52 protein-coding genes and 2 pseudogenes (1 of these 54 cut by a window edge) are annotated in these 56,031 nt (G+C 68.9%); 34 read left to right on the top strand and 20 right to left on the bottom strand.

What is annotated here, in order from left to right:
- From B0I29_RS35550 to B0I29_RS35535, 4 genes are all read right to left on the bottom strand, one after another.
- On the bottom strand, window positions 1-164 hold a 164-nt coding region (locus B0I29_RS35550), incomplete at its 3' end, for a transposase (RefSeq protein ID WP_146616861.1).
- A 234-nt stretch (window positions 165-398) separates the two neighbouring features.
- The gene (locus B0I29_RS35545) at window positions 399-1,526 is read right to left on the bottom strand and encodes an IS701 family transposase (protein WP_111653541.1); all 1,128 of its coding nucleotides are present in this window, start codon (window positions 1,524-1,526) and stop codon (window positions 399-401) included.
- A gap of 222 nt (window positions 1,527-1,748) precedes the next feature.
- Complete coding sequence (locus B0I29_RS35540) at window positions 1,749-2,588, bottom strand: SDR family NAD(P)-dependent oxidoreductase (RefSeq protein WP_111653510.1); 840 nt, start codon at window positions 2,586-2,588, stop codon at window positions 1,749-1,751.
- Between the two features lie 40 nt (window positions 2,589-2,628).
- A complete protein-coding gene (locus B0I29_RS35535; protein WP_111653509.1) occupies window positions 2,629-3,210 on the bottom strand; it encodes a TetR/AcrR family transcriptional regulator in 582 nt (193 codons plus the stop codon).
- A gap of 382 nt (window positions 3,211-3,592) precedes the next feature.
- On the opposite strand from B0I29_RS35535, the gene B0I29_RS35530 reads away from it, so the two are divergent.
- Together B0I29_RS35530 and B0I29_RS35525 are read left to right on the top strand one after the other, a co-directional pair.
- Window positions 3,593-4,696, top strand: coding sequence for a saccharopine dehydrogenase family protein (locus B0I29_RS35530; protein WP_111653508.1), 1,104 nt, complete (start codon window positions 3,593-3,595; stop codon window positions 4,694-4,696).
- A 77-nt stretch (window positions 4,697-4,773) separates the two neighbouring features.
- Entirely contained in the window at window positions 4,774-5,397 is a 624-nt protein-coding gene (locus B0I29_RS35525; protein ID WP_111653507.1) for a TetR/AcrR family transcriptional regulator, read from the top strand.
- A 107-nt stretch (window positions 5,398-5,504) separates the two neighbouring features.
- On the opposite strand, the gene B0I29_RS35520 is transcribed toward B0I29_RS35525, so the two are convergent.
- Both B0I29_RS35520 and B0I29_RS35515 read right to left on the bottom strand, forming a co-directional pair.
- Entirely contained in the window at window positions 5,505-7,910 is a 2,406-nt protein-coding gene (locus B0I29_RS35520; RefSeq protein ID WP_181558141.1) for a glycoside hydrolase family 2 TIM barrel-domain containing protein, read from the bottom strand.
- Window positions 7,911-7,915: 5 nt separating this feature from the next.
- Window positions 7,916-8,866 (bottom strand): alpha/beta hydrolase, encoded by a 951-nt coding sequence (locus B0I29_RS35515; RefSeq protein ID WP_111653505.1) that lies wholly within the window; start codon window positions 8,864-8,866, stop codon window positions 7,916-7,918.
- Window positions 8,867-9,312: 446 nt separating this feature from the next.
- Here B0I29_RS35515 and B0I29_RS35510 point away from each other — a divergent pair, with 446 nt between their 5' ends.
- The 3 genes from B0I29_RS35510 (at window position 9,313) to B0I29_RS35500 (ending at window position 13,593) form a co-directional block, all read left to right on the top strand.
- On the top strand, window positions 9,313-11,463 hold the full coding sequence (locus B0I29_RS35510) for a beta-glucosidase family protein (protein WP_111653504.1): 2,151 nt from the start codon (window positions 9,313-9,315) through the stop codon (window positions 11,461-11,463).
- Window positions 11,464-11,521: 58 nt separating this feature from the next.
- Entirely contained in the window at window positions 11,522-12,790 is a 1,269-nt protein-coding gene (locus B0I29_RS35505; RefSeq protein WP_111653503.1) for an MFS transporter, read from the top strand.
- A 218-nt stretch (window positions 12,791-13,008) separates the two neighbouring features.
- The gene (locus B0I29_RS35500) at window positions 13,009-13,593 is read left to right on the top strand and encodes a TetR/AcrR family transcriptional regulator (RefSeq protein ID WP_111653502.1); all 585 of its coding nucleotides are present in this window, start codon (window positions 13,009-13,011) and stop codon (window positions 13,591-13,593) included.
- Between the two features lie 455 nt (window positions 13,594-14,048).
- Here the strand turns inward: B0I29_RS35500 and B0I29_RS35495 are convergent, their stop codons facing one another.
- A complete protein-coding gene (locus B0I29_RS35495) occupies window positions 14,049-14,450 on the bottom strand; it encodes a transposase (RefSeq protein ID WP_181558140.1) in 402 nt (133 codons plus the stop codon).
- A gap of 128 nt (window positions 14,451-14,578) precedes the next feature.
- On the opposite strand from B0I29_RS35495, the gene B0I29_RS35490 reads away from it, so the two are divergent.
- From B0I29_RS35490 to B0I29_RS35480, 3 genes are all read left to right on the top strand, one after another.
- On the top strand, window positions 14,579-14,890 hold the full coding sequence (locus B0I29_RS35490) for a cupin domain-containing protein (RefSeq protein ID WP_111653500.1): 312 nt from the start codon (window positions 14,579-14,581) through the stop codon (window positions 14,888-14,890).
- Between the two features lie 137 nt (window positions 14,891-15,027).
- Window positions 15,028-16,095, top strand: coding sequence for an alkene reductase (locus B0I29_RS35485; protein ID WP_111653499.1), 1,068 nt, complete (start codon window positions 15,028-15,030; stop codon window positions 16,093-16,095).
- Window positions 16,096-16,115: 20 nt separating this feature from the next.
- The gene (locus tag B0I29_RS35480; RefSeq protein WP_111653498.1) at window positions 16,116-16,934 is read left to right on the top strand and encodes an SDR family NAD(P)-dependent oxidoreductase; all 819 of its coding nucleotides are present in this window, start codon (window positions 16,116-16,118) and stop codon (window positions 16,932-16,934) included.
- A gap of 73 nt (window positions 16,935-17,007) precedes the next feature.
- Here B0I29_RS35480 and B0I29_RS35475 read toward each other — a convergent pair whose 3' ends face one another.
- Window positions 17,008-18,063: a lysylphosphatidylglycerol synthase transmembrane domain-containing protein gene (locus B0I29_RS35475; protein ID WP_375790603.1), complete on the bottom strand. Its 1,056-nt coding sequence runs from the start codon at window positions 18,061-18,063 to the stop codon at window positions 17,008-17,010.
- Window positions 18,064-18,149: 86 nt separating this feature from the next.
- Entirely contained in the window at window positions 18,150-19,190 is a 1,041-nt protein-coding gene (locus B0I29_RS35470; protein ID WP_111653497.1) for a hypothetical protein, read from the bottom strand.
- 95 nt (window positions 19,191-19,285) lie between these two features.
- Here B0I29_RS35470 and B0I29_RS35465 point away from each other — a divergent pair, with 95 nt between their 5' ends.
- On the top strand, window positions 19,286-19,918 hold the full coding sequence (locus B0I29_RS35465; protein ID WP_111653496.1) for a TetR/AcrR family transcriptional regulator: 633 nt from the start codon (window positions 19,286-19,288) through the stop codon (window positions 19,916-19,918).
- Window positions 19,919-19,941: 23 nt separating this feature from the next.
- Here B0I29_RS35465 and B0I29_RS35460 read toward each other — a convergent pair whose 3' ends face one another.
- A complete protein-coding gene (locus B0I29_RS35460) occupies window positions 19,942-20,814 on the bottom strand; it encodes an LLM class flavin-dependent oxidoreductase (protein WP_111653495.1) in 873 nt (290 codons plus the stop codon).
- A 202-nt stretch (window positions 20,815-21,016) separates the two neighbouring features.
- Here B0I29_RS35460 and B0I29_RS35455 point away from each other — a divergent pair, with 202 nt between their 5' ends.
- Complete coding sequence (locus B0I29_RS35455; RefSeq protein WP_111653494.1) at window positions 21,017-21,640, top strand: NAD(P)-dependent oxidoreductase; 624 nt, start codon at window positions 21,017-21,019, stop codon at window positions 21,638-21,640.
- 57 nt (window positions 21,641-21,697) lie between these two features.
- On the top strand, window positions 21,698-22,162 hold the full coding sequence (gene soxR, locus B0I29_RS35450; RefSeq protein ID WP_311733559.1) for a redox-sensitive transcriptional activator SoxR: 465 nt from the start codon (window positions 21,698-21,700) through the stop codon (window positions 22,160-22,162).
- Between the two features lies 1 nt (window position 22,163).
- On the opposite strand, the gene B0I29_RS35445 is transcribed toward soxR, so the two are convergent.
- On the bottom strand, window positions 22,164-22,664 hold the full coding sequence (locus B0I29_RS35445) for a MarR family winged helix-turn-helix transcriptional regulator (RefSeq protein ID WP_220091520.1): 501 nt from the start codon (window positions 22,662-22,664) through the stop codon (window positions 22,164-22,166).
- 112 nt (window positions 22,665-22,776) lie between these two features.
- Window positions 22,777-24,246, bottom strand: a complete 1,470-nt coding sequence (locus B0I29_RS35440) for an MFS transporter (RefSeq protein ID WP_111653493.1) — start codon at window positions 24,244-24,246, stop codon at window positions 22,777-22,779.
- A gap of 120 nt (window positions 24,247-24,366) precedes the next feature.
- Between B0I29_RS35440 and B0I29_RS35435 the strand changes: the two genes are divergently transcribed.
- Window positions 24,367-24,951, top strand: coding sequence for a TetR/AcrR family transcriptional regulator (locus B0I29_RS35435; RefSeq protein WP_111653492.1), 585 nt, complete (start codon window positions 24,367-24,369; stop codon window positions 24,949-24,951).
- A 4-nt stretch (window positions 24,952-24,955) separates the two neighbouring features.
- On the opposite strand, the gene B0I29_RS35430 is transcribed toward B0I29_RS35435, so the two are convergent.
- Entirely contained in the window at window positions 24,956-25,426 is a 471-nt protein-coding gene (locus tag B0I29_RS35430; RefSeq protein ID WP_111653491.1) for a MarR family winged helix-turn-helix transcriptional regulator, read from the bottom strand.
- A gap of 109 nt (window positions 25,427-25,535) precedes the next feature.
- Between B0I29_RS35430 and B0I29_RS35425 the strand changes: the two genes are divergently transcribed.
- The 6 genes from B0I29_RS35425 (at window position 25,536) to B0I29_RS45390 (ending at window position 28,861) form a co-directional block, all read left to right on the top strand.
- Entirely contained in the window at window positions 25,536-26,006 is a 471-nt protein-coding gene (locus B0I29_RS35425) for a nitroreductase family deazaflavin-dependent oxidoreductase (RefSeq protein ID WP_111653490.1), read from the top strand.
- A complete protein-coding gene (locus tag B0I29_RS35420) occupies window positions 26,003-26,749 on the top strand; it encodes an SDR family NAD(P)-dependent oxidoreductase (protein ID WP_111653489.1) in 747 nt (248 codons plus the stop codon). The genes B0I29_RS35425 and B0I29_RS35420 overlap by 4 nt, the downstream gene beginning before the upstream one ends.
- Window positions 26,750-26,770: 21 nt before the next feature.
- A complete protein-coding gene (locus B0I29_RS35415; RefSeq protein ID WP_111653488.1) occupies window positions 26,771-27,682 on the top strand; it encodes an NmrA family NAD(P)-binding protein in 912 nt (303 codons plus the stop codon).
- A gap of 3 nt (window positions 27,683-27,685) precedes the next feature.
- On the top strand, window positions 27,686-28,108 hold the full coding sequence (locus B0I29_RS35410; protein ID WP_111653487.1) for a DUF6069 family protein: 423 nt from the start codon (window positions 27,686-27,688) through the stop codon (window positions 28,106-28,108).
- A gap of 77 nt (window positions 28,109-28,185) precedes the next feature.
- The gene (locus tag B0I29_RS35405; protein WP_111653486.1) at window positions 28,186-28,542 is read left to right on the top strand and encodes an antibiotic biosynthesis monooxygenase family protein; all 357 of its coding nucleotides are present in this window, start codon (window positions 28,186-28,188) and stop codon (window positions 28,540-28,542) included.
- Window positions 28,543-28,642: 100 nt separating this feature from the next.
- Window positions 28,643-28,861: a hypothetical protein gene (locus tag B0I29_RS45390; RefSeq protein ID WP_146617000.1), complete on the top strand. Its 219-nt coding sequence runs from the start codon at window positions 28,643-28,645 to the stop codon at window positions 28,859-28,861.
- A gap of 52 nt (window positions 28,862-28,913) precedes the next feature.
- On the opposite strand, the gene B0I29_RS35400 is transcribed toward B0I29_RS45390, so the two are convergent.
- Window positions 28,914-29,345 (bottom strand): RidA family protein, encoded by a 432-nt coding sequence (locus B0I29_RS35400; RefSeq protein WP_111653485.1) that lies wholly within the window; start codon window positions 29,343-29,345, stop codon window positions 28,914-28,916.
- Between the two features lie 114 nt (window positions 29,346-29,459).
- Here B0I29_RS35400 and B0I29_RS35395 point away from each other — a divergent pair, with 114 nt between their 5' ends.
- Both B0I29_RS35395 and B0I29_RS35390 read left to right on the top strand, forming a co-directional pair.
- Window positions 29,460-30,602: a RidA family protein gene (locus B0I29_RS35395; protein ID WP_111653484.1), complete on the top strand. Its 1,143-nt coding sequence runs from the start codon at window positions 29,460-29,462 to the stop codon at window positions 30,600-30,602.
- A gap of 14 nt (window positions 30,603-30,616) precedes the next feature.
- A complete protein-coding gene (locus B0I29_RS35390; RefSeq protein ID WP_111653483.1) occupies window positions 30,617-31,414 on the top strand; it encodes an SDR family NAD(P)-dependent oxidoreductase in 798 nt (265 codons plus the stop codon).
- A 60-nt stretch (window positions 31,415-31,474) separates the two neighbouring features.
- On the opposite strand, the gene B0I29_RS35385 is transcribed toward B0I29_RS35390, so the two are convergent.
- Together B0I29_RS35385 and B0I29_RS35380 are read right to left on the bottom strand one after the other, a co-directional pair.
- Complete coding sequence (locus B0I29_RS35385) at window positions 31,475-32,200, bottom strand: GntR family transcriptional regulator (protein WP_181558139.1); 726 nt, start codon at window positions 32,198-32,200, stop codon at window positions 31,475-31,477.
- 87 nt (window positions 32,201-32,287) lie between these two features.
- Window positions 32,288-33,565, bottom strand: coding sequence for a PucR family transcriptional regulator (locus tag B0I29_RS35380; RefSeq protein WP_111653481.1), 1,278 nt, complete (start codon window positions 33,563-33,565; stop codon window positions 32,288-32,290).
- A 137-nt stretch (window positions 33,566-33,702) separates the two neighbouring features.
- Here B0I29_RS35380 and B0I29_RS35375 point away from each other — a divergent pair, with 137 nt between their 5' ends.
- From B0I29_RS35375 to B0I29_RS35365, 3 genes are read left to right on the top strand one after another with little or no spacing between them, the layout of a single operon-like run.
- Entirely contained in the window at window positions 33,703-35,097 is a 1,395-nt protein-coding gene (locus B0I29_RS35375) for a PA domain protein (RefSeq protein ID WP_111653480.1), read from the top strand.
- Entirely contained in the window at window positions 35,090-35,944 is an 855-nt protein-coding gene (locus B0I29_RS35370) for an alpha/beta fold hydrolase (protein WP_111653479.1), read from the top strand. The genes B0I29_RS35375 and B0I29_RS35370 overlap by 8 nt, the downstream gene beginning before the upstream one ends.
- Window positions 35,941-37,179, top strand: coding sequence for an MFS transporter (locus B0I29_RS35365; protein WP_111653478.1), 1,239 nt, complete (start codon window positions 35,941-35,943; stop codon window positions 37,177-37,179). Before B0I29_RS35370 ends, B0I29_RS35365 begins: the two co-directional genes overlap by 4 nt.
- A 5-nt stretch (window positions 37,180-37,184) precedes the next feature.
- Here the strand turns inward: B0I29_RS35365 and B0I29_RS35360 are convergent, their stop codons facing one another.
- Complete coding sequence (locus tag B0I29_RS35360; RefSeq protein ID WP_111653477.1) at window positions 37,185-39,017, bottom strand: AMP-dependent synthetase/ligase; 1,833 nt, start codon at window positions 39,015-39,017, stop codon at window positions 37,185-37,187.
- Between the two features lie 99 nt (window positions 39,018-39,116).
- Here B0I29_RS35360 and B0I29_RS35355 point away from each other — a divergent pair, with 99 nt between their 5' ends.
- The gene (locus tag B0I29_RS35355; RefSeq protein WP_111653476.1) at window positions 39,117-39,791 is read left to right on the top strand and encodes a TetR/AcrR family transcriptional regulator; all 675 of its coding nucleotides are present in this window, start codon (window positions 39,117-39,119) and stop codon (window positions 39,789-39,791) included.
- Window positions 39,792-39,827: 36 nt separating this feature from the next.
- A complete protein-coding gene (gene pgfA / locus B0I29_RS47120) occupies window positions 39,828-40,865 on the top strand; it encodes a cell envelope lipid trafficking protein PgfA (protein ID WP_245973010.1) in 1,038 nt (345 codons plus the stop codon).
- Window positions 40,866-40,946: 81 nt separating this feature from the next.
- Here pgfA and B0I29_RS35345 read toward each other — a convergent pair.
- The 3 genes and pseudogenes from B0I29_RS35345 to B0I29_RS35335 all read right to left on the bottom strand — a co-directional run.
- Window positions 40,947-41,882: pseudogene (locus B0I29_RS35345) on the bottom strand (lysylphosphatidylglycerol synthase transmembrane domain-containing protein); the annotation flags it as partial.
- Window positions 41,882-42,718, bottom strand: a complete 837-nt coding sequence (locus B0I29_RS35340) for a phosphatase PAP2 family protein (protein ID WP_245973008.1) — start codon at window positions 42,716-42,718, stop codon at window positions 41,882-41,884. The gene B0I29_RS35340 and the pseudogene B0I29_RS35345, both read right to left, overlap by 1 nt.
- Window positions 42,719-42,809: 91 nt before the next feature.
- Window positions 42,810-45,005, bottom strand: a complete 2,196-nt coding sequence (locus B0I29_RS35335) for an MMPL family transporter (protein ID WP_111653473.1) — start codon at window positions 45,003-45,005, stop codon at window positions 42,810-42,812.
- 181 nt (window positions 45,006-45,186) lie between these two features.
- Between B0I29_RS35335 and B0I29_RS35330 the strand changes: the two genes are divergently transcribed.
- From B0I29_RS35330 to B0I29_RS35295, 9 genes and pseudogenes are all read left to right on the top strand, one after another.
- A complete protein-coding gene (locus B0I29_RS35330) occupies window positions 45,187-46,398 on the top strand; it encodes a sensor histidine kinase (RefSeq protein ID WP_181558138.1) in 1,212 nt (403 codons plus the stop codon).
- 2 nt (window positions 46,399-46,400) lie between these two features.
- Window positions 46,401-47,093, top strand: coding sequence for a response regulator (locus tag B0I29_RS35325; protein WP_111653536.1), 693 nt, complete (start codon window positions 46,401-46,403; stop codon window positions 47,091-47,093).
- A 240-nt stretch (window positions 47,094-47,333) separates the two neighbouring features.
- A pseudogene (locus B0I29_RS47885) lies at window positions 47,334-48,401 on the top strand (MMPL family transporter); the annotation flags it as partial.
- A gap of 78 nt (window positions 48,402-48,479) precedes the next feature.
- A complete protein-coding gene (locus B0I29_RS47880) occupies window positions 48,480-49,619 on the top strand; it encodes an MMPL family transporter (protein WP_375790602.1) in 1,140 nt (379 codons plus the stop codon).
- A 438-nt stretch (window positions 49,620-50,057) separates the two neighbouring features.
- A complete protein-coding gene (locus B0I29_RS35315) occupies window positions 50,058-51,239 on the top strand; it encodes a GGDEF domain-containing protein (RefSeq protein ID WP_181558137.1) in 1,182 nt (393 codons plus the stop codon).
- Between the two features lie 94 nt (window positions 51,240-51,333).
- The gene (locus B0I29_RS35310) at window positions 51,334-51,921 is read left to right on the top strand and encodes a TetR/AcrR family transcriptional regulator (RefSeq protein ID WP_111653469.1); all 588 of its coding nucleotides are present in this window, start codon (window positions 51,334-51,336) and stop codon (window positions 51,919-51,921) included.
- Window positions 51,922-52,013: 92 nt separating this feature from the next.
- Entirely contained in the window at window positions 52,014-52,853 is an 840-nt protein-coding gene (locus tag B0I29_RS35305) for an SDR family NAD(P)-dependent oxidoreductase (protein ID WP_111653468.1), read from the top strand.
- A gap of 251 nt (window positions 52,854-53,104) precedes the next feature.
- Window positions 53,105-54,712: a DUF5597 domain-containing protein gene (locus tag B0I29_RS35300; RefSeq protein WP_111653467.1), complete on the top strand. Its 1,608-nt coding sequence runs from the start codon at window positions 53,105-53,107 to the stop codon at window positions 54,710-54,712.
- Between the two features lies 1 nt (window position 54,713).
- Window positions 54,714-56,031, top strand: partial view of a beta-glucosidase family protein gene (locus B0I29_RS35295; protein WP_111653466.1) — the 5' portion only. It continues 854 nt past the right edge of the window; only the first 1,318 of its 2,172 coding nucleotides appear in the window; its start codon is at window positions 54,714-54,716; its stop codon lies beyond the right edge, outside the window.

Here is a 56,031-nt window from a genome sequence, read left to right as displayed (position 1 = left end):
TAACGTTCGGGCAGGTCACGCCACGGCGAGCCGGTCCGCTTGACCCAGCAGATTGCGTTGATGACCTGCCGATGATCACGCCACTGCCCGCCACGGACGGGCTGCGCCGGCAACAACGGCTCCAGCACAGCCCATTCCTCGCTGCTCAGATCACCACGTGCCACACCGGTTCAACGATCGTCATCCATGATCGCCACGCATGATCCGCGGGACAGAACCTAGTACTGCAACGGCACTTCATCTCAGTGGATAGCCGCGGCGTTTGTAGTGGCTGAGGCGGGCTTGGTGTTGACGTCGTCGTCGCCAGCGTGACCACCACCAGATGTGTTTGGGCTGGTGGCGGCGGACGAACAGTGCGGCCAGCAGGCGCCGGATCTCCGGTACCGTGTAGCCGATCATCATGTCGTTCCCGCTGCTGTTTGCTGTTGCCCGGTCAGAGTCCGGGCGACGACGAGCCAGGCGTAAGCGGCCATCGACAAGGTGATGTGGGCGTACCACGCCCGCCAGTCCCGGACCTGGTACTCGTCGAGGCCGGCTTGGCCTTTGGCCTGCTGGAAGCATTCCTCGACCGCCCAGCGGGTACCGGCGATCCGGGCCAGGTCCATCAGCCGGGTCTTGCGCGGGCCGTAACAGACGTAGTAGGCCAGCTCGCCGGTGCTCATGTTGCGCCTGGCCAGCAGCCAGTGCCCACGGCCGGGCCGCCAGAACACCCGGATCGGCACCCGCGCCCACCAATACTCCCGCGGTCCGTGAGCACCGAGACCAGCAGAGATCCGTGACCAGGCACGGCCCGGCAGCGATGCGATCAGTTCGTCGACGCGGGCTCGGCCCATGCTGGTGGTAACCACGTCGTCGTTGCACCGCGTCGCCACCACATGGGCCTGGTCGTGGTCCTCGAGCCAGACCCGCAACGACTTCGACTGCCCATACGCCTCGTCCATCGTCACCCACGCCGCCGCAACCCCAGCGGCGAACGCCCGTTGCAGCATCTCCCTCGCCATCTGCACCTTGGTCGCGAAGCCGACCTCGTCCGGGACCCCGGCCGCCCGGCAGCGGTCACGGTCATCGGTCCACGCCGCCGGCAGATACAGCTGCCGGTCGATCAGCGCGTGTCCCCGCGTCGACCGGTAGGCCAGGAAGACCCCGATCTGGCAGTTCTCGATCCGCCCGGCTGTCCCGGAGTACTGCCGGGCCACCCCGGCGGACTTCACGCCCTTCTTCAGGAAGCCGGTGTCATCGATGATCAGCACACCGTTCTGGTCGCCTAGGTGCCCGATCACGTAGTCGCGCACCTCGTCGCGGACGGCGTCGATGTCCCAGTCGGCCCACCGCAACAGCCGCTGCATCCCGTCCGGCGACAGGTCACCGGCCTGCTCCGCCAGGGTCCAGCCATTCTTACGATCGAGGCCGGCGACCAGCCCGGACAAATACTGCCGGGCCCGTCGCCGCGGTTCCGACCTGGTGAAACGATCCGCGAACCGGGCATGCAACCGGTCCAGCTCTCCAGACCACTGATCGACCTCGATCGCCGTCACGAACCACTCAACGAGCCGATCATCGATACGTATCGCCTGATGAGTGCCGTTGCAGTACTAGGCGTCGGCGGGGTTTTGCCGCGGTCGGCGAGGAGGAGGCTGTATCGCAGCAGGGCGGCGTGGTCGCCGCTGACGGCTCGTTGTCGCAGTTGCTCTTCTTGGCCGGTCGTTGCGAGGTGTTCTGTCAGGGCGACATGGTGGTGGCGATACGGGTCACGGTTGGGCTCCGCGACGCTTCCGGAACTCTGATCCGGCACGGGTGCCGCCGTCGACCAGGATGTCCACGCCGGTCAGGTAGCCCGGCGCCGTGCCGGCGCAGAAGGCAAGCACGGCAGCGATCTCTTCCGGCTTGCCGAACCGCTTGATGGCTGAGACCTTCAGGAATTCGGCGGCACCGTGATTCTCCTCGAGCCGGCCCATCGCGGTGTCGAAGCTTCCGGGCGAGACCGACACGATGCGGGCGCCCCGTTTGCCGAATGCGACCGCCTGCGCGCGGGTGTACCAAAGGACGAAGGCCTTGCTGATGCCGTAGGCGATCCCGGAGTGCAGCTTGCGGCCCCCGATACGCGCACGTCGGACGATCGCCTGTTCGAACGCCGCCGGATTCGTCTCCGCCAGCCGGAAGGAACCGAACGGGATCAGGATCTTGGGCAGCCCGTGGCCTGCCGTCGAGGCGACGTTGACGAGGACGTCGCCGTCTCCTGCGCGGGCGAGGAACGCCTGTGTCACGTTGACCGTTCCCGTGCCGTTGATGCGGGCGACGCGGTCGGCCGTTCCCATCTGCGGACTGATACCTGCGGCGTGCACGACGGCGCGGACGTGGTGGCCGCCGCGGGCCGCCTCGTCGAGCAGCCGCTCGACGGAGGCCCGGTCGGTGATGTCGCACACCGCTGAGCTTGCTTCGATCCCACCGGCGGTGAGTTCGGCGACTGCGGCATCGAGACGCTGCTGATCAAGGTCGGCGATCACTACACGGTGGTCGTTTCCCAGGATCTTCGCGGTGGCCAAACCCATGCCACCGGCCCCTCCGGTGATGATGGCGGTGTACGTCATGTGTTGTGCCTTTCGCTTCGTACCGGGGTGAGGGTGGGGGTCAGGACTCGGAGCGGCCGAGCAGGGTGCGGATGACCACGGAGGTCGGTGCGGGGCGGGCGCCGGGCGTGAGGGCGCGGAAGAGGACGGTCCCGATCAGGGCGTCCGCGATCGCGGTGGTGTCACCGTGCGGGCCGACCTGTCCGGCCGACACGCCCTGGGCGAGCCGGTCGACGAGCGCTGCGTGATATGGGCCGGTGCTCATCTCGTAGAGCAGACGGGCGTCGGCCTCGTTGTCGGAGGCCGCGGTCACCAGTGCGAGCATCAGCGCTCCGGCCTGCGGATCGTTCAGGGAGAGCATGATCTCGTCGAGCCAGGCGGTCAGGTCGTGCTGGAGGTGTCCGGTGTCCGGGATTGGCACCGGAGGCAAGGTCAGTTCGCCGTTCACCACCAGCTCAGCGACTATGAGCTCCTTCGACGCCCACCAGCGGTACACCGTTTGACGCCCGCTGCCGGCGCGCGCCGCGATCGCCTGGACGGTCAGCTGCTCGTACCCGGATTCGGCGATCAGATCACGGGTGGCGGCGAGGATTGCGCGTCGCGACTGCTCGCTGCGGGGCCGTCCTCGGCCGGCCTCAGCCATGCTCTTGATCTCGGCTCACGGAATTACGATACATGTGACTCGTATATCGCCCGGCATCCCCTGTTCGGCTCGTAGGGCAACACCTCACACCCGCCACCGATCATTGACCCGATAACTTACGTACCGTAATTTAGCGACAAATGGGGGCCGTGAGCGACATCCCGCCCGGCGGTCTCGCTGTGCGGGTGATCGAGCCGTTCGCAGCGTTCGAAGTCCGACCGCTCACCATTCAAAGACGAGGAAGACTTCCCGTGAGCATGAAGATGAACCCGACCGGCGCCGGCCCAGGGCTGAGGCAGCGACACGGCCGCCCCGCGGTCTTCCGTACCGAATCTGCGCTCGCAGCCTGCGACGTTCACCGAATGAACCCGGCGCGGCAGTCGTGACACCACGCATCGTCGTCTTCGGCGCCAGCGGATACACCGGTGAACTCGTCTCGCGCGCGTTGGTCGCACGAGGCGTGAAACCGGTACTCGCGGGCCGTTCCGCCGAGAAACTCGAACGACTCGCGGCCCAACTCGGGAACCTCGAAACCCAGATCGCCGATGTCGACCGGCCAAAGAGCGTGCGCGCGCTAGTGGAAGCGGGCGACGTCCTGATCGCCACGGTCGGCCCGTTCGCACGCTGGGGAGGACCCGCCGTCGAGGCCGCGATCGACGCCGGAGCGCACTACCTCGACTCGACCGGCGAACCCGCGTTCATTCGCGCGGTGTTCGACCGCTACGGACCGCAAGCGGCGAGCGCGCACGTCGCGTTGCTACCCGCTTTCGGCTACGACTGGCTGCCCGGGAATCTGGCCGGAGCACTCGCCTTGAGTGATGCCGGTCCCGGCGCGCGGCGCGTCGAGATCGGCTACTTCAGTCGCCGGGCCGGTGGCGTCAGCGGCGGAACCCGCGCGAGCCTCGCCGGTGCCGTACTGGACCGATCGTTCGCCTTCCGCGGCGGCCGTCTGCGTGCAGAGCGGACGGGGGCGCGCGTGCGCAGCTTCCGGATCGGGCCGCAGGAAAGTCGCTATGGGTTGAGCGTGGGTGGGACCGAGCACTTCGGTCTGCCCGCGGAGTTCCCCGCCGTACGCGATGTCGGGGTTTTCCTTCCCGCCCTGGCAGCTCCGATGATCCGCGCGATGCCGGTGCTGTCGCTGCTTCTCACGGGGATAACCGGGATAGGTCCCGTCCGTAATGCACTCGAGTCCGCCGTTCACCGTCGTGTTCTCGGCTCTTCGGGCGGCCCAAGTGCCGAAAGCCGGGCCGAGAGCAGTTCAGTGGTCATCGCTGAGGCGTTCTCGGAGTCGGATGAGCTGCTTCAGCGTTGCCGACTGGAGGGCGTCAACGGGTACACCTTCACCGGCGACATCCTTGCCTGGGCCGCCACCCGGATCGCCGACGGCGGACTCTTGGACACTGGTGCGCTGGCGCCTGTCTCCGCCTTCGGTCTACCGGTGTTGGAGGCCGCGGCGGCCGAGTCGGGCTTCGTACGGGCATCCTAGGGTGACGGCGCGGGCGACCCCTGCGTGGCGTCACTCGATACGGGGCCTCACTCAAGGCCGAGAGGGTAGGGCTTGCCATGACCACCGATAGCGTCGCGAAGCCGCCGGTTCGCCGGCGCATGTCCAGCAGCCGGCGATATTCGCAACTGCTGGACGTGGCCGAGCGACTCTTCGTGGAGCAAGGTTTCGGCTCGGTCTCCATGGACGACATCGCCCGCGCGGCTGATGTGACCAGGCCGGTCGTCTACAACCACTTCCAGACGAAGGAAGGCGCGTACATCGCCTGCGTGAAGCGTGTGTATGAGCGCTACAACGATGCTCTCGGTGCGGCGGTCGACCGGGCCGAAGGAGCCGTCGATCGGCTCCGGGCAGGGGCGGACTTCTTCTTCTCCACGGTCGAGGTCGACAGGGACCGCTGGGTTCTGCTCTTCACCAGCGCTTCGGTACTGCGCGGCGAGTATGCGAGCGAGTTGGCGTCGCTGCGCTTGCAGCACATCGAGTCGATCATCGTCCTGCTGAGGGCGGCGGCGCCGGGGGCTCCTGCGGATCTGCTCGAGGCATCCGGTCACGCGATGTCCGGCGTGGGTGAGCGCTTGGGCCACTGGTGGCTCTCACGACCGGACCTGAGCAGGTCGGACATCGTCGACTACTACGTGAAGATCCTGCTGGACGGTCTCGGGCGCTGGGTCGAGACCGACTGAGAGCGTCGACGACTGTCTTTTCTCACTGATGGATCACGCACCACGGTCCAGGAGTGGGGGGCGCCGGCCACTTATCACCCGGTTCGACGTGCACACGGTTCCCGCGATCAGTCGGTCACTTCGATGTTCGCCACGGCGGTGCCGTGGTTACGGCTCGTCGCGGTGACGCGGATGTGGCCCGGTGACCCGCCGGCACGGATCACGGCAAGCGCGCGTCCACGGAAGGTGGTGTGCTCGGCATCGGTGAACGACTCCTCGGTGGCCGTGGCTCCGCTGCCGAACCCGGCGAGCGTCGCCGGGCCCTCGACCTGCACGGTGATGAGGTCCGCGACGGCCGAGTCGACCACCCCTTCGTCGTCGGCGAGTTCCAGCCGTAGGAAGGCGAGTTCCTGGACGGCCGCTGCCAGCCGCTGTGTTTCGGCCACGACCCGCAGCCGGACCGGGCCGGCCGAACGCAGCGATGACCGCCCGGTCTCGCGGCCGGCCCGATAGGCGACCGCCTCGATGGTTCCCGGGCGGTAGGGGGTACGGAACCGGGCCACGAAGCCGTATTTCCCACCTGCCGGCCGACGGCCGATCGAACGGCCGTTGACCAGGAGCTCGATCTCGTCGTCCGCGGTGTAGACCTCAACTTCGGCGGGGCGCCCTCCGTGCCCGTACCAGGACCAGCTGGGTACTGCGTCGGTGGAGCGCCAGGTGGTTCGGGCGACGGGTCCTGCGGGGACGTCCAGCGGGCGGACCGCGATCGCCGGTTCGGTGAGCAGACCCCACGCCGCGCGGGCGAGCAGGATCGGCGCACCCGGTTCGCCGGTGATGTCGATGGCGCCGGTTCCGGAGGTCAGCTGCGGGTAAGCCTTGAGATAGGGGGCGCGCCGGGTGCCGTAGATCCAGGATCCGCCACCGGCTTCACCGAGGTAGTCCCAGCCGGCCCACATGAAGTCGCCGATCAGCGCGGGTAGCTGCTCGACCAGCGGCCAGATCCGGGCGATGTCGCCCGGCATCGACTCGGTGCCCACCATCACCCGCCGAGGGTGCAGCTTGGCATCGATCGGGTAGCGCGGTGTGCCGTAGTTGTATCCGGCGACGTCGACGTGTTCGAACAGTTCCCGGGTGGCGCGGTCGGCGGCGCGGAGACGGGGGAACACCTTCGCGAGCATCCCGAACCGGTTCGAGATGACGTTGAGCGTGGTGCTGGTCATGTCCGGTGCGGCCTTCGCCGCGGCGGCCGGTTCCTCCTGTTTGCCGGAGCCGGCGAGACCGGCGAAGGTCGCGGCGACCATGTTGACGCCGATGGTGACCGCGCGGGTGGGATCAAGGGTGTGCAGTTCCGCGGCGAGTTCTGCTGCGACGAGACGCCCGCGCGGTGTGAGTGCCTCGCCGTTCTCGTTGCCGATGGAGTACATCAGAACGCTGGGGCGGTTGCGGTCCTTGGCCACGAGCGCGGCGGCCTCCCGGCGCCAGGTCGGGTCGAAGTGCTCGGCGTCGTCGTGGTCGGTCTTGTGGTCGTACCAGCCGTCGAAGAGTTCGTCCATGACGTACATGCCGAGTTCGTCGCAGGCATCGAGCAGGGCTCGTGCGGCGGGGTTGTGGGCGCTGCGGATCGCGTTGTAGCCGTTCTCCTTGAGGATCCTGACCCGGCGAAGTTCGGCCGCCGCGAAGGTCGCCGCGCCGAGCACGCCGCTGTCGTGGTGCACGTTGGCGCCCCTGAGCAGCACCGGCGTCCCGTTGATCCGGAGGCCGTGGGTGGCATCCAGGTCGATCGTGCGCAGCCCGACCCGCAAGGTTCGCCGGTCGAGGGTCTCCTGCGCACGGCTGACCAGCACCTCGAGGTCGTACCGGGCGGGGTTTTCGGCGGACCACAGCTCCGGCGATGTGACGGTGAGGGGCAATGCGGCGTCATGTCCGGAGGTGCTCGCTGAGGCGCTCGTCACCTCGGCGCCGTCCCGGCTGAGGACGACCGTGACGTCGAGGGGCTCGCCCTTCGGATTGACCAGCCGCACCTGCACGATGGCGTGCGCGTCAGCAGCGGTGTCGATGGTCTGGAAGGTGACGCCGTCGCGGTCGATGTGCACGGTGTCACGGACGTCGAGCCAGACGGGCCGGTAGATGCCCGACCCGGTGTACCAGCGCGAGTTGGGCGTCACGGCGTTGTCGACGGTGACCTCGATCAGGTGCTGCGCTCCCGGCCGGAGGTACGGGTCGAGTCGCACCTCGAACTCGGCGTAGCCGCTCAGCGATCCGCCGATGTCGTGTCCGTCGAGCAGGACCCGGCTGTGCCGGTAGACGCCCTCGAAGAAGAGGCTGATCTGTTTGCCGTCGAGGTCGGTGGGCGCGGTCCAGCTCTTGCGGTACCGGTAGCCGCCGCCGGGGAAGTAGGCGCCGTGTGCCCAGGCGGGCGCGTCGGCCCGGCGCGTCTCGTGGATCATGGCGTCATGGGGAAGGTCGACCGTCGTGTACTCGTCGTCGCCCTCACGGCCGAACTGCCAGCCGTCGTTGAATGTCGTAGTCGTCATGCCGCTCATGCCTTCTGTCGTGACGATGCTCGGCCCGTTCCGAGGGCCTGCCCCAGCCATTCACGCGCTCGCGCGAGGTAGGCGAGGGCGAGCCGGGTACCGGCTCCCCAGGACTGGAAACCGTGCGGCGCGCCGTCGACCAGGTCGACCGTGACCGGTACACCCGCCTCACGGAGCCGGCGAGCGTATTCGAGGTCTTCGTCGGCGAACAGGTCGACGCCCCCGACACCGATCCACGCCGGTGGGAGCCCGCTCAGATCGGAGCGGCGTGCGGGTACCGCACCGTGCGACACGATCTCAGAGCCGGGTTCCGTGCCCAGGTAACTGCGCCAGCCGAACCTGTTGTTGCGGTTGTTCCACACCGGGTGTGCGCGTTCGTCGATGTCGGCGCGGATGACGGTGCGGTCATCGAGCATCGGGCACATCAACCATTGCGCGCACGGCTCGGGAAGCCCCTCGTCGTGCAGCCGCTGGGTGAGCGACGCCGCCAGGCCACCGCCGGCGCTCTCACCACCGATCGCCAACCGCGTGGGGTCCACGCCGAGACGCTCGGCATTACGGCGCAGCCACAGCCAGCCGGCCGCGCAATCGTCCAGGGGCGCGGGGTACGGGTGCTCCGGCGCACGGCGGTATTCGATCGAGGCGACGACGATGCCGAGATCACGAACCACGTCGGCGAGCATGAGATCGTCCATCACCGGCTCGCCGGCCACCGTCCCTCCGCCGTGGATCCACAGCATCCCGGCGCCGCTCGCGGTGCCGGTGGGGCTGTACAGACGGACCTTCACGTCACCGTCGGCGACGATATCGATCGTCACACCGTCATACCGACGGGTGCGGGAAAGCCGTGTCGCGGCACGGGCGAACAGCAGCACCGGCCGCCGGTCCAGCGCGACTGTCGGGAAGCGGCGCAACGCCGGAAGCAGTTCGGGCGCGACATCGTGTGGGTTCTTCATTGCCGATCTCCTTGGACGCTGCTCATTGGCCGGGGTACCGGGGACCGGGCTCGGGCTGTGGCCAGATCGCCTGATTGCCGGGGCGCGCCCACATGAACGGGGTACGCGGGTCGCGCCTATCTTCTGCGCAAATCGGCCTACCGATCGGTAGATTGCGCCGTGAGCGCGCGCCCGTCCAGGCCCCTATCTTCCTACCGGTAGATATCTTTGTGCCGCCCGTTGACCTGAGCGCAACGTCGCCGTAATTTCTATCTACCGGTCGGCAGGTAAATCGTCCGCGGAGCGCGGCTGCCCCGCCGTCTCGGCACTCGAACCACGGAATCGAACAGAGCGGGTTCCCGGCTCCGGCTATCGGCGTACCGGACCACGACTTCCTTCAACAAACCGACAACAACCGCGGGCGACGGTCCACGTGACCGCCGCACCCGCCGAACGGGAGTACCGACATGGCACGCACCGGCATCAACACCTTCGGCGACCTCGCTCGGCGGATCCGCTCGGGTGAGCTCACCGCCGCCGAGGCCGCCCATCTACTCATCGCCGAGATGACCGACGACGAGTTGCTCTGGGTGCTCGACGGTGACGTTGCACCCCGGTCGATGGCCCAGCTCCCAGGAAAGATCAAAGCGGGGCCGATCGTCGGCGGGGCGATCGAACGCCTCGGAATCCCCGGCATCCGGTTCACCGACGGGCCTCGCGGCGTGGTCATCGACGGGTCGACCGCGTTCCCGGTCAGCATGGCGCGCGGCGCGACCTGGGATCCCGACCTCGAACAACAGGTCGGCACCGCGATGGGCCTGGAGGCCCGCGCCCACGGTGCCAACTACTCCGGCGCCGTCTGCATCAACCTGCTGCGGCACCCCGCCTGGGGACGCGCCCAGGAGACGTACGGCGAGGATCCGGTCCTCATCGGCGCGATGGGCGCCGGGCTCACCCATGGGCTGCGGCCCAACGTGATGGCCTGCGTCAAACACTTCGCCCTCAACTCGATGGAGAACGCCCGCTTCCGCGTCGACGTCACCGTCGACGAGCACGCCCTGCACGAGGTGTACCTGCCGCACTTCAAGGCGGTGATCGACGCCGGCGCCGAATCCGTGATGAGCGCCTACAACTCCGTCAACGGCCAGTTCATGGACGTCAACAAGGTGCTGCTGACCGACATCCTGCGCGACGAGTGGGGCTTCGACGGGTTCGTCACCAGCGACTGGGTCTTCGGCACCCACGACGGACTCGAAAGCCTCGAAGCCGGCCTGGACGTCGAGATGCCGCTGCGGCTGCTGCGCGCCCGGGAGCTGCCGGCGGCGTTGAAGGACGGCCGTCTGTCCCGCGACACCGTGATCCGCTCAGCGCACCGCATCCTGCGCACCACTCTCGGCCACGCCGCAACCCGTGACCTGGAGGAGCCCTCGGCCGACGTGATCGCCGGCCCCGTCCACCGCGCTCTCGCCCGGACCGTCGCCACGAGAGCGATGGTGCTGCTCAAGAACGACACGGTCGGCAACGCACCCATCCTCCCGCTCGACCCGGCGATCAAACGGCTCGCGGTGATCGGCAAACTCGCCGGGCAGGCGAACACCGGCGACCACGGCTCGTCGCTGGTGCACCCGCCGGCCACCAGCTCGCCGTTGGACGGGCTGCGTGAGGCGCTGCCCGGTGTCGAGATCGTGCACGCCGACGGCACCGACGTCACGGCGGCCGTCGCCGCGGCCACCGCAGCCGACGCAGCCATCCTGGTCGTCGGCATGGACCACGACGACGAGGGCGAACGTGTCGAGAACGACGACATCAACCTCGACGTCTTCGGCTTCCCGTTCACCTTCGGCCCGTTCAAGTGGGCGATGAACAAGCTGGCGAAAAAGCGCAGCCAATTCGGCCGTGGCGGCGACCGCGACGCGCTGACCCTGCACCCCGGCGACGAGCGGCTGGTCGCCGCGGTCGCCGACGCGAACCCCCGGACCGCGGTGGTGCTGATCGGCGGCAGCGCCATCATCGTCGAGGCCTGGCGTACGAAGGTCCCCGCCATCCTGCACGCCTGGTACCCCGGCATGGAGGGCGGCCGGGCCCTCGCCGACGTACTCACCGGCGCCGCCGAGCCCGGCGGCCGGCTGCCGGTGTCCATCCCCACCAGTGCCGAGCACCTGCCGCCCTTCGACGCCGAAGCGCGCACCATCGTCTACGACGCATCGTGGGGACAGCGAAAACTCGACCACGACGGAAACACCGCGGCCTTCCCGTTCGGCTTCGGGCTCGGCTACACCACCTTCGAGCACGAACTCGTCGACCACCGGGTCACCGAGACGGACGGCACGGCGACGGTACGGGTGCGCAACACCGGGCCGCGCACCGGATCGACCGTGGTGCAGATCTACGCCGCCGACACCTCGGCCGCGCGGCCCGTACCTCAGCTGATCGGCTTCCGCCGCGTCGACCTCGCACCGGGAGCTGAAAGCACGGTCGAAGTCGCGCTCGACCTCACCCCCACCCGGCAGCGCGACCCACGGACCCACTCCTGGTCTCGCCGGCCCGGAACGTGGGGGATCCTCGCCGCCGCCCACAGCCCGAGCGCCATCGACGACGTCCAGCCGCTCGCTGTGTAGGCCATTGCTTCGCACGAGCCACCGCACCGCCCGCCCCCGAACCCGAGAGTTGGTCCAGATGTCCACCGATCTGCCTGAATCTCCTCCTCATCCCGGCACGGAGACCGTCGTGCGCTCCCGGGTCAGCCAGCGTCGCCTCGGCTACGGCCTCTTCCTCCTCGGATTCGGCTGGGTGTTCGCGAACGGCGCGCTGACCACCGTCGTGGCTGCCGCCAAGATCGCCGTTCTGGCCCCTGACGACAAAGTGTTCGTCCTCGGCGTCGGCACCGCCCTCACCGCGGTGGCGACCACGATCGCGCTCTTCGCCTGGGGAGCGGTGTCGGACCTGACCCGCAGCCGCTGGGGACGCCGCACCCCCTGGATCGTCTTCGGTGCGGTCACCGGCGCCGCGATGCTGATCCTCATGGCCCTGGCACAGTCCCTCGGCACCTTCTTCGCAGCCTGGGTCGGCTACTCGCTGCTGTTCAACGCGCTTCCGGCCGCAGCCCTGGCGGTCTTCCCGGACCGGATACCCAGCGACAGCAGGGGCACCGCCTCCGCGGTCTACGGTGGCGCCCAGGTCATCGCCGGCGCCATCGGGTCGATCGTCGCGTCACGCTTCATCAGTGACCCCGACCCGCTCCTTCCGGTGCTGGCCGTGTCCCTGCTCGTTCTGACGCTCCCCTTCGTGTTCATCGCGCCCGATCACCCGAGCACGGACCAGCCGCGGGCGAAACTGGATCTGCGCGGTCTGCTCGATGCCTTCCGGTTCCCGTCCGGCGCACCGGACTTCTACTGGGCCTTCGCCGGGCGCTTCCTGCTGCTGCTCGGCTTGTTCATAGTGCAGAGCTTCATGCTCTACCTGCTCACCGACTACATCGGGCTGTCCGACCACGATGCCGGCGACATCGTGGCGTACGCCGGGCTTGGAAGCCTGGTGACGATCACGGTCGGGACGCTGGTCGCCGGACCGGTCTCGGACCGGATCGGGCGGCGCAAAATCCCGATCTTCCTCGCCTCGGCTCTCTTCGGGATCGCCGTGGTGCTCCCGCTGGCCTGGCCGACGGCGACCTCGATGGTGATCTTCTCCGCGGTGTCCGGCCTTGGGCTCGGGGCGTTTCTCTCGGTCGACGCCGCCCTCATGACGGAGGTCCTGCCGTCGGAGGACGCTCGCGGCAAGGACCTCGGGATCCTCAACACCGCCAACACCGTGCCGCAGGTGCTCGCGCCTCTGATCACCTCAGGCATCGTCTCGGCTGGACTCGGTTATCGGCCGGTGTTCGTGATATCGCTGGTCATCATCAGCGTCGGCGCCGTCAGCATCTTCAAGATCAAATCAGTGCGCTGAGTCCCGGGACCCGCCGGCCAGATGGTCGTGCCGCTCGCCGCCGACAGCGAACGCTGACAGTCGGCGGCGAGCACCTGCGCACCGATGGACCGCACGCCCGAGCCGGGCGTTGCCCTCACCACCACGGTGCCCGGAGATCAGCGACCGGGCCACCCACGCTCCACGACCCGCTATCTACCGAGTGGTAAAGTTCTGGATCCGCCGGGTGAGGAGCCACCATGACGTCCACCGACGAGACCGAGGCCCGCCGGAAGGTACGGCTCAGCCCGGAAGTCCGCCGCGAGCAGATCATCCGGCAGGCTACCCGGCTGATCAGCGGGTCAGGTTTCAACGCGGTGTCACTGGCCGACGTCGGCGAGGCCTGCGGCATCCGTAAGCAATCCGTGCTGCACTACTTCCCGTCGATGAATCAACTGCTGCTCGCGGTGCTCGAACACCGCGACGCCCAGGACTTCGTGACGGCCGGCGAGGAACCGATGCCGGAGCCCACCCCGGCCGCAGCACGCCAATACTTCACCCGCATCTTCGAGCGCAACATCAATCAACGAGAAATCATCCGGCTCTACTACATCCTCGGCGCCGAGGCACTGTCACCGACGCATCCCGCGCACGACTACTTCACCCAGCGATCCCGGCAGGCAACGGCCGAGCTGGAAATGGCTCTCGCCTGGAAGGCCGACCCGGGTGTCGCCGCAGTCGAGCTACTCGCGTTCTGGCAGGGGCTGGAGATCGAGTGGCTGCGCAACCCCGACCTCGATCCTCTCGCTGTATGGGCGGCGTTCTGCCACCGATTCTTCGCCTGACCCACGTCGCCCCGCAAAGACGTCTGAGGTAGGCAGGTACGGGCCAGGCCCGGCACCCAGGTCAGCGACGGTGCACATGCCGGCGTCCGCGCGCACTGATTCGAACCCGTTTTCTGAGCCGGTCCCGAGATGGCGCCCGGGTGGCCCGCGATGCCCCGCGCCGCCCAAAGGTGATCCCTCCAGGTGGATGTGGTCACACCAGAGACAAGCACCCCATCGGAGACCTCCAGGTCTAGCTGTTCTCCCGATGACGAGGGCTGTCGTTCGCAAGAATGACCTGGAGGGCGCCTCCAGCGTCGCGCCCCGGACCTGAGCGCAGCGAACTCGTGCCGGATCAGCATCGGCGCCATCACCTCGCCGCTGCCATCTCGCCGCGCGTGTGGCGACGACGGGTCGACGTCTCCTAAGGAGGTTCTGGCCCACTTTCCGGGAGCTGAGTCGGCCCCGGCACTCGCTCACGCGAGGAGGACTCGCTTCCTGAGCAGGTCGAAGTTGGCCCGGCCGTAGGTCTGCCGCTTCAGCATTTTGATCCGGTTAACGTTGCCTTCGACGGGGCCGGAGCTCCAGTGCAGGGTGAGACCGGCGGTGACCGCTGCGAGGTCGGTAGCGAGGTGCCGGGCGAAGGTGCTGATGCCGGGCAGCCCGGTGTCGACGGCGGTGGTGATCCAGTCGGTGAGGTCCGTGCTGCCGGTGCGGTGGGCCATCATCGCGGCGAACTCACGGACGAGTTGGTGGGCCTGGCGTAGTTCGGGACACCGGTCGAGCAGTGCGGCCAGAGCCAGCCGGTCGTCGTCGGCCAGGTTGTCGGGGCGTCGGCAGATCCACCCCGTGACCCGCCGGACGGACGGCGGAGACAACCGTTTCGGCAGTTCAGGGGCGGGGCAGGCCTGTAGGAAGTCGCGGACGGTGGAGTAGCTACCGGTGAATCCTTGCTCGGTGATCTCCCGATGTAGGGCTTGGATGTTGCCGTGCCAGCCGGTTTCATCTGCACACCCGCGAGGATGAGATCTTCATGCTGATCAAGGGCACAGCGCTGCTGTGGCTCGGCGAGGAGCAGATGGAGCTGTCCGAGGGCGGCATCGTCTACCTGCCGAAGAACATCCCGCATGGCTACCGGATCACCTCGGACACCGCGGACCTCTTGATGATCGCCACGCCGGCCGGCATCGAGGGCATGTTCCGGCAGGCCGGACGCGATGTCACCGCCCCTCGGCCGGAAGGCTTCGCCATCGACCCGGTGACGCTGGCCGAGGCCGCCGAGCAGCACGGACAGGTCATCCTCGGCCCGCCACGCTGAACACCCTGCAGCAAAGTTGTCCGGACAGATAAATCAGCCTAGACGAAGGGTGACCTCGCTAACTTCGCCTTAGTGGCTCACTCTGACTTAATTTACTGTTCAGACAGGTAACTCTCCGAACATCAAAGGAAACGATTATGACTTCGGCATTCGACCCTTACGATCTGGCCGGCAAGCGACTGTCCAACCGGATCGCGATGTCGCCCATGACGCGCAGCCGGGCGACCGTTCCCGGCGCGACCCCGACCGACATGACGGCCACGTACTACGCGCAGCGGGCCAGCGCTGGTCTGATCATCACGGAGGGCATCCAGCCGTCGGTGGTGGGCCAGGGTTACACCAACACCCCGGGCCTGCACTCGGACGAGCAGGTAGCGGCCTGGCGGACAGTCACCGACGCCGTGCACGCCGAGGGCGGCGTGATCTTCGCGCAGCTGATGCACGTCGGACGTATCGGCCACGCCGGCGTGCTGCCGGACGGCCTCGTTCCGGTCGCCCCGTCCGCGGCTGCCGCCGCCGGGCAGATCTTCACCTACGAGGGCATGCAGGACTTCACCCCGCCCAAGGAGCTGACCGAGGCGGAGATCCTCGAGACGATCCGCGACTTCGCCGACGCGGCCCGCAACGCGATCGCCGCCGGGTTCGACGGTGTGGAGATCCACGGTGCCAACGGCTACCTGATCCAGCAGTTCCTCTCCACCAACGCCAACCAGCGCACCGACGGCTGGGGCGGCTCCATCGAGGGTCGCATCCGCTTCGGCGTGGAGGTCGCCACCGCGGTGGCCGACGCGATCGGCGGCAACCGGGTCGGCTTCCGGATCTCCCCGCACAACACCCACAACGACATCACCGAGCACGACGTCGAGCAGATGTACGGCGCGCTGATCGCCCGGCTCGCCCCGCTCGATCTGGCCTACCTGCACGTGATGGAGAGCGACCACCGCGAGCTGACCAACCAGCTGCGCAAGGAATGGCCTTCCACGCTCATCCTCAATCCGTTCACCGGCACCACACCGACCGGGCCGCAGGAGCTCACGCTCATCGAGGACGGTACCGCCGACATCATCGCCTTCGGCGCGATGTTCCTGTCCAACCCCGACCTGCCCGCGCGTCTCGCGGCCGGCGGGCCGTTCAACACCCCCGATTTCTCGGCGGCGTTCGGCGGCGACCACCGCGGCTACATCGACTACCCCACCCTGCCCTGACGAGGAAGAAGGAACAGGTCATGTCTTCGCACACATCCGGCCGGCTGGCCGGCAAGCGCGTCCTGATCACCGGCACCGGTGGTGGCCAAGGCGAGGCCGCGCAGCGACTGTTCGCCGCCGCGGGCGCCACCGTCGTCGGCTGCGACCTTCGTGACGGCGCCGCCGAGGCCAGCGCCGAGAAGCTTCGTGCCGAGGGCTTCGAGGTCACCGGCTCCACCGTCGACCTCAGCGATCCCGAGGCCGCCGGTGGGTGGGTACGCGACGGCGCCCAGCGCCTGGGCGGGCTCGACGTGCTCTACAACAACGCCTCCGGCTTCGGCTTCGCACCCTTCGCGCAGATGGACTTCGCCCTCTGGCGTCACGTGATGACCGTCGAGCTCGACCTGGTCTTCCACACCACCAGCGCGGCCTGGCCGCTGCTGCTCGACGGCGGTGGCTCGCTGATCAACGTCGGCTCGTACTCCGCGCTGCGCGGCATCGAGCCCCTCGCCCAGGTCGCCCACGCCGCCGCCAAGGGCGGCGTCATCTCCATGACACTGGCCCTCGCGGCCGAAGGCGCCTCGCGCGGCGTTCGCGCCAACGCCATCTCGCCCGGCTTCATCAGCACCCCTGCCACGGACAAGGCCGTCGACCCGGAAGGCCGGGCGTGGCAGATCGGCAACGCCCTCATCCAGCGGGCGGGCCGGCCTGACGACATCGCTCACATGGCCCTGTACCTCGCCTCCGACGAGTCGAGCTGGGTCACCGGGCAAAACTTCGTCATCGACGGCGGCGCCACGGCCGGCTGGCGCGACGACGCCGAGACCGCCCGGCTCGCCGCCCTGTCCACGACCGTGTGATCACCAAGAGATCACTGAGAACGCCCGGCCGGCGCTTCACCGCGTCAGCCGGGCGTCTGCCGTTGTCCGGTGATCACCGATGGCGGCGCATCGCCAGCCAGACGATCCAGCCGGCGCCGACGATGAAGCCGAAGCTGATGAGGCGGTACAGCACGGTGGCGGCGATCGCGGTAGCGGTGTCGACGCCGCCGGCGACCAGGCCCAGGATCAGTGCGCTGTCGATGATGCCGAGTCCGCCGGGCACGATGGTGATGGTGGCGGCGGCCATGCCGGCGCAGTAGGCCAGGATCAGTGCGGTGGCGCTGACGGACCCGCCACCGACCGCGCGGAAGGAAAGCCAGAGACACAGCGCGTCGAGCAGCCAGTTGAGCAGCGCGAACATAGCGGCGGAAACGGCGTGTCCCGGGGTCAGACGGGCGGCGCGCAGCTGGTTCACCAGGTCACGCAGGCGGTCGAGGCCGTGGTCGGCGGGGCGGCTCAGCAAGCGGTTCACGCTCGCCAGGACGCTGCGGATGATCGGTTGAACCGTGTGCGGGTAGCGGGTCAGCTGGCGGATCGCGTAGCTGAGCAGCAGCCCCGTGAAGCAGAGTGCGGACAACGTACCCCAGGAGGGTTTGCTGTTGGCCGCGACAGCGGCGCCCGCGCTGATGGCCGCCAGTGCGGCGGCGGAGAAGATGCCCGACAGGGCGATGGACCAGGAGGCGATCGCGGGGCTGACACCGTAGCGGCGTAGTTGCTGGTAGTTGAAGCGGGTGGAGAAGGCCGGGCCGCCGGGCAGGGTTTCGTTGAGTGAGTGGGCGGCGTAGGCCATGCCGATGTGCTGGTGCAGGGAGAGGCGGACGTCGGCGGAGCGCAGCAGGCTGCGTTGCATGCGACCGTAGTTCGCCATCGATCCCAGGGCCATGGCCACCGCCGCGGCCAGCCAGCCCGGGTGTGGGGCTTGCAGGTGGGAGACCGCTTCAGCCAAGCGGGGCCAGGCGAGGACCAGTTCCGTGATGAACAGAGCGGCCAGCGAGCCAAGCGTCAGGGCCCGAAGAACTCCGCGGCTGCTCGCCCTGTTCCTGCCGTCGGCCGATACCGCCTTGGCAGGCCGATGCTCTGGTGCTCTTGTCAGGTTCTCGCAGCTCACGAGCGTTTCCTGTCGGTGGTGAAGTCGGGAGGATGGTGAGGCGGCCGACGAAGGGACGGCCACCTCACTGGGGCATGGAGTAGTACTCAGACGGCAGTGCTGACCTTCGGCCGCGTGGTGGCGTCGGCGGTCGCAGCGCCGGGACGGCGGGCACGCAGGCCGCTGGCTACGGTGAGGACGATGCCGAGCAGCAGCCAGCCGGACAGGACGATGACGGAATGGGCGGCGCCGTTGCCGTCGAAGTAGGCGGTGGAGCGCAGCAGCTGGCCGCCGGCGCCGGGCGGGAGCAGCTGGCCGAGAGCGCCGGCCCAACCGGGCAGCATCTCCGGGGCGGTGGCGGTGCCGGAGAGCGGGTTGCCGAGCAGCATCATGGTGGCCGCGCCGATGCCGAGACCGGGGGTTCCGAGCAGGGATTCCAAGCCGAGGATGGTCATCGAGGTGGCGGCGATGGTCAGTGCGATGGCGCCGGTGTTGGCCAGGTAGGAGCCGTCGAGGGAACCGAGCCAGAATTGCAGGATCGCCGCCATGGCCAGACCGCCGGTGATCGCGAAGGCGAGCGCGCCGGCGACGCGGCGGGCGATGCCGCGGACCAGGTTGGTGAGCAGGACCGCGGCGAGCAGTCCACCCATGACCAGGGGCAGGGCTCCGGCGGCCAGGCCGGCGCCGCGCGGGTCGTCGGCGGGCAACGCGACGATGTCGCGGACGGCGATCGCCGCGCTGCTTCCCTGTGCCTGCGTCTGCCCGAGCGCGGTGGCGACGGACTGGAGGGTCTGTGCGACCGAGGCGCTGGCGGCGGTCGCGGTGATGACCTGCGGGGTGCCGGTGGTGACGTCGATCGCGCCGTAGACGTCCCGATCGCGGATCAGCTGTTCGGCGGCGGCGGTGTCGGTGACCCGGGTGATGTCGAAGGCGTCCGGCAGGCGTTGCTGCAGGGCCGCGGTGACCTGGTCGGCCGCGGCAGCCGGGCCGGCGACGGCGATCGGTATGTCGTGGACCGAGGACCGCACCGAGGGCCAGGCGAAGGCGGTGAGCAGCACGCTGATGATGACGGTCAGCAGCGCGACGGCTCCAGCGACCTTGGGCCAGGGTGAGGGTTCAGTAGCTGTCTGCGGGGCCTGGGCAGCCATGTCGACTCCTTAAAAGAACGATTGTTCGCTTTTTTTCAAGTGTGGGAGTGCCGGTTCTCGTTGTCAAGAACGGTCGTTCGTTTTACCGTCGGCATATGCCACGCGTCACTGAGCAGTACCGGGCCGATCGTCGAGCGGAGATCGTGGCCGCAGCCGCGCGGCTCGTCGCCACCAACGGCTTCCATGCCACGTCGATGGCCGACATCATCAGCGAGTCCGGGTTGTCCGCCGGCGCGGTGTACCGGTACTTCCGCAGCAAGGAGGAGCTGATCGGCTCGGTGGCGGAGACGGCGCTGTCGACCGCGGACGAGGCGTTCGCGGATTTGCTCGCCGACGGCGCGACACCGTCACCCGAGCAGGCCGTGACCGCGATGATCACCGCGATCACCGACCGCATCGTGTGCGACCCGGTGACGGGGATCGACCTGACCCGGATCGGGATGCAGGTGTGGTCGGAAGCGCTGCGCAACCCGGAACTCTCCGCCCGCGCCAACGAGGTCTACCGGCGGCTGCGCGGCAATTTCGCCGAGGTGGTCCGCCGCAGGCAGGCAGCCGGCACCCTGCCCGCCGACGCCGATCCGGAACAGGTGGGCGCCGCCATGCTGAGCCTCGTGCAGGGATTCATCCTGCAACGCCTGCTGGTCACCGACACGGACACCGGCGGCTATCTCGCCGGCATGCGGGTCCTGCTGTCGGGGACGCCGGTGTTCTCGCGTGCGGCGGATTGAGCATGCCCTGTCGTGTCGCCCGATCATCGGGCCAGGGCGGCGCGGACGCCCGGTACGACGTCCTCGGCGAACCGGCGCAGTTGCCGGTCGTGGTCGGCCGCGGGCCAGAACACGAAGCCGTTCATCGCGTTGTCGCCGACGACCGTGACGAGCTGGTCGATCCACTGCTGAGCCGAGCCCCCGAAGGGTTCGCCGCTCTCGTCGCCGATCACACCGGCGATGTTGTAGATCTTGCGGATCGCGGCGGGGTCGCGGCCGGCCTCGGTGGCGGCATCGTCGACGCGGCGGGACGCGGCGGCGAGTTTGTCGAGGCCGAGGTAGGCGTGTGAGGGCAGCCAGCCATCCGCTTTCGCGCCCGTCAAGGTGAGCATGCGGGGGCCGTAGGCGCCCAGCCAGATCCCGAGTCCGGGGCCGGGCGGCGGCCCCGGATGAATGCCGGCGAGCTGGTGGTAGTCGCCGGCGACCCGGGCGCTGCGCTGGCCGCTCCACATCGCTCGGATGACCGCGATGGCTTCCTCGAGGGCGTCGACCGCCTCCTTCGGGCTGCGGCGCGGGCCGTCCATCGCGGCGATGGCATCCCAGAACGCGCCGGTGCCGAGCCCGAGCTGGACCCGGCCGCCGGTGAGCACGTCGAGGCTGGCCGCCGACTTGGCCAGGATGGCGGGCGGCCGCAGCGGCAGCGGAGCCACCGTGGGCACGAGCGTGATGCGTTCGGTGCGGGCGGCGAGGTAGGTCAGCAGCGTCCAGGTGTCGTAGAAGGCGGCCTGGTACGGGTGGTCCTGGACGGTGATCAGGTCGAAGCCCAGCTGCTCGGCGTCAAGAGCGCGCCGCAACGGTTCCTGAGCCGGACGCCAGGTCGGGTCGACGTTGGCGCCGAAGACCAGAGGCAGTGTCATGGGTCCTCCTCGACTGCGGGTGGTGTCGTTTCAGTGGAGCAAGGCCGGCGTGGCGGCGGGCCGGGTTTGCCAATGTCGCCGCGACCGCTGATGTTGCTGACCGTGACCCGCATGCATAGGATTCTCAACGCTTGTCTACATTTTAGATGGGCGGCCGGACTGAACTCGCAGCGGCCCACCACCAACAGGCTGAGGAACTCGCATGAAGCTGATCGTCTTCGGGGCCAGCGGCGGCACCGGGCGTCTCGTCGTATCCGGTGCGCTTGAGCGCGGGCACCAGGTGACCGCCGTGGCACGTCACCTGGACGGCCTGCCGGCCAGCCCCTGGCTGACCCTGAGCCCCGCTGACGTGCTCGGCGACCAGCGCCGGCTGCGGGAGATCGCTGTCGGGCACGACGCGGCGATCTCCGCGATCGGCAGCACGGCCCGGCACCCGAACGGCATCTACTCGCGGGGCGCCGACGCCATCGTCACCGCGCTGCAGGGCGCCCAGGTGCCACGGCTGATCGTGGTCTCCTCCGGCGGGGTGCAGCCCAAGGATCCCGGGCTGCCCTGGTGGTTCCGGCTGGCGATCCCGCTGTTCCTGAGCGAGCTGTACAAGGACATGGCCGTGATGGAGGACATCGTGCAGTCCAGCCGGCTCGACTGGACGCTGGTCCGCGCCGGGTATCTCGGCGACAAGCCGGCCACCGGGGCCTTCCGGGTCGGCGACGGCACGAACCCGCGCGGCGGCTCACGGCTGAATCGCGCCGACCTGGCGAACTTCCTGCTCGATCAACTAGCCGACGCTCAGTGGAGCAAGCGCATGCCCACCCTGACCTACTGACGCCCCGGATCCCCGTACCAGAATTTGATCTTGATCTTTGGGGTTTGAGGAGCTGTGATGCGGATGGAGTCGGCGAGTCCCGACGATCGGCTCACTCTCGGTGAGGTCACCGCCCGGACCGGGATGCCGGCGTCCGCTCTGCGCTTCTACGAGAGCAAGGGGCTCATCTTCGCCGAGCGCAGCGGGGGCAATCAACGGCGTTACCGGCGGCACATGCTGCGCCGGGTCTCGTTCATCCAGATCGCCCGGCGGCTCGGCATCGATCTCGCCGCGGTCGCCGAGATCTTCGCGACGCTGCCCGTCGACCGGGCGCCGACGCAGGCGGACTGGGAGCGCGTCTCGCGGTCCTGGAAACGGGAGCTGGAAGGACGCCGGCGCTTCATCGAGAATCTCGAACACCAGCTCGTCGGCTGCATCGGCTGCGGATGCCTCTCGATGAAGTCCTGCGGCCTGCTCAATCCCGACGACGACCTCGGCAGACGCGGCCAGGGGCCGGTGCGGCTCGACGAGGCCAGCCGCTGACTCAGTCTTTCTGGGTGGCCGCACGTGCCAGGTTGTCCTCGATGCGTTCGAGGACGCGGAGGGCTTCGGCGCGTTCGGCGGCGCTCTGCTCGCCGAACGTGCGGTCCTCCAGCTCGGTCCAGATGTTCTCGACTTCGCGGCGCAGGGCGAGGCTGGCTGCGGTGGGTTCGACGATGGTGACCCGCTTGTCGGAGGCGCACGGCGAGCGGCGCACGAAACCCGCGTGCTCCAGGCGCTGGACGGTGCGGGTCATGGTGGCGGCGTCCGAGTCCAGGAGCCGCACCAGGTCGGCCTGGCGCTGCGGGCCCTTGTCCCACAGCTGCATCATGACCAGTTCCTGGCCGGGGTGCAGGCCGACGCGGCGCAGCAACTGGCCGACGTGCATTTTGTGCAGCCGGGCGACGCGGAAGATCGCGTGGCTGACCGGGCCGGCCGCAGCGGAGACCGGGACCGGGATGTCAGCGGCCGGTCCCTGGTAATCCGGCAGTTCTCCGGCTGACACGCGTCCTCCTGGCTGTCCGAGCAGTGGATCGCCAGTTTATCCATCTGGCGGTCGTGCTCTACCTGGCTCTGCGTGGGGCGCGGCCGGCTGCCGGCCGCGCCCCACGAGCGTTTCAGCCGACGTGTGCGGGAGCCGCGTCCTGGGCGGGCTGCTGACGGCCGGCGTTGACCGCGGTGACGACGATGACCAGGGCGGTGAGCAGAAGCCCGGCAGCGCAGGTGAAAGCGACGGTGTAGCCGTGGGTGAGCGCGTCAGCGGCCTGCTGGACCAGGGACATGTCGCCGGTCGCCAAGCCCTGGAAGAACACGGCGTCGGCATGCGGCAGCTGATCGTCGGCGGCGGCGGTGGACACCGTGGCCAGAACGGCCAGGCCCACCGCGCCGCCGATCTGCTGGGCGGTGTTGAGCAGCGCGGAGGCGATGCCGGTGTCGTTGCGGTCGACACCCGCGACCGCACCGAGGGTCATCGGCAGGAAGCCCGCCCCGAGGCCCAGCGCGGTGAGGAACATCGCCGGCATCAGGTGGGTGAGGTACGACGAGGACGGTTCCAGCTGGCTGAACCAGAGCATGCCGCCGGCGGCGACCACCAGGCCGGGACCGGCCAGCATGCGGGGCGGGAACCGGCCGGCCAGGCGGGAACCGAGTCCGGCCGAGACGCCCATGCCGACGCTGAACGGCAGGTAGGCGAAGCCGGTGCGGACCGGGCTGTACCCCTTGACCTGCTGCATGTAGAGCGACAGGAAGTAGAAGGTGGCGAACATGGCCGCACCGATGAACAGCATGGTGGCGTAGGAGCCGGCCCGGTTGCGGTTGCGCAGCAGCCGCAACGGCATCAGCGGGTGCTTGGTGCGGCCTTGGGTACGCAGGAAGGTGATCAGCAGGACCGCGGCGATGGTGAACATGCCGAGGGTGACGCTGTCGGTCCAGCCCCGGTCGCCGCCCTGGGTGATGGCGTAGACCAGAGCGGTCAGGCCGCCGGTGCCGGTGATCGCGCCGCGCACGTCCAGCTCGCCGCGCAGCTTCTCACCGCTGGCCAGCAGCCGGGTGCCGACCAGCACGGCCAGGCCGATCGGGACGTTGACGAACATGACCCAGCGCCAGCTCAGGTAGTCGGTGAGCACACCACCGAGCAGCAGGCCGGCCGTCGAGCCGAGTCCGGCCATCGCGGCGTAGACGCCCATCGCCCGGTTCCGCGCCGGGCCTTCGGCGAAGGTCGTGGCGATCAGTGACAGCGCGGTCGGTGCGATCACGGCGGCGCCCATACCCTGCAACACCCGGGCGGCGATGAGCAGTTCGGCGTTCGGCGCCAGGCCGCCGAGCAGCGAGGCAGCGGAGAACACCATCAAGCCGAGGCGGAACATGCGCCGTTTGCCGTAGAGGTCACCGGCGCGGCCACCGAGCAGCAGCAGCCCGCCGAACGCGAGCACGTAGGAGTTGACGATCCAGGACAGGCCCGAGGCGGACACCTCCAGGTCCTTCTGGATGCTCGGCAGCGCGATGTTCGTGATCGTGCTGTCCAGCACCACCATCAGTTGCGCGGCCGCGATGACGACCAAGGCGAGTGCGGGATGTTGCTTCTGCATCGGCGCTCCAAGAAAACGTGGACAAGCGTTGAGTTCTCACGATCGGCACGACAATAACTCAACAGGTGTCTACTTTTTGAGCCGGTACGATCAGGGGCGCCAAGCAGGGAGGGCGTAGAGATGACCCAGGCCGCCACGTCGGCGTCGGCCGGCGAGCGCAAGGGCGAGCGCACCCGCCGGCGCATCCTGGAGACCGCCCGGCGGCTGTTCGCCGAACTCGGCTACGAACGCACCACCATCCGCGGCATCGCCGCGGCGGCCGAGGTCGACAAGTCGTCGATCCTGCAGTACTTCGGCAGCAAGCAGCAGCTCTTCCGGGCCGCCGTGCACTGGCACATCCCGATCGCGGAGATGACCACCGACGACCCCGTTCAGACCGTGCACAACTTCATGCACGGCATGCTGAGCAGCTGGGCCGCCGACCCGAACAGCCCGATGGCGGTCCTGGTACGCGCGAGCATGACCAGCGAGGACGCCGCTGAACTGCTGCGGCATCACATCACCACCGAGGTCGTCGACGCCATCGCCGCCACCGTCGACGACCCCGAAGCCCATCTGCGCGCTTCGGTGGCCGGCGCCATGATGATGGGCATCGCCGCCCAGCGTTACCTGCTGCGGATGCCTCACATCGCCGACGCCGACCTCGATGACGTCCTGCGGCTGGCCGAGCCCGCGATCCGCGCCGTCATCGCCCCGGCGGACTGACCCTTCAAAGAGTCTCCGGGACGCCGCCGGGCAGTTCGGCGTCGCCGAAGATGGCCGGCACACTCTCGGCCGCGATGATGCCGAAGGCAATCGCCTCGAACTGCTGGCGGTCGGTCTCCGGAAGGTGCGCCACGGCGTCTTGAAGACTGGCGGTCACCTCGGCGAAGAACGCCTCGGTGACCTCCTTACCCCGCGGGGTAAGGGCGACCGTCACCGCGCGCCGGTCCTGCTGCGACGACTCGCGGCGCAGCAGGCCCCGTCGTTCGATCCGGTCGACCAGCCCGGTGAGCCCGGGCCGCTCCAGGCCGAGCATGTGGGTGAGCTCGGTCATGCCGCGCGCCTGGTCCTTGATGACACACATCAGTTGCGCCTGCGCCGGGCTGAGGTCGTGCCCCGCGCAGACGCGCGCGTAGCGGCGCTGCACCAGGAACGACAGCCGGACCAGCGCCGCCGAGATACCCGGGTTGTGCGACACGGTTCCATCCCCTCATCGATGTGACGTGCCGATCTTACCTTGCGTAACTTCGCATCGCGAAGTAACTTGATTCGTGACGCGAAGTTCTTGCGGTGAAGAAGGAGATGCCATGGGCTTCGATACGCGCAACGGCACCCGGGGCGCCCGTCAGCCGAACGGGCGGCTGATGCGCTTGATGAACCGGGTGATGACGGGCCGGATCCGCCGTAAAGGCGGCAACGCCATGGGCATGAACGTGCTGGTACTGGTCACCGTCGGCCGCAAGAGCGGCGTCGAACGTGAAACCCCGGTGGGCTGGTTCCCCGGCCCGGACGGCAGCTGGCTGATCGTGGCCTCGGCGGCCGGCGCGGCCGGCAACCCGGCCTGGTACTACAACCTCGCCGCCCACCCCGACCGGGTCCGGGTGGAGATCGGCAGCCAGTCGGTGCCCGTCATCGCCGAGCAACTCTCCGGAACCGAGCGCGACGAGGCGTGGCGGCAGATCACCACGAAGGCGCCGCGCTTCTCGGAGTACCAGACGAAGACCGACCGCGAGCTGCCGATCATCCGTCTCACACCATCGGAAGAAGGCACATCATGACCACTCTCAACGGCACCGAACTCAAGGGGCACGACACGCTCGTCGTCGGTGGCACCGGCAACGTCGGCTTCTTCCTGGTCGACGGCTTCCTGCGGGCCGGCGCTCGCGTCCTTGTCCCGTCACGCTCCCCGCAGAACCTCGAACGGCTCCGGTCACGCCTCGGGGCCGCAGCCGACCGCCTCGTGCCGGTCAACGGCGACATCGGTACCGCTGAAGGCGCGGTGCAGGTCCAGGCACAGGTGCGGGACCTGTCCAGCGAGCTCTTCGCGGTCGCGTCCGCCCCGGCGAGCTGGCACCAGAGCCACTCGATGCTCCAGGCCGGATTCGCCGAGTTCAAGCACGTCATCGAAACCCGGCTCTACCCGCACTTCCTGGCCGCCGAGGCGCTGCTGCCGCTGATCGCCCTGGGCGGCTCGTACACCACGATCAACGGCCCGGCGGGCTTCATCAGCCCGCCGCCGCCCGGCATCGGCGCGATCGCCGTCGCGGCGGCCGCGCAGAACAAGCTCATCGAAGCCATCGCCGCCGAGACCGCCGGAACCCCGCGGGTCAACGACGTCGTGATGAAGGCCTTCCTCGGGCCGAACGGCACCCGGCCCGGGTCGCCGCTGCGTGGCGAGCAGGTCGGTGACTTCGTGGCGGCGCTGGCCGCCGGCGGCACCCACGTCCACAACCGCACCATCCAGCTGGCCTCTCCCCGCCAGATCGACGAAGCCCTGGCCGGAAACTTCGCCCTCGCCTGAACCCATCGGAAGAAGAACGTCATGGACACCAAAGTCATCGCCCTGGTCGGCGGAAGCGGCCAGCTCGGCAAGCTCATCGCCGACGAGGTTCTCGCGCTGCCGGACACCCGGCTGCGCCTGCTCGTGCGTCCCGGCAGCCGCGACAAGGTGGCCGACCTCGAACGCCGCGGCGCCCAGATCGTGGAAGGCGCGATCGAACCCGGCGCGGTCGGCCCCCTGGCCGCGTTCACCGCCGGCGCCACCACCGTCATCTCCGCCGTGCAGGGCGGCCCGGACATCATCGTCGACGGGCAGGCAGCCCTGCTGCGCGCCGCCCGCAACGCCGGGGTGCGCCGCTTCATCCCGTCCGACTTCTCCCTGGACATGTTCAAGGTCGCACCCGGGCAGATCACGAACTCCGACATCCGCCGCGCGTTCGCCGGCCACGCCGCCGCCGAACGCGGCGACGTCGAGGTGGTCCACGTGCTCAACGGCCAGTTCCTCGACCGCCGCGTCATGTTCGGCTTCATCCGGGTCGTCGACCCCGAGGCCAAGGTCGCGTACGTGTGGGGCGACGGCGAACACCCGATGGACTTCACCACCTACGCCGACACCGCCCGCTACACCGCCGCCGCTGCCGTCGACGACAACCCGATCGGCAAGGTCCTCGGCGTCGCCGGCGACAGCCTCACCTTCGCAGAGATCGTGAGCGCCTACGAGAAGGCCTCCGGCAGCACCCTGCGCGTGGAGCGCCTCGGCTCCCTGGCCGACCTGGACGCCCACATCGCCGAACTACAGAGCGGCGGACCCGCGAACTTCCTCAAGTTCCTGCCGCTCATGTACTACCGGGCCCAGCTCAACGGCACCGCCAAGATCGACCCGGTGATGAACGACCGATACCCCCAGATCCAGCCCACCACTGTCGAGCAGTACGTCATCTACGAAGGACTCTGATAAATGAGCAGCACCCCGCAGGCCGCCGCACACGCCAAACGCAGCACGGCCTCCGACCCCTTGCGGATCGGCGTGGCCACCGTCGCGGCCGTCGTCGCCAACCTGGTCATCTTCTGGATCGGCGACGCCGCCGGCGCCTCCCTGGAGATCGACGCGCCGTACGACCTCAACGCCTTCGCGGTGATCCTCTCCACCGCGGTGCCGCTGCTGCTCGCCAGCGCCGTCGCCCTCTACGTCCTGATCCCCCGCTTCCCGGCCGCACACCGCTGGCTCGCCTGGGGCGGCGCCGCCTTCGCGCTGGTCACCGCAGCCATGCCGTTCACCGTCGCCGAGGACACCGGCACCGCCGTCGCCCTCGCGCTGATGCACGTCGCGGCCGGCGCGGCCTGGCTCTTCGCCGTCGCACCCCGCAACACCACTCGCTGAACCGAAACACCCCCGGCGACGCCCGCGCCGCCCGGCAGCGGCGCGGGCTCACCGACCGTCACAAGGAGCACCACACCATGAGCGACAGCACCATCAGCATCCGCGTCGGCGCCGACGGCGCCACCACGATGATCAACGTGTTCACGGTCGAGCCCGGCGACCAGGCCGAACTCGTGCGACTCGAGGTCACCGGCATGACCGGCATCGCGAGCAAAGTGCCCGGGTTCGTCCGCGGCAGCATCCACCGCAGCCTCGACGGAACCCGCCTGGTGAACTACATCCACTGGGCCGACAGCGACGCTTGGCGCAACGCGCACGAGACGCTGAAGGCGAACCCGGAGTACCTCGAGCACATGGAGAACGTGCGGCGTATCGCGACGGCGGACCCGCATCCGTACGAGGTCATCGCGGTCATCGACGGCGCCGCGGCCTGAGCACTGCGCATTTCCCCGTTGCCCGGCCGCAGGCACCGCGAGGCGCCGACACTGGGGGTGCGGATCCCGCCGCGTTGCCCGGCCACGGACAGGACAACTCGTGAGCAGCAGCCTCGAACGCCGATTTACCCGGGCTGACTACGCGATGCTCGCTGTCGCGGCCGCCTTCGCCAGCGCTGCCGTGGCGATCTGGTGGGCTGCCGGAAGTCTCGTCACCGCCGGCTACGCTCTGGTGCTCAGCATCGACCTGGCCCTGTCCGCCGCTGTCTTCGTCAGCATCGCGCTGATCAGTCGTTACGGCACCCAGAACGACGAGTGACGTCGGCCCTGGGTCTCGGCTGCTGCCGAGACCCAGGGTCTCTGCGTATGGGCTAGGCGTCGGCCACGGCGGCCGTGACTTCGACCTCGACGAGCATCTCCGGCATCGCGAGGCCGGCCACCTGCAGGAAGGTGTGCGGGGGCGGCGGGGTTCCCTGCAGCGCCTGCGCCTGGACCTCGTGGTAGAGGAACACGTTCTTGGCGTCGGTCACGTAGGTCGTCATGCGTACGATGTCGGCGAAGGTGGCTCCGTGGGCGGCCAGGATGTCCTTGATCTTCGCGTACGCGATCCGCGTCTGCTCGGCGAAGTCACCGGGGGCCTGGGTCACCATCTCCTGCGGCGTTGCCGCGCTCGGATCCTCCGAACCGATGCCGGAAATGTAGATGAGCTTCTTCGGGCCTTCGACGGTGACGACGTCGGTGAAGAAGCTCCGGCTCCATCCGCCGTTGTGGTTGTGGTCTGTTTTGCGGAACTCGGGGGGCATTTCAAAACTCCTCGGAAACAGTGGCGTTACGTCGCTTTTCGCGGCCGGGTCACCGTACCTCAAAATCTATAGATTTCGTTGACGTGCCTGGTCACAGCTGCGTAGCATCGCCGCATGATCACCTCGCCCGCCTCCGCGGCACACGAAAATCCGCACCTTTGGGAGTCGCTGTACTTCAGCGGTCTGATCGCTGCGGACCCTTCCGCCTCCCCGTTGCGAGCCGCGCTGGAACAGCTGGCGGGCGAGCTGGCATCACGGGGCGCGACGTTGAACGACGTCGTCCAGGTCACGTCGTTCCACCAGGACGTCTGGTCGATCGAGCAGGACCTGCGCAGCGTCGGCGACATGTTCGGCGACCAGCCACCGGCCTGGACCGCCGTCGGCTTCCACGGCTGCGAGGTGCCCGGGGCGACTATCGCCATCCGCGCCATCGCGAACATCGGCGTCGCCAAGCAGTCGTTCCGGTCCGAGTCACACAGCTGGCTCCAGGGCCTCCCGATCGCGAGCGCCTGCCGTACCGGAGACCTGGTTTTCGTATCGGGTCAACTCGCGACGAACGCGGCAGGCGACGTGCGGGGAACGGACGCTGTCGCCCAGGCGCACGTCGCGTACGCCCACGTCGCTGAGGCGCTGTCGGAGTTCGGCGGCACCTTCGACGACGTGCTGGACTTCACCCACTTCATGGTCGACCTTCGCGGCGGGGACGCCACGTTCCGCGAGGTCTACATGCCCGACGTGCTGCGCGTATCGCAGATCGAAGCTGCCGCTACCACCACCCATGTCGGGGTGACCGGGTTGATCCGGCCCGGCTTCGTCGGCGCCTATCTCGCGACGGCCGACCTCACCTCGGGACAGCGCGTCGGATACTGCCCCGAGTCGATCTTCTGGAGGAACGCGTATCCGCTGGCGGCCGTCTCGGCCAAGCCCCACGGGTCGTTCATCGGGATCGCGGGACACGTGCCCGCGACCCCGCAGGGAGAGATCGCTTTCCCCGGTGACCCGGTCCGGCAGCTCGGGTTCGTCCTCGACAGCCTCACCGAATCACTCGACGGATACGGGCTCACCCGCGACGAGGTGCGTGAGCTGACCGTCTACGTGAAGGACCCCCGCTACGCGCGGGCGCTACGAGACGTCGTCACGGAGAAGTTCGGCGTCGCGCCTCCCCTGTCCATCGTCGGCTCGACCGGGCTGTGGATCGAGGGATTCGAGCTCGAGGTCGGCGCCGTGGTGATCCGCAAACCCGCAACGAACGCCTGAGGAGAACACGTTCCATGTCACCGACAACAGGCCGTCTCGCCGGCAAGAAGGCGATCGTCACCGGAGGATCGTCCGGCATCGGACGGGCCATCGCCCTGCGGTACGCGGAAGAAGGAGCGAACGTCGCGATCCTCAGCCGCAGTCCACTGCCCCGTGAAGGCGGCACCCCCACCCACGAGCTGATCACCGCGGCCGGCGGCGTTGCCACGCACATCCCGGTCGACGTCGCCGACGCCACCGCCCTCGAATCCGCTGTCGAGGCCGCGACCGAGCAACTCGGCGGGCTGGACATCATCGCCACCTCCGCCGGGACCTCCGGCCCGCTCGGCGACTCCCGCGAGGTCTCCGCAGAGGAGGTGCTGCAGAGCCTGCAGGTCAACATGCTGGGCACGTTCGTCGCGGTACGCACCGCCCTGCGGACGTTCGCCGCGCAGAAGTCGGGCCGCGCCGTCCTGGTCAGCTCCAACTTCGACCGGGTCGGAGTGAATGGATTCGCCGCGTACTGCATGGCCAAGGCCGGCATCACGAACCTGGCGAAAGCCCTGGCCGTCGAATACGGCGCCTACGGGGTGACCGTCAACGTGCTGAGCCCCGGCTCGACCAACACCGACATGTCGTCCGCGGTGCGGGCAAACCCGGGCCTGCAGGCCGCCTTCCGCGCCGCGACACCGCTGGTCTTCCCCGACGACGAGACACGCATCCAGGCCGAGCCGGTCGACATCGCGCACGCGGCGGTGTTTCTCGCCTCCGACGAGGCGCGGTTCATGACCGGCGCGGACATCGTCATCGACGGTGGCTGGACGGCGATCTGACCACTCCCGGCACACCTGGCAGCGCCCCATCGGTGGACTGGTCGCCCGCATGGGGCGCTGTCACGTCGCCTGGTGGAACCGCTCGACCACGCTCGTGATGAGCGTGGGTTCGTGATCCGGCGTCATGTAGCCGATCAGGGCGACCGCGGCGTTCGCCAGGTCGCTGGCCATCGCCGCACCCGCTGCGTCCGGATCGCGCGCCTCGAACGCGGCCAGGATGGCGCCGTGCCAGCGGTTCGGCGCACGCCACCCGTCCAGCGCTTCGGGCCGCTGCATCTGAACGTAATGCCGGCTGCGGTCGAAGTTGATGGCCACGCGCGATTGCATGGCCTGCCCCAGCGAGTCGGTGGCGAGCATGTGGAAATCGAAATGGGCCGCATGCCAGGCGGCGTCAGGTCCACCCGCTCCCGTGCTCGCGGATTGCATCCTCTGAAACGCATCCCGCATCGCCATGAGAGATTCGTCCGTCACGACCCGGGCGGTCAGCGCCGCACCCATCGCCTCGATACAGATGCGTTCGGCATAGAGGGCCTCGACCTGAGCAGGATCGAACCCGACCACGCGCGCCCGCCGCTGGGGCGGGGCGACGACCAGGCCCTCCTCCTGAAGCCGCCGCAGGGCCTCACGGATCGGCGTGGCGCTCACCCCGAGAAGCCGGCCGATCTTGTCCTGCTCGAGCACCTCGCCGGAGGTGAAACGGCCGTTGAGGATGTCCTCACGCAGAAGCCGGTGAACCTCTTCGGTCGCGCTCTGTCCCCGGAGCTGCCCGCGACTCGGCACGTTCACCTCCGCAGGTCGCCGCCGTAATAGCCGTTCGTCCCGGCAGGAGGTCATCTTACGTGCACAGGTCGCTGCGTGCGCCGGGTGGCAGCCTCACGCCGGCGTTGCCCATGACGACGTGACCAGTGCACGTCCTGATCGCCGGCGGTAGCGGTCGAGGTCACGCAGATACAGGGCGGCGAACGCGGTGAGTCGTTGTGCCGGTTCGGTGGGATCGAAGCCGACGAGGACGGCGATCCGGGTCAGCCGGTAGTCGACGGTGTTGGGATGCACGTGCAGATCGGCGGCGGTGCGCTGCCGATCGAACCCGTTGCGCAGGAAGGTCCGCAGGGTCTGCTCCCAGTCCGGGTGCCCGTCGAGCGGTCGTAGGCGTTCGCGCAGCCGGTCGGTGCCGGGGCCGGGCCGGGTCAACTGGTAGGCGACGAGCACGTCGTCGAGGGTGTATGCCCCCGGGCCGTGTCCGGCGGCCAGGGCGATCTCCAGAACATCGTTGCCCTGCTGGTGGACAAGGTGCACCGTGTCCGGCGGGCCGAAAGCGGCGCCGGCGTGGACCGGGACGCCGAGGGCCTCGGTAAGGCGATCGACCACCAGTCTCGCCTCCGCCGTGCCGGCGTCGGGCGCAACGGGAATCAGGGCGGTCGCGACCGGGTCTCGGACCAGCGCCAGCACATCGGTGCCGTACTGGTCCAGAACCCGCTGGACGGTGTTGGACCGCCGGTGCGCGCTCACGCGCGGGCTGCGCCCAGGCGGCGGAGCGGCCGGCGGTGTGGGGTCCGGGCCCAGGTGGAGGCTGAGCACGAGGTATCCCGGCGGCAGCGCGATGCCGGCCAGTTCCGCCGCTGCCTGCGGGCTCTGCCCGGACAGCAGGGCGCTGAACAGGCCGTACCGGGCGTCACGTTCCCCCAGGCGCATCCGCGCCGCCTCGTGCTGGAAGCCGCGCACCACGAAGCCGGTGACCTGGCGAAGGTAGCGGTGCACGGCCTCGGTGATTCGCAGCAGACCGTCCCGCTCACCGGCACGGCACCGCGGCGCGATCACCTGCCACATCGCGTCGGCGCCGATCTGGTAGTCGATCAGCAGATGCTCGACGGGTTCGCCGTCGCTGGCACGGCGGGCCGCCGAGGCGATCAGGTCCGCTGCCTCCTCGTCAGTCAGTTCGCCGCCCGGTCCCCGGTCCAGCAGCAGCATGAACAGGTCGACGTTGTGCTCGACGATCCAGCGCAACTCCGGATCCCGCCGAGGCGCCGCCGGGCGCGAAGCCTCGGCGCCATGGTCGCTCAGCGCCTGCAACGCGTGCGTGGACAGCGTCCGGCGGTGCGCGCGGACCCATTCCGGAGCGGGCGTGCCCTCGATGGTGAGCGATCCAGCCATAGCGCCTTTTGGAGATCTCACAAAAACAGGATGCCATTTCCCGGACGGGAGCGGATTTTGCTTGTGACGGAACTTACCTAACGTCGCTGTGAAACCCGCTCGACACAAAGCCGGCGGCCGCGCGACAGGACATCCCTATGAAACCCGGCATCAACGACACGTTCCTGGACGCTGCGACGCTGCGTCAATGGCAGGCAGCACTGGACGAGCGTGGCCTGCGCGCGACCGGCTCCCCCGCCCACGAGGAGTACATCGACGACCTGGCCGCGCGGCTCTGCGCCGCAGGGGTGCAGGAGGTGTGGCTGGAGAGCATTCCGATGCGCCGCTGGACCCCGCGCCGCTGGAGCCTGCGCACCGACCGGGAGGTCCCGGTCGTCTCGCCGGTGGCCTACTCGGGTCACACCGATGCGGCGGGGGTGACCGGGCCGCTGGCCGCCGAGCCGGCGCCAGGCGTGATCGGGCTGGTGCACATCGGGCTGCCGCCGCTGCAGGCCGAACTGTTCGACATGCTGGACTGGGACGCGCCCGCCCAGCCGGTGCACGCCGAGGGATACGACCCGCAGGACGCGTACGAACGGGTCTGGCTGAGCCAGGACGCGATGCGCGCGGAGCTGGCCCGCTTCGAGGCGGCCGACGCCGCCGGCCTCGTCCTCGCGGTCGACCTGCCCGAGGCCGAGATCCGCGACGGCTACCTGCTCTACGACGGCGTGCACCGCAACCTGCCCGCCGTCTTCGTCGGCCGGGAGACCGCGGCCCTGCTGCGGGAGGTTCTCGACCAGGGCGGCCAGGCGAACCTCGTCCTGGAAGCCGACGTAGAGGACGCCGTCACCCGCAACCTGATCGGCCTGATCCCGGGCGCGAGCGACGAGCTGATCGCGTTGCAGTCACACACCGACGGCACCAACGGGCTGGAGGACAACGGCCCCGAGGCGATCCTCGCGATGGCCGAGTACCTGTCCCGGATCCCTCGGGCCGATCTGCCCCGCGGCGTGCTGGTCCTGCTGACCACCGGCCACTTCGCCCTCGAGGAGGCGTGGGGACTCGACGCCTTCCTCACCGCGCACCGCGACGACCTGGTGCCCCGGATCGCCGCCGCGATGTGTCTGGAACACCTGGGCGCTCTGCAGGCACCGGCCGGGCACGCCGGCCACGCTGAAGGCCAGACGTACGAGTTCGGCTGCTGCTTCGCCACCCGGCACCGCGCCGTGATCGACGCCGCCCGCACCGCCCTGGAAGAGGCGGCAGTGACCGAGGCGCGCGTGGTACGCCCGATGGTGCCCGACCCGACCGGCGACTCCCCCGACGGCATGACCTGGCCCGGCGACGGCGGCGCGTTCTGGCACCGGGCCGGCCTGCCCGCCCTGAACTTCATCACCGGCCCGAACCATCTGCTCAACGTCGAACCTGTCCTCGAGCTCATCGACATCGACTCGCTGCGCCGGCAGGCGATCGCTTTCACCCGTGCTCTGCTCACCCTGGCCGCGACCCCCGGCGAGCAACTGCGCCGCGAGATCCCCGCGGCCGATGAGTGACCATCCGACCTCATGGGACCTCGACTCCGGCGCCCGGGTCCATGTCTGGAACCCAGCCGGGCAGGCCCGCGCCATCGTCCAGCTGCAGCACGGCTTCGCCGAGCACGCGCAGCGCTACACCGACGAGCACGCCCAGCTGATCCCGCACCTGCTGGACCGCGGGTATGGCGTCTGGGCGATGGACATGATCGGGCACGGCCGCTCGCCGGGGCCGCGCCGGCTCACCGATATCCGCGCCGCTGTCGCCGATCACGTCCGCGTCCGGGCCCGGCTGCACGGCGAGGGCCTGCCGGTCCTGCTGTTCGGCCACTCCCTCGGTGGCCTGGTGACGGCCGGCAGCGTCGCTACCGATCCGGCCGGGACCGCCGGAGTGGTCCTGTCCGCCCCGGTCCTGGTGCCGCCGGTGCCGGCACCGGCGCGAGCGGCGGCGATGCTGCTGGCACGGCTGCTCCCGAGGACGCCGGTGCCCGGCCGCAACGCTCCGATCGACGAGCTGACCCGGCGACCGGACGTCGTCGAGCGGGCTCGCCGCGACCCGCTCATGCATCCCGGCCGGGTGCCACTGCTCGTCGGCGCGACCGCCCTCGACGTGTCCGCCCGGCTGTGGCGTCACGCCCCACGCTGGCAGGCCCCCTGCCTCGTCCTGCACGGCACCGACGACACCGCCACCGACCACCGGCAGAGCCGCCGTCTCGTCGACGCCCTCGGCACCGGCGACAAGACCCTGCACCTGGTCGACGGCGGCCGCCACGAACTGCTCAACGACCTTCCCGCCGAGCGGATCCTCGACCTGGTCCTGACCTGGATCGACGACCGCGTACCCGCGACCCGAGGACCCCTGCCATGAGCCTGCCCCCGGCACAGACCGATGCTCCGGCCACGACCCGACGACTAGCGGCGGCCCTGCTGATCGGCACCCTCGGCTGGAACATTCCCTTCAGCGCCGCCACACAGGTGCTGCTGCCCGCCACCATCGCCGACCTCGCACCGGCGGACAAGCTGCACCTGTTCGCCGTGCTGACCGCGACCGGCGCCGTGGTCGGGCTGCTCGCCAACATCGCCTTCGGCGCATGCTCCGACCTCACCCGCTCACGGTGGGGCGCGCGTACCCCCTGGGTCGTCGGCGGCGGCATCGGCACCGCCGCGATGATGCTCGCGGCACCGCACGCCGGCCGGATCCTGACCCTGACCCTGTGCTGGTGCCTCGCGATCACCGCGCTCAACGCCACCGTCGCGGCACTGACCGCCGTCGTCCCCGACCGGGTCCCGGCCGGCCGACGGGCCGGCATCTCCGCCGTCGTCGGGCTGGCCATCCTGCTCGGCAACGCCATCGGCGTCCTGCTCGGCGCGCCCTTCGTCGAACGGCACAGCGCGGGTTTCGCGGTCCTGGCCGCGATCGCCGTACTCTTCCCGCTCGCGGCCGTCCTGATCGCCCCGGACCAGCCCAACCTCGATGTGCCACGACCGGACCGCACCGCCGCGACTTTCCTGCGTAGCCTGGCGCCGCCACGGCGGATGCCAGACTTCTACTGGGCGCTCTGGGGCCGCCTGCTGCTGGTGCTCGGCTACTTCATGATCCAGACCTTCCAGCTGTACCTGCTCACCGACTACGTCGGCCTGACCGAGAGCCGAGCCGCCGGGGTCCTCGCCATCAACTCGGTGCTGTTCCTGGCCGCCGCCATCGCCGGCACCCTGGCCGCCGGCCCCTGGTCGGACCGGATACGCCGCCGCAAACCGTTCGTCATCGCCGCGTCCCTGATCGCGGTCGCCGCCGGCATCGCACCGCTACTGTCCCCGACCATCGCCGGAATGACCGCCTTCGCCGTCATCGGCGGACTCGCCTTCGGCAGCTACTACAGCGTGGACACCGCGTTGATGACCGAAGTACTGCCCAGCGCTCACTCCCGGGCCAAGGACCTCGGCTTCCTCAACATCGCCAACAGCGGAGGACAGGTCCTCGCCCCGGTCGCCAGCACCGCCATGGTCGCCCTCGGGTTCGGGTTCACCCCACTCTTCCTCGCCAGCATGCTCGCCTGCGCGCTCGGCGCGGTGCTCATCATGCCGATCAGGACGGTCCGCTGAACCGCTCATCCCGGATAGAGCGTGTCGAGCAGGTCGCCATGACGCTGCTCGACAACCCGGCGGCGCACCTTCAGCGACGGGGTTAGGTCGCCGTTCTCGACCGTGAGGTTCGTGCCCAGGATCGCGAACTGTTTGATCGTCTCCCACCGGCCGAGCCCGGCGTTCAGCTCAGCGATGTATCTCTCGACGACCGCGACCAGCTGCGGTGAACGGACGAGCTCGGCATGGTCGGCGCCGGGCACGTCGTGCTCCTTCGCCCAGGATCGGACGGCCTGCGGATCGAGATCGATCAGTGCGGTGATGTACTTGCGACCCTCGCCGTGCACCACGATCTGGGCGCTCAGCGGGCAGATCGCGGCGAACCGGGTTTCGATCGACTGCGGTGCCACATACTTCCCGCCGGAGGTTTTGATCAGGTCTTTCTTCCGGTCGGTGATCTTCAGGGAGCCGCGTGCGGTGATCTCGCCGATGTCGCCGGTGGACAGCCATCCGTCGACCTCGTCGCCGCCGTGGTAGCCGGTCATCACGCCGGGACCCTTGATCAGGATTTCGCCGTCATCGGCGATGGCGATGACGGTTCCGGGGAACGGCACGCCGACCGTTCCGTACTCGACGGTGCCGAGGCGGTTGACGACGGTGGCCGCGGACGACTCGGTGAGCCCGTACCCTTCCAGAACGGGCAGGCCGAGGGCGTCGAAGAACTCGGCGATGTCCGCCGACAACGCGGCGGCACCGGAAATGAAGTAGCGCATCCTCCCTCCGAAACGGGCCCGGATCCGGGCGAGGACCAGCCGGTCGGCGATCCGGTGCCGCACCGCCGGCCAGGCCGCGGGCCGCTGTCCGGCGCGGCGGGTGCGGGCGGCCTGCCGGCCGGCATCGACGGCCCAATCGAACAGGCGGGCTTTCAGCCCGCCGTCGCGGTGAGCGGCGGCGAGCACGCCGGCATGGACCTTTTCAAAGATCCGGGGTACGGCGGGCATCACCGTCGGGCGGACCAAGGGCAGATTGCCGATGATCCTGGTGAGGTCGCCGTCCACAGCGCAGGGATAGCCGATCGCGATCTGGGTGGCGATCAGCGCCTTGCCGAACGCATGGGCCAGCGGCAACCACAGGTATCCGAGGTCGTCCGGACCGGCCAGCTCGATCGCCTGCCCGGCCAGGCCCTCGTAGATCCAGCATCGATGCGGCAGCCGGACCCCCTTGGGCCGGCCGGTCGTCCCGGACGTGTAGATGAGCGTGGCCAGCTGATCGGAACCGACGGCCGAGGTCGCCGCGGTGACAGCGTCAGGGGCGGCTTCCAGCAGCGCCCGGCCGCGCCCACGCAGTTCAGCGAGAGTGAGAGCGCGCGGGTCGGCGCCGTCGATCAGGACAGCGTGCTCGACCGGCGAGCCGGCAGCGAGGACCTTGTCCAGGTACCCGGCGTTCTCCACCACGGCGATGCGGCTGTCCGAGTCGGCGAGGATGTACGACACGTCCTCGGCCGTCGACGTCGGGTACACGGTGGTCGTCGCGCCGCCGGCGCACATCACGCCCAGGTCGGCGTGGATCCACTCGACCCGTGTCCCGGACATGACGGCGACCCGGTCCTGCGGGCGCAGTCCCAGGGCGAGCAGGCCGGCCGCGATCTCCCTAGCCACCAGGCCTGCCTGTGCCCAGGTCTGCGATCGCCACTCGCCGTCCGGATCCGGCCATCGGTACGCCTCGGCGTCCGGTGTGCGGGCGACTCGCTCGGCCAGCAGCGCGCCCAGCGATGCCGGCGCCGTCTGCCACAACCGTTCCCAGGCTGCGACCTCCGTGGCCGGAGCGCTGAGCCGATGCTGGCGATCATGTGCACTCATCCGGAACTCCCGAGCAGGTATTGACTCTGTTAACGCCGCGTTTCTAAAGTACGCCAACGTACTTATGAAGTGGAAGGGGGATCATGCGACGATGCCGTCGTGAGCCAGGCGACCATCACGCACGGGGTGTTCTTCAGCCCTCAGGGCAGAGACCTGCCCCGCGGACGGCATGCCCTGCAACCCGCGGCGGTGCAGGCCGCCCACCGCGAACGCATCATGGCCGCCTTCGCCGAACTGGTCGCCGAACACGGCCTGACGAGCGTCACCGTGGCCGACGTGGTCAAACGAGCGGCGGTGTCGAGAACCGCCTTCTACGGACTCTTCGGCGACCTGCCCTCCTGCGCCGACGCCGCCTACCAGCGATTCATCGAGGTCCTCCTGGACCGGGTCTCGGCAGCCGCCACCGCGTCGCACGACTGGCCCGCCCTGATCCCCTCGGTCATCGACGCCTATCTCGACACCGTCGCCGCCGACCTCGTCGTGACCCGCGCCATGATGCTCGAAATGGACTCGGCCGGCCGCAGCGCACGCGACCGCCGCCGGCAGGCGCTCGCCGTGATCGCGCAGTTCCTCCACGACCGCCACACGTTCTGGATCGCCAAGGACGACACTCTCGGCCCGCTACCGGCCGAGGCATTCCTGGGCTTCGTCTACACGCTGCGCCAGCTGGCCTGCGACCTGCTCGACGAACACGCCGAGCCGGACCTGCGCGCCCTTCGCGAGCCGATGATCCGGTGGGTCTCCGCAAGCGTTCTCGGCGCAGCCTCCGCCTGAAGACCTTCTCTCCCTTCGCTCACTATGAGGAGCGCCATGACAGCACGCCTCGGCGCGGTCATCTTCGGCATCGGCGTCTTCGCCGTCGTACTGGGCGCGGGCTGCGCCTTCTACGTCACGCCGGCGGTCGCCCGCCTTCCGTACGACCTCACCATGTGCACCGCCACCGTGACCGAGGACTGCCTGCGCGCCAGCGTGGCCGAGGCGCCCGGAGCCCAATTCTTGCAAACCAAGGGCGGCGCCGCCCCGAGCGTCGAGATCCGCACCGGCACCCTGCGCTCGACCACCGAGATCTCGCCACAGCACGCTCAGACCGCCGCCGAGATGACCGGCGACGCGGTGATCTGGCACGTCTACAGCACGGTCTCCTGGGTCGAGACCAACGAGATGGTCAGCCAGTCCATCACCGGGGTGGCCCTGGATCGCGACACCGCGGCAGCCGCCGACTGGCCGAACCAGTTCTTCGAGGACGCCGGCAAGGACCGGCCGTCGGACATCGACTTCGAAGGCCAGCTCTACAAGTTCCCGTTCGGCACCCAGCGGCAGGACTATCAGTACTTCGACAGCAACCTGCGCCGGGCCCTGCCCATCACCTTCCAGGACACCGAGCGGATCGACGGCCTGGAGACCTACCGCTTCCAGCAGACCATTCCGGAAACCACGCTGACCGTTTCCACCGACCAGCTGACCGCCCTGCTCAACCGGTTCACGCCGGGCGCCACGGCAGGCCGGATCACCTACACCAACACCCGCACCCTCTGGGTGGAACCGGCCAGCGGCCTGTTCGTGAAGGTCCAGGAGCAGCAGCGCAAGACCCTCGTACCGTCGACCGGCACACCCATCGCACTGCTCGACGCCACCTTCACCTCCACCCCCGAGACACTGCGCAACAGCATCAGCTCAGCCACCGACGCCAGAAACCAGCTCCTGCTGATCAGCCGCTACCTGCCGATCGGCGCAGCCGTCATCGGCGCGATCCTGATGGTCCTCGGCCCGTGGCTGGCCAGACGGCGCAAGCGGCCGCTTCGCGACAGCCACCTGTGCCGTCGCAAAGCTTCCGTCCTGTCCGGCTGAGCAGGGGCCGGGTTCGGAGTCGGTTGCTCCGGTGGGTCGTCGTCCTCGAGTGCCGCCGCGAGTGAGGTGGAGGTAGGCGGCCAAGCCGGCCGGGATCATCAGCCAGAACGACACGATGCGGTAGCACAGCACCACCGCGGCCGCGGCCGACTCAAGTGCTCCCGCAGCGACGAATCCGGCCAGCAGGCCGGCCTCGATCAGGCCTATCCCGCCCGGGGTCAGCGGCAGCTGCCGGACGACCTGCACCGCCAGGTAGACGGTGGCGGTCTGGTGCCATGTCAGCGGGAGCTCGAAGGCCCAGGAAACGGTGATCAGACAGGTCAGGTCGAGCAGCCAGTTGAGGGCGGCGAACGCCGTCGTGACGGCACCGTCACGGATCCGGATGGTGCGGGCTTCGCGGGCGGCACGCCGGACCTGGTCGAGGATCCGGTCGTACGGCCGCGCCCGGGCGCGCGGAGAAATCCGGCGCTGCCGTCCGGGCCGATCCTTACGGCGGCTTCCGACGATCAGCACGCCGGCGCCGGTCGCGGCTACCAGCAGTGTCAGAACGATGCCGGTGATGCTGCTGGTGGTATAGAGCAAGCAGAGACCGGCGAACGACGCGGCTGCGGACAACAGCATCGCGGCTGTCGCGGTCGCTGTGGCGGCGCCATGGCGGCGGTATTGCTGCAATGCGAATGCCGCCGACACCGCCGAGCCGCCGGGTAGCGCCATGCTGATCGCCGAGCGGCTGTAGGTGATCGCCAGCAGTTCCCTGATCGGTACCCGTACGGCAAACGCGGCCAGCAATGTGTGTTGCTGGTAGGCGAATGCCACCTGGGAGAGGAACTGGGCCACCACGGCAGCTGCCAGCCATCGCACATCCGCCCCGCGCAGAGCCGTGAGGATCTCGGCGGGGTCGGGGAGGCGGTCGCGCAGCGCGACCGCCGCAACTCCACAGGCCAGGGCCGGCACGACGACGCGTTTCCACCGCCGTGGTGGCTGACTGCGGCCGTCACGCGAGTCGTCGTCGTTCATCATCCTGTGGTCCTGGTGGCGGTGCCGGTCTCCGGTCGCGATGGCGTGGTGATCGGTTGGCTGTGAACGAGCGGCCGCGGGTGAGCGGGAACGGTCGTCGGGTTCGAGACCGGATGCACCAGCAGAATTATCACGAGCAGGGCAATGGCGACGATGGCGTCGAGCCAGTAGTGGTTGCCGGTGGCGACGACGACCAGACCGGTGATCAGCGGGTGCGCGAACCAGATCCAGCGCCGGCGTCCGCCGGTGACCGTGGCGAGGGCGACGGCCACGACGAGTGCCCAGCCGACGTGCAGCGAGGGCATGGCCGCGTATTGGTTACTCAGCGTGTCGGTGTCGGGTGGGCCGTAGACGCTTGGGCCGTACCGGGTGAGGGTGTCGATCAGGCCGTTGCCCGGGGTCAGCCGGGGTGGGGCGAGCGGGATGAGCACGTGCAGGACAAGGCCGGCCGCGGTGAGGCAGGCGAGTGTGGTTCGCGTCCACCGGTAGTGGGTCCGATGCCGCCAGTAGAGCCAAATCAGGCAGAGGGCGATCGCCGGGAAGTGCACGTAGGCGTAGTACCGGTTGGCCAGTAGCAGCAGCGTGTGATGGTCGAGCAGGAAATGCTGCAGGGCGGCTTCGTCCGGCAGGTGCAGCAACCGTTCCAGGTTCCAGAGGGTTTCGGCGTTGGTGGTGGCCTCGGTGACCCTGCCGGTCGCGGCGATCCGGCCGGCCTTGTAGGCGAGGAACAATGCCGTGACGAGCAGGAGTTCCCCGGCTGCGGCACCCAGCTCACCGGTCCGGCGGGCGGGAAGATGTTTCGGCCGCCTGGCCGGTATGGCGGTGTCTGATCGCACAGGCCCTCGTCTCGGCCGGAAGCTGACAGCGGTGGGAGCACGGTTGCGGGCCGCAGACGGGTCTGGTGCCCCGCCTGCGGCACGTGCGCCGTCAGCCAGTAGTGGTGACCAGGTGCTTCTCCTGGTGCTCGCGGTCAGCGGCGGCGAGTTGCTTGGTGAGCTGTTCGCCCTCGACGTCGACGTTGGGCAGGATCTTGTCGAGCCAGCGGGGCAGCCACCAGGCGGCCTTACCCAGCAACGAGAGCACGGTGGGCACGATGGTCATCCGGACGAGGAAGGCGTCGACGGCGACGCCGAACGCGAGGGCGAAGCCGAGCGATTTGATGATGGTGTCGTCGGCGAGGATGAACCCGGAGAAGACGCTCATCATGATCAGGGCGGCGGCGGTGACGACCCGGGCTCCGTGGCTCATGCCGGTGACGACCGCGTCATTGGGTGCGGCGCCGTGCACGAACTCCTCGCGAGTGCGGGTGACGAGGAAGACCTCGTAGTCCATGGCCAGGCCGAACAGGATGCCGATCAGGAAGATCGGCATCACGCTCACGATCGGTCCGGTCGATTCCAGACCGATCAGGTCGGCGAGGTGGCCCTGCTGGAAGATGAAGACCAGAGCGCCGAACGCGGCGGCCACGCTGAGCAGGAATCCTACGGTGGCCTTGAGCGGCACCAGGATGCTGCGGAACACCAGCATCAGCAGGATGAACGCCAGTCCGACCACGATCGCCAGGTAGGGCACCAGGGCGGCGCTGAGTTTTTCCGAGATGTCGATATTGATCGCGGTCGTGCCGGTGACCGCGAGGGTCACGCCGGTCAGGGTGGTGGCGTGGTCGCGGATGTCGTGGACGAGGTCCTTAGTGGCCTCGCTGGTGGGGGCGCTGGCCGGGATGACGGTGAGGATCGCGGTGTCGCCGGCCTGGTTGGCCGTGGCCGGCACGACCGTCGCGACGTCATCGAGTGCGGCGATGGTCTTCTGCGCCTGCTCGGCGGCGGTCTTCGCATTGCCGGTGCCGGCTTCGACCACGACGATGAGCGGGCCGTTGAACCCTGCGCCGAAGCCTTCGGCGAGCTGGTCGTAGGCCTTGCGCTGGGTGGAGTCGACGGCGGCGGTGCTGTCGTCCGGCAACGCCAGACGCAGGTCCAAGGCCGGCAGTGCGACCACGGCGATCACGCCGAGGGGAAGCAGAAGCGCGAGCACCCGGTGCCGCAGCACCCCGCGCGCCCATCGCTCACCGAACGGCGTCTTGGCAGTGTGCTTTTCGTGCTGGCCGGCGTTGCGCTGCTTCTTCGGCAGGATCTTGCGGCCTGCGAAACCGAGGACCGCCGGCACCAGGCTCAGAGTGACCAGGACGGCGAACGCGACGGTGCCGGCGGCGGCAACACCCATTGCGGTGAGGAAGGGGATGCCGGTGACTGACAGAGCGGCGAGCGCGATGATCACGGTGAGGCCGGCGAAGACGACCGCGGAGCCGGCAGTGCCTGCGGCCCGTCCGGCCGCCTCTTCTCCGTCGCGGCCGGCCGCGATCTCGCCGCGGTAGCGGGAGACCACGAACAGGGCGTAGTCGATGCCGACGGCGAGGCCGAGCATCGTCGCCAGCGCGGACGTCGACGACGACAGGTCGAGAAAGCCGGTGGCGATCTGGATGCCCAGCATCCCGATACCAACCCCGACCAGCGCGGTCAGCAGCGGCAAACCGGCCGCCACCAGCGACCCGAAGGTGATCAGCAGGACCAGGGCGGCGACGACGATGCCGATCGCCTCGGCGGCGTGGCTCTCCTCGGCGGTGTTGGTGACCTCGCCGCTGTATTCCACGGCGATGCCGGCGGATTTCGCGGTGTCACCTGCGGCCAGTAAGGCCTCCCGGTCCGCGGTGCTGACGTCGGTCGCGGCCACCGAATAGGTGACCGTCGCGTACCCGGTCTGCAGATCCTGCGAGACCGTCTTGGCGTCGAACGGGTCGGTCACCGCCGCGACGTCGGGAACCGTCTCGAGGCGGGCGATGGCGTTCTCGATCGCCGCCTTCTGCGCGGCGCCGGTCAGCTTCGTGTCACCGGTGACGGTGAACACGACTTTCGCCGAGGCGACCTCCGAACTGCCGCCGAACTTCTCCGCGAGGACGTCCATGGCCCTCGACGACTCGGTGCCGGGAATCGAGAAGGCGTCGGTGGTCGGGCCGGAGAGCTTGTTCGCGCCCAGACCCAGGAGTGCCAGCACGATGACCCACACCGCGAGCGTCAGCCGGCGGCGCCGGAACGAGAACCGGCCAAGCCGGTACAACAGGGTCGCCACGTAAGTCCTCCGTCGATCGTCGATCACACTGTGAGTGACCGTCCAACGATCACGGGAATCGGCGCCGGCGTCGTCCTGTCAGCGCAGGCGAGCGTGTACTGCAAACGCGGTATGCCCGCGGACGGCCGATACCGCGGAAACAGGACGCTGCCGCCTCGCCGAGCGACTTACCGTCATGACCATGTACGACGTGACCGCACGATGGATGCCGCCCTGGCTGCACCGGCACCAGGCCAAGGTGAGCGATGCGCTGCTCGCCGCCGGGCTGTTCGTGCTGGTGCTGCAAATGGATCAGGGTTCGTCCACCGGACGGATCATCGGGCTGGCAGTGTTCGCCGCGGTGGCGACGCTGTTGCGCCGCCGCTACCCGGAGCGGCTGCTCGCCGCCGCCACCGTCGTCACGGTGATCTCGATCTTCTCGGGACCGCCGGCGGCGGGCCTGTTCGTCACCTTGGCAGTGCTCACGTGTTCCGCCGCCCTCTACAGCCGCCGTCGCCGGCCATGGGTTCATGCCACGCTCGTGTGGACCGCGCTCGCGCTCGCGGGCTCGCTGGCCTACTTCTCTCAGTGGTGGGGGCCGGACCAGTTCGCGCTGGTCGCGTTCATCTTCGGCGGTTCCGGGGCAGGCGACTCGGTACGGATGCGCCGCGCGTACATCGACGAGGTGACCGAACGGGCCCGGCAGGCCGAGCAGAGCCGGGAGCAGGAGGCCCGGCGCCGGGTGATGGACGAACGGCTGCGCATCGCCCGGGAACTGCACGATGTCGTCGCCCATCACATCGCGGTGATCAGCGTGCACGCCGGCGCCGCTGACCATGTATTGCGCAACCAGCCGGACAAGGTGTGGCCGGTGCTCGGGCACATCCGTACGGCGGCTGACACCGTTCTCGAGGAGATCAAAGCGGTGATCAGTGTGCTCCGCGACCCCGACGAGGTGAACAGCACCGAGCCCACCCCCGGAATGGATCGACTGCCGGACCTGCTCGACAGCTTGCGCGTCACGGGTTTTCAGGTCCGCCACCAGCAGCGGGGCACGCCCCGGCCGCTGCCCGCCATGGTCGACCTGGCCGCGTACCGGATCACGCAGGAAGCCCTCACCAACGCCCACAAGTACGGCGACGGCATCGCCGTGCTCGACGTCGAATTCACCTCCGACACGGTCACCATCACGGTCACCAACCGCATCGCCTGGCCACGACCGAACCGTGCCGGCTCCGGGTTCGGCCTGCTCGGCATGCGCGAACGCGCCGCCGCCGCACATGGCACCATCACCACCGGCCTGCTGCCCGGCGGCGCGTTCCGGGTCGAGGCGATGCTGCCGGCCGACGAACAGGCAGTCAGCCGTCTCAATGCCCCGACCCAGGTTCTTCCGACTATCACTGAAAGAGCGTGAACGTGACGATCCGTGTCCTGCTCGCCGACGATCAGGCCCTGATCCGGGCCGGCTTCAAAATGATCATCGATGCCGAGCCCGGGTTCGAAGTGGCCGGCGAGGCCGCTGACGGGCGTGAGGCCGTCGACCTGACGCACACCGCCCGGGTCGACGTCGTGCTGATGGACATCCGGATGCCGCACATGGACGGCATCGAGGCGACCCGGCGGATCTGCGCCGACGAACGCCTTGCCGGGGTACGCGTGCTGGTGCTCACCACCTTCGACAACGACGACAACGTGATCCTCGCCCTGCAGGCCGGCGCCAGCGGCTTCCTTGGCAAGAACGTCGCACCGGCCGAACTGGTCACCGCGATCCGGGTGGTCGCTGACGGTGAGGCCCTGCTCTCCCCGCGCGCCACCCGGAGCCTGGTCAGCCGCTTCATCCACCAGACCCGCCCTGCCACCCCGCGCCTGGCAGCGCTCGACCTGGTCACCGAGCGGGAGCACGAGATCCTGGTGTTTGTAGCGCACGGGCTATCCAACGACGAGATCGCGGCCCGGCTGCACCTCTCACCGCTGACGGTGAAGACCCACGTCAACCGGACGATGATCAAACTGAATGCCCGGGACCGGGCACAACTGGTGGTCATCGCCTACCAGAATGACCTGGTCAGGCCGGGTGACGCCCTGCCGGAGCCGGCACAGCGATCCTGACTCGCACGACCGCTCCCAGCGCCCCGATGGCCCGGCCGTCCATGTGGATCTGGCCTCGCATCGGCACCGCAGGTAACAGCAGAGGTACGACGTCGCTTTGGCCACAGGATTCGTCCGGTCTTTGACTGTTTTGGCTCCGGCGGTTCCCCGGTCCCGCAAAGAATGGGCTGAGCGCATCTCTGTCACCAGCGTTCATCGACGTTCGAGTGCGCACGCGGTAAATCCAAGGGGCGGAGTCCTGTGGCAAACCTTCTCTATCGGCTCGGTGCCGCCGCGGCCAGGCGTCGCTGGATCGTCCTGGCAGCGTGGGTAGCCGTGCTGGCTGCCGTCGGCATCGGTGCGGCAACGCTGTCCAAGCCCACCAGCTCGTCGATCACGATTCCCGGCACCGAATCGCAGCGCGCCATCGAGTTGCTCGCCGAGAAGTTCCCCGGCACCGGCGGCGCCAGTGCCAGGATCGTGGTCGCCGCCCCGGACGGGCACACCCTGACCGAATCCACCTACACCGAACTGGCCTCCGACGCGCTGGCGGCTCTGTCCAAGGCGCCGCAGGTCATCGCGGTCAGCGGATTCATCGAGTCCACGCTGAGCACGGACAAACGCATCGCGTACGCGGACGTCAGCTACGCCGTGGCGGTCGCCGACATCACCGACGAGGCCAAAGAGGCACTCGAGACGATCGTCGCGCCGGCCCGGGCGGCCGGCCTGCAGGTCGAGTTCTCCGGCGGCGTCATCTCCACCACCGAGGAAGCCGGAGCCAGCGCCGAACTGTACGGCATCATCATCGCCTATCTCGTGCTGGCGGTGACCCTCGGCGGTTTGATGATCGCCGGCATGCCCCTGATCAACGCCCTGGTCGGCGTCGGCGTCGGGATGCTCGGCATCCAGGTGGTCACCGGATTCGTCACCCTCAACTCGACCGCACCCGCGCTGGCCACGATGCTGGGCCTGGCCGTCGGCATCGACTACGCCCTGTTCATCGTCGCCCGGCACCGCCAGCAGGTCCACGACGGCATGCCCGTTCACGAGTCGATCGCCACGGCAACCGCCACCGCCGGCAGCGCTGTGGTCTTCGCCGGCGTGACGGTGGTGATCGCGCTGTGCGGTCTGGCCGTGGCGAACATTCCGTTCCTGACCGTCATGGGCCTGTGCGCCGCCGCTACCGTCACTATCACCGTGTTGCTCGCGGTCACTCTCGTGCCGGCGATCCTCGGGTTCGCCGGTGGCCGGATCGCCAAGGGGCGCATCGCCTTCCTGAACCGGCGCGCCGAGCCGAAGCCGAACCCGTTCGGCCAGCGGTGGGCGCGCATCGTGACCGCCCAGCCGTGGCTGACGGTGATCGCCTGTCTGGCAGTCGTCGGCGCCATGGCGTTCCCGGTCCTGGACATGCGCCTCGGGCTGCCCTCCGACGGCACCAAATCCACCGACACCACCGAACGCCGGGCCTACGACCTGCTCGCCGAGGGGTTCGGCGATGGTTTCAACGCGCCCCTCACGCTGGTGCTGTCCGGGTCCGGCCGCACCGACATGGCGGACATCGCCACCGCGGCGGCAACGGCACTGAAGGACGACGCGGACATCGCTGTCGCGGCCCCCGCCGCCACCAACGAGGCCGGCGACGTGTCGCTGCTGGCGATCATCCCCAAATCCGGTCCGGACTCCGAACAGACCAAGGAACTGGTCACCCGGATCCGCACCGCCGGCGCACAAGCAGAGGCACGGCAGGCCGGGATCACCACGTACGTCACCGGCACGACCGCGTTCAACAACGACGTCTCCGACAAACTCAGCAGTGCCCTCGCCCCGTTCCTGATCCTGATCGTCGTACTCGCCCTGGTCCTGCTTCTGCTGGTGTTCCGGTCGATCCTGGTCCCGGTCAAAGCCGCTGTGGGCTTCCTGTTCTCGCTGGGCGCGTCGATGGGCATGGTCACTCTCGTATTCCAGGAAGGACACCTCGGTGGCTTGTTCGGCATCGAGGCCACAGGACCGATCCTGAGCTTCCTGCCCGTACTGGTGATCGGCATCCTGTTCGGCCTGGCGATGGACTACGAGGTCTTCCTAGTCTCCCGGATCAAGGAGGCCTTCACCCACCACGACGACGCTCGCCAGGCCATCACCGACGGCATGCGCGACAGCGCCCGGGTCGTCACCGCCGCCGGCCTGATCATGACAGCGGTGTTCGCGGCCTTCATCTTCGGCGGCGACGCCACCATCATGGCCATCGGCTTCGCCCTGGCTGTCGGCGTCGCCGTCGACGCCTTCATCGTCCGGATGACCCTGGTCCCGGCAGTGCTGCACCTACTCGGCCGCAGCGCATGGTGGATGCCGCAATGGCTGCAACGAGTCCTGCCGAACGTCGACATCGAGGGCACGCAACTGGTGCGCCCCACGCCGGATGGCGGCACCCCGGTGCATCACCATGCCGGTGATATCAGGGACGTGGCCGAGGCCAACCGCACCATCGGACTCGATCACACCGACGCGACGCGGAGCCCCGCCGCCGAGGAACCTCACCACCGCCGTTGACCTGGCCCGAAAACCGACGTACGACGATGGGAGCGTCCGGATGGGCGCCCCCATCGTGGTTTCATGGGTGGAACGCGCCGCCGTCGAGCAATTTCTCATCCGGGCGCCGGACAAGCCGAATGATTCCCTGTGAGGCATCAGTTCGGCATATCGGTCAGTGCCGCGGTGGCGGCGGGCGTTCTGGTGCAGTCGGCGGCCTCGCTGTTGCGCGACGACATGACGGCGACGATCATCGCGGCTCTGGTCGCGGCTCTCGCTGCCTACGCAGCCGCAGGATTCATCCGATCGGCCCGATCCACCCACGGACGGACACGTGGCGCCTGCCTCGCCGGGGCCGCGGCCTCCGGCTTCCTCGGGCTTCTCTACCTTCTGCCACAGGGCCCGGCGTCAGTGCCACCGCCTGTCCAGGTCACCCTCGCTCTCAGCCTGGTCGCGATGATGGTTCTGCAACTCGGCCTACTGATCCGCTCCGAAACCACGGGCCTGGCCCTGGTCACCCGAGTGTTGGACGTCGCCGCCGGCAGTGCCGCCGTCTTCAGTCTCGTCTGGCGGTTCGCCATCGAACCGGCGATCGGCGCCCTGCCGTACGGCGCCTCGAGCGTGATGGGGCTCTTGGAAGGCTGCGCGATCTTCGGAGCGGCATGGGCTCTCGTGTCGATCGTCAACACCGCGCCGGGCCGATCCGGCCACGCCGCCCATCTGCTCGGCACGATACTCACGCTCTACGCCGTCAACGTCTTGCTCGGCCTCCTCGATTACGGCAACGAGGACTCGCCGTACGCCGCGCTCGCCGACACGGCAGTGGTCACCATCGCGTTGCTGCTGGTCCTGGTGAGCAGGGACATCGCCGGCGGAGCCCATCAACCCCACAACCCCTCGTTCAGCGTCGTCTGGATGCTCCTGCCGTACGTCCCCATGTCCCTGACATTCGTCGCGGTCGCAGCCCTGTCACTGCAGCCCGACGGCGCTAACCCCATGCTGATCTGCGTCCTGCTCGCCACCACCGCGATGGCAATGATCCGCCAGTTCCTCAGCCTTCTCGTCATCCGCGACCAAGCACACCAGATCGACCGTCAGCGTGAGCTCCTCGATCGGCAGGCGCACCATGACTCCCTCACCGGCCTGTACAACCGGGCAGCGTGCCACGCACACGCCGAGCAGATTCTTGACTCAGTCCAGCCACACCAGCAGGCGGCCGTCCTGCTGATCGACCTTGACGGCTTCAAACCGGTGAACGACACCCTCGGCCACGCCGCCGGCGACGCCGTACTCATCGAGGTCGGCAGCCGTATGACCGAAGCGATCCGCCCTGGCGACGTCGCGGCGCGACTCGGCGGCGACGAATTCGTCGTCCTGCTCCCCAGGATCGCTGACACTCACCACGCCGAGGCTCTCGCACAGCGCCTTCTGCGGCACATTGCCGAGCCCATCCCGATAGGCGATGCCACCGCGCGGGTGAGCGCCAGCATCGGCATCAGCCTCGCAACCGGCAAAGGGCATGACCTGAGGACCCTGCTCCGCGAAGCGGACGACGCGTTGTATACCGCTAAGGCATCCGGCAAGAACACCTTTCACCGCTACGACACACAAATGCAGCGCACCACCGGACTCGCAGCGTGATCGATGCTCGCTGAGGTCATCCGAGCCGACCAGGGCCGCACCGCCCGATATACGAGTCAGGTGTATCGTAATTACGTGACCCGAGATCGAGAGCATGGCTGAGAGCGGGCGCGGACGCGGACGCCCTCGCAGCGAACAGGCGAGGCACGCGATCCTGGCGGCCGCCCGCGACCTGATCGCCGAAGCCGGCTACGAACAGTTGACGGTGCAGGCGATCGCCGCGCGTGCCGGCAGCGGGCGTCAGACCGTTTACCGCTGGTGGCGATCGAAAGAGCTCATCGTCGCTGAGCTCGTGACAAGTGGTGAGCTGACGTTGCCCGCGGTGCCGATACCCGACACCGGACATCTGGAGCCGGATCTGATCGCCTGGCTCGACACGATCGTGCACTCACTGGAGGATCCACAGGCCGGAGGGCTGATGCTCGCCCTGGTCACCGCGGCGTCCGACAACGAGGCCGACGCGCGTCTGCTCTACGAGATGAGCACCGGCCCGTTCCACCGGGCGCTCGTCGCGCGACTCACTCAGGGTGCTGCAGCCGGCCAGGTGGGTCCGCACGCGGACACCACGGCGATCGCCGACGCGCTGATCGGGACGGTACTGTTTCGCGCCCTCACGCCCGGCGCGCGCCCGGCGCCGACCTCCGCGGTCATCCGCACCCTGCTCGGCTGCTCCACGTCCTGACGTGTGCGGCACACGGTGCCCTCTCCTCAGTTCACAGCGAAAGCACGAACCTCAGTTCACAGCGAAAGCACGAAGCGAAAGGCACCTCAGCCATGACACAGACCGCCATCATCACCGGAGGAGCCGGTGGCATGGGTTTGGCCACCGCGAAGATCCTCGGAAGTGATCACCGCGTGGTGATCGCCGACCTTGACCAGCAGCGTCTCGACACCGCGGTCGCCGAACTCGCAGCCGGCGGCATCGAAGCGGCATCAGCGGTGTGTGACATCACCGACCGCGCCTCCGTCGAGCGGCTGCTCGACGAGGCGGAGCGCGGAGGCCATCACGTTCGCGCGGTCGTGCACGCCGCCGGCATCAGCCCGCAGATGGGGTCGGCCGAACGCGTCGCCCGCATCAACGGCACCGGCACCGTCAACGTCACCCGGGCGTTCCTCGCCCGCGCGGCCGAGGGCGACGTCCTCGTCAACGTCGCCTCGACCGCGGGCCACGGGCTCCCCAAGATCCTGATCCCGTTCGGCTCCTTCCGGCTGGCGGAGACCGATCCGGCAGCGTTCGAACGCGCGATCGTTCGGCGTGCCCGTGTCGCGGGCCGCAAGCTGCATTCCGGGATCGCCTACGGGATCAGCAAGGCCTTCGTCCTCTGGTACACCCGCTCCCAGGCCGTCGCCTTCGGCAAGCGCGGAGCCCGCATCGTGTCCGTCTCACCCGGGAGTTTCGACACCGCAATGGGCCGGCTCGAAGAGAATCACGGCGCCGCCGAGTTCCTGAAGGTCTCGGCCATCAAACGGTTCGGCAAACCCGAGGAGATCGCCGCCGTGCTCGCCTTCTGCGCCGGTTCGGCTCCGGGCTACCTGACCGGCGTCGACATCCTGGTGGACGGTGGCGCCCGCGCCGGAGCGGAGTTCCGGAAACGGCCCGGCGTCACGCCGTGATCCTTTCCGCCGCGGCGGGTTCTGTGTTCGTCAACACCCTCGACGGGGCGCATCTACCGTCATCGTGACCAGAGCGATCCGGTCAGGCCGAGCACATGCCGCCGGTGGCGGCGCGTTTGGGCAGCAGTCTTCGTATTTTTATCTTCCACACGGTAGATATTGCGCCGACCCCTGTTGACCGGGGCGCAACGCGGCCGTAACTTTTATCTACCAAATGGCAGTTAAGGCGGTCGCCGAGAGGATCAAAACCTATGACGCCCGAGGTCCGCCTCACCGATGCACTCCTCGAACGCGACGGACGACCGTTCCTGGTCGTCGGAGCCGAGCTGCACAATTCCAGTTCCAGCTCGGTTTCCGCGATCACCCGGTCGTTGCGGGCGATGCGCGAGATCGGAGCCAACACCGTCCTCGCACCGGTGGCCTGGGATCTGTTCGAACCTCAGGAGGGCGTCTACGACTTCACCCTCGTCGACGCCCTGATCGCGACCGCAGCGGCCGAGGGTCTCGCGGTGATCCCGCTTTGGTTCGGATCGTGGAAGAACGGCATGTCGTCCTACGCGCCGTCCTGGGTGAAGCGGGATACCGCGCGATTCCCCCGCGCTGAACTGCGGCACGCCGGCCCGGTCGAGGTGCTGTCCCCCTTCGGTGCCGAGTCCCGCGCCGCCGACGCCGCCGCGTTCCGGGCACTGCTGGGCCGCATCCGTGACGTCGACACCGAGCGTGTCGTGCTCATGGTGCAGGTCGAGAACGAGGTGGGCATCCTCGGTGACGCCCGCGACCGCAGCCCTCTCGCCGAACAGGCCTGGGCTCAGCAGGTGCCCGACGCCGTCATTGCGGCGATCTCCGGCAGCGGCGCCGGGCGACTGCACGAGGCCTGGCTCGCCGCCGGTTCCCCCACCGGCGGCACCTGGGAATCGGTGCTGGGCTCAGCAGCCGACGAGGGGTTCATGGCTGCTGCTTTCGCGACCTACATCGAGGCGGTGGCCGCCGCCGGCCGCGCCGAGTGGGACCTTCCGTTGTTCGCCAACGCCTGGCTCGACACCCCCGTCGAACTGGATCTGCCGGACATGCCGGCCTGGGCGGAGATGGCCGGCGGCGAGAGCGCCGGTTTCTACCCGAGTGGCGGCCCGCTGTCCCACCTGGCGCCGATCTGGCGTGCCCTCGCCCCGAGCCTGGACTTTCTGGCCCCGGACATCTACTTCGGCGATTTCGACGAGCTCTGCCGCCGCTACTCCGATGCGTCCGGCGGGCGCCTGTTCATCCCCGAGATGCGGCGCTCACCCCGAGGCGTCGGCCACATGTTCCTGGCACTCGGTGAGCACCGGGCTCTGGGCGTCGCCCCGTTCGGCGTCGATTCCCTGCTTCCGGGCGCCGCCGGCTACGACGATCTGAGCGACGGGTACCGGCTGCTCCGGGCCTTCGCGAGCGTTCGCAAGCGTGTGCCGTCGGGTTCTTCCCGCGGTTTCCTTCTCAGTGCCGAGCAGCCCTCCGCCCGCTTCGAGTTCGACGGTGTGACCCTTCAGATCGATAGCGCCGACCCGTCCGGGCTGTTCCCGCCCGTCTACCCCGCCTACGGAGCTCTGGTCGAGACAGGCCACGACGAATTCGTCGTCATCGGCCGCGGCTTCTCCGTCACCTTCGCCCCGACGGACGGGTCCCGGGTGGGGATTCTCGGCGCCACCGAGCTCGCAGGCCCTGAGGCGGAGGAGGTCGTCCGGCGGCTTGGCGGCGACGAGACCGGTTCGGGTCAGATGGTCCGGTTCCCGGCGCTGACCGCGGCGACACCCGCCGTCTTCCCCATCCCGTTCGACATGCGCAGCACCGGCATCGTCGAGATCCAGCTGTACCGGTACCTGTGACATGAAGGGAACGACTGAGGTGGCACCACAGAACACTTTCGGCGACAGCGTTCGTCGAGTCCGCGCGGGCGAACTCGACGCCGCTGATGCTGCTGACCTGCTCATCGCCGAAATGACCGACGACGAGCTGCTGTGGCTGCTCGACGGGGACGTTCTGCCCCGGTCGATGATCGCGCTTCCCGGAAAGATCAAATCCGGGCCGATCACCGGCGGAGCCGTCGCCCGCCTCGGCATCCCCGGCGTCCGGTTCACCGACGGGCCCCGCGGCGTGGTCATCGAAGGGTCGACCGCGTTCCCGGTGAGCATGGCACGCGGTGCGACGTGGGATCCCGACCTCGAACAGCAGGTCGGGACGGCCATGGGCCTGGAGGCCCGCGCCCGCGGCGCCAACTATTCCGGGGCCGTCTGCATCAACCTGCTGCGGCACCCCGCCTGGGGCAGGGCCCAGGAGACCTACGGCGAGGATCCGGTCCTGATCGGCCGGATGGGCGCCGGGCTCACCCGCGGGCTGCGCCCGAACGTGATGGCCTGCGTGAAACATTTCGCCCTCAACTCGATGGAGAACGCCCGCTTCCGGGTCGACGTCACCGTCGACGATCACGCCCTGCACGAGGTGTACCTGCCGCACTTCAAGGCGGTCGTGGACGCCGGGGCCGAGTCGGTGATGAGCGCCTACAACTCGGTCAACGGCAAGTTCATGGACGTCAACAAGGCACTGCTCACCGACATCCTGCGCGACGAGTGGGGCTTCGACGGCTTCGTCACCAGCGACTGGGTGTTCGGCACTCACGCCGGGCTCGAAAGCCTGGAAGCCGGCATGGACGTCGAGATGCCGTTGCGCCTGCTGCGGGCACGGGAACTGCCCGGCGCGCTCAAGGACGGACGCCTCGCCCGGGACACCGTCATCCAATCGGCGCACCGCATCCTGCGCACCACCCTGCGGCACGCTGCGACCCGCGACCCGGCCGAACCCGCCACTGACGTGATCGCCTCACCGGCCCACCGCGCGCTGGCCCGGCGCGTCGCCACGCAGGCGATGGTGCTGCTCAAGAACGACCCTGTCGACGACACCCCGGTGCTGCCGCTCGCACCGGAAATCAAACGGCTCGCGGTGATCGGCAAACTCGCCGCGCAAGCCAACACCGGTGACCACGGTTCGTCGCTGGTGCACCCGCCGAGCACCAGCTCACCGCTGGACGGGCTGCGCGAGGCCCTGCCCGGCGTCGAGATCGTGCACGCCGACGGTGCCGACATCACGGCGGCCGTCGCCGCGGCCACCGCCGCGGACGCGGCGATCCTGGTCGTCGGCATGGACCACG

The organism is Actinoplanes lutulentus, from assembly GCF_003259845.1.
Classification (GTDB): domain Bacteria; phylum Actinomycetota; class Actinomycetes; order Mycobacteriales; family Micromonosporaceae; genus Actinoplanes; species Actinoplanes lutulentus.
This window is presented reverse-complemented; position numbering and strand designations above follow the sequence as displayed.

What these genes read in the sequence shown, in the direction of transcription:
- B0I29_RS35540 (WP_111653510.1), bottom strand. Translation starts at nt 2,588, where the DNA reads ATGACGTACACCGCCATCATCACCGGAGGGGCCGGTGGCATGGGTTTG.
- B0I29_RS35535 (WP_111653509.1), bottom strand. Translation starts at nt 3,210, where the DNA reads ATGGCTGAGGCCGGCCGAGGACGGCCCCGCAGCGAGCAGTCGCGACGC.
- B0I29_RS35525 (WP_111653507.1), top strand. Translation starts at nt 4,774, where the DNA reads ATGACCACCGATAGCGTCGCGAAGCCGCCGGTTCGCCGGCGCATGTCC.
- B0I29_RS35520 (WP_181558141.1), bottom strand. Translation starts at nt 7,910, where the DNA reads ATGACGACTACGACATTCAACGACGGCTGGCAGTTCGGCCGTGAGGGC.
- B0I29_RS35515 (WP_111653505.1), bottom strand. Translation starts at nt 8,866, where the DNA reads ATGAAGAACCCACACGATGTCGCGCCCGAACTGCTTCCGGCGTTGCGC.
- B0I29_RS35510 (WP_111653504.1), top strand. Translation starts at nt 9,313, where the DNA reads ATGGCACGCACCGGCATCAACACCTTCGGCGACCTCGCTCGGCGGATC.
- B0I29_RS35505 (WP_111653503.1), top strand. Translation starts at nt 11,522, where the DNA reads ATGTCCACCGATCTGCCTGAATCTCCTCCTCATCCCGGCACGGAGACC.
- B0I29_RS35500 (WP_111653502.1), top strand. Translation starts at nt 13,009, where the DNA reads ATGACGTCCACCGACGAGACCGAGGCCCGCCGGAAGGTACGGCTCAGC.
- B0I29_RS35485 (WP_111653499.1), top strand. Translation starts at nt 15,028, where the DNA reads ATGACTTCGGCATTCGACCCTTACGATCTGGCCGGCAAGCGACTGTCC.
- B0I29_RS35480 (WP_111653498.1), top strand. Translation starts at nt 16,116, where the DNA reads ATGTCTTCGCACACATCCGGCCGGCTGGCCGGCAAGCGCGTCCTGATC.
- B0I29_RS35470 (WP_111653497.1), bottom strand. Translation starts at nt 19,190, where the DNA reads ATGGCTGCCCAGGCCCCGCAGACAGCTACTGAACCCTCACCCTGGCCC.
- B0I29_RS35465 (WP_111653496.1), top strand. Translation starts at nt 19,286, where the DNA reads ATGCCACGCGTCACTGAGCAGTACCGGGCCGATCGTCGAGCGGAGATC.
- B0I29_RS35460 (WP_111653495.1), bottom strand. Translation starts at nt 20,814, where the DNA reads ATGACACTGCCTCTGGTCTTCGGCGCCAACGTCGACCCGACCTGGCGT.
- B0I29_RS35455 (WP_111653494.1), top strand. Translation starts at nt 21,017, where the DNA reads ATGAAGCTGATCGTCTTCGGGGCCAGCGGCGGCACCGGGCGTCTCGTC.
- soxR (WP_311733559.1), top strand. Translation starts at nt 21,698, where the DNA reads ATGCGGATGGAGTCGGCGAGTCCCGACGATCGGCTCACTCTCGGTGAG.
- B0I29_RS35440 (WP_111653493.1), bottom strand. Translation starts at nt 24,246, where the DNA reads ATGCAGAAGCAACATCCCGCACTCGCCTTGGTCGTCATCGCGGCCGCG.
- B0I29_RS35435 (WP_111653492.1), top strand. Translation starts at nt 24,367, where the DNA reads ATGACCCAGGCCGCCACGTCGGCGTCGGCCGGCGAGCGCAAGGGCGAG.
- B0I29_RS35425 (WP_111653490.1), top strand. Translation starts at nt 25,536, where the DNA reads ATGGGCTTCGATACGCGCAACGGCACCCGGGGCGCCCGTCAGCCGAAC.
- B0I29_RS35420 (WP_111653489.1), top strand. Translation starts at nt 26,003, where the DNA reads ATGACCACTCTCAACGGCACCGAACTCAAGGGGCACGACACGCTCGTC.
- B0I29_RS35415 (WP_111653488.1), top strand. Translation starts at nt 26,771, where the DNA reads ATGGACACCAAAGTCATCGCCCTGGTCGGCGGAAGCGGCCAGCTCGGC.
- B0I29_RS35410 (WP_111653487.1), top strand. Translation starts at nt 27,686, where the DNA reads ATGAGCAGCACCCCGCAGGCCGCCGCACACGCCAAACGCAGCACGGCC.
- B0I29_RS35405 (WP_111653486.1), top strand. Translation starts at nt 28,186, where the DNA reads ATGAGCGACAGCACCATCAGCATCCGCGTCGGCGCCGACGGCGCCACC.
- B0I29_RS35400 (WP_111653485.1), bottom strand. Translation starts at nt 29,345, where the DNA reads ATGCCCCCCGAGTTCCGCAAAACAGACCACAACCACAACGGCGGATGG.
- B0I29_RS35395 (WP_111653484.1), top strand. Translation starts at nt 29,460, where the DNA reads ATGATCACCTCGCCCGCCTCCGCGGCACACGAAAATCCGCACCTTTGG.
- B0I29_RS35390 (WP_111653483.1), top strand. Translation starts at nt 30,617, where the DNA reads ATGTCACCGACAACAGGCCGTCTCGCCGGCAAGAAGGCGATCGTCACC.
- B0I29_RS35380 (WP_111653481.1), bottom strand. Translation starts at nt 33,565, where the DNA reads ATGGCTGGATCGCTCACCATCGAGGGCACGCCCGCTCCGGAATGGGTC.
- B0I29_RS35375 (WP_111653480.1), top strand. Translation starts at nt 33,703, where the DNA reads ATGAAACCCGGCATCAACGACACGTTCCTGGACGCTGCGACGCTGCGT.
- B0I29_RS35370 (WP_111653479.1), top strand. Translation starts at nt 35,090, where the DNA reads ATGAGTGACCATCCGACCTCATGGGACCTCGACTCCGGCGCCCGGGTC.
- B0I29_RS35365 (WP_111653478.1), top strand. Translation starts at nt 35,941, where the DNA reads ATGAGCCTGCCCCCGGCACAGACCGATGCTCCGGCCACGACCCGACGA.
- B0I29_RS35360 (WP_111653477.1), bottom strand. Translation starts at nt 39,017, where the DNA reads ATGAGTGCACATGATCGCCAGCATCGGCTCAGCGCTCCGGCCACGGAG.
- pgfA (WP_245973010.1), top strand. Translation starts at nt 39,828, where the DNA reads ATGACAGCACGCCTCGGCGCGGTCATCTTCGGCATCGGCGTCTTCGCC.
- B0I29_RS35330 (WP_181558138.1), top strand. Translation starts at nt 45,187, where the DNA reads ATGTACGACGTGACCGCACGATGGATGCCGCCCTGGCTGCACCGGCAC.
- B0I29_RS47880 (WP_375790602.1), top strand. Translation starts at nt 48,480, where the DNA reads ATGCGCCTCGGGCTGCCCTCCGACGGCACCAAATCCACCGACACCACC.
- B0I29_RS35315 (WP_181558137.1), top strand. Translation starts at nt 50,058, where the DNA reads ATGGTTCTGCAACTCGGCCTACTGATCCGCTCCGAAACCACGGGCCTG.
- B0I29_RS35310 (WP_111653469.1), top strand. Translation starts at nt 51,334, where the DNA reads ATGGCTGAGAGCGGGCGCGGACGCGGACGCCCTCGCAGCGAACAGGCG.
- B0I29_RS35305 (WP_111653468.1), top strand. Translation starts at nt 52,014, where the DNA reads ATGACACAGACCGCCATCATCACCGGAGGAGCCGGTGGCATGGGTTTG.
- B0I29_RS35300 (WP_111653467.1), top strand. Translation starts at nt 53,105, where the DNA reads ATGACGCCCGAGGTCCGCCTCACCGATGCACTCCTCGAACGCGACGGA.